This window comes from Catellatospora sp. NPDC049133 (genome assembly GCF_040648455.1).
Lineage (GTDB): Bacteria > Actinomycetota > Actinomycetes > Mycobacteriales > Micromonosporaceae > Catellatospora > Catellatospora aurea.
In genome coordinates, this window is the sequence record NZ_JBEZDT010000009.1 from 1 (window position 1) to 56,319 (window position 56,319).

Annotated in this window: 55 protein-coding genes, 1 pseudogene and 1 riboswitch (1 of these 57 only partly in view); of the genes and pseudogenes, 32 read left to right on the plus strand and 24 right to left on the minus strand. The window is 72.5% G+C overall.

Annotation, left to right across the window (positions count from 1 at the left end):
• Positions 1-84 precede the first annotated feature (84 nt).
• Positions 85-321 (minus strand): hypothetical protein, encoded by a 237-nt coding sequence (locus AB0B35_RS11995; RefSeq protein ID WP_361043933.1) that lies wholly within the window; start codon positions 319-321, stop codon positions 85-87.
• Positions 322-480: 159 nt separating this feature from the next.
• On the opposite strand from AB0B35_RS11995, the gene AB0B35_RS12000 reads away from it, so the two are divergent.
• Entirely contained in the window at positions 481-1,395 is a 915-nt protein-coding gene (locus AB0B35_RS12000) for an NmrA family NAD(P)-binding protein (protein ID WP_361043935.1), read from the plus strand.
• Positions 1,396-1,419: 24 nt separating this feature from the next.
• On the opposite strand, the gene AB0B35_RS12005 is transcribed toward AB0B35_RS12000, so the two are convergent.
• The 6 genes from AB0B35_RS12005 to AB0B35_RS12030 form a co-directional block, all read right to left on the minus strand.
• Positions 1,420-1,662, minus strand: coding sequence for a hypothetical protein (locus AB0B35_RS12005; RefSeq protein ID WP_361043938.1), 243 nt, complete (start codon positions 1,660-1,662; stop codon positions 1,420-1,422).
• A gap of 26 nt (positions 1,663-1,688) precedes the next feature.
• On the minus strand, positions 1,689-2,615 hold the full coding sequence (locus tag AB0B35_RS12010; protein ID WP_361043940.1) for an NAD(P)-dependent oxidoreductase: 927 nt from the start codon (positions 2,613-2,615) through the stop codon (positions 1,689-1,691).
• An 8-nt stretch (positions 2,616-2,623) separates the two neighbouring features.
• The gene (locus AB0B35_RS12015; protein WP_361043943.1) at positions 2,624-4,162 is read right to left on the minus strand and encodes a class I adenylate-forming enzyme family protein; all 1,539 of its coding nucleotides are present in this window, start codon (positions 4,160-4,162) and stop codon (positions 2,624-2,626) included.
• 118 nt (positions 4,163-4,280) lie between these two features.
• Positions 4,281-5,432 carry a cytochrome P450 gene (locus AB0B35_RS12020; RefSeq protein WP_361043945.1) on the minus strand — a complete coding sequence of 384 codons (1,152 nt, stop codon included), beginning with the start codon at positions 5,430-5,432 and terminating at the stop codon, positions 4,281-4,283.
• Positions 5,429-6,178, minus strand: a complete 750-nt coding sequence (locus AB0B35_RS12025; protein WP_361043947.1) for a glycosyltransferase family 2 protein — start codon at positions 6,176-6,178, stop codon at positions 5,429-5,431. The genes AB0B35_RS12020 and AB0B35_RS12025 overlap by 4 nt, the downstream gene beginning before the upstream one ends.
• Positions 6,178-7,179, minus strand: coding sequence for a ketoacyl-ACP synthase III (locus tag AB0B35_RS12030; protein ID WP_361043950.1), 1,002 nt, complete (start codon positions 7,177-7,179; stop codon positions 6,178-6,180). The genes AB0B35_RS12025 and AB0B35_RS12030 overlap by 1 nt, the downstream gene beginning before the upstream one ends.
• Before the next feature lie 98 nt (positions 7,180-7,277).
• On the opposite strand from AB0B35_RS12030, the gene AB0B35_RS12035 reads away from it, so the two are divergent.
• The 3 genes from AB0B35_RS12035 to AB0B35_RS12045 all read left to right on the plus strand — a co-directional run bounded on the left by AB0B35_RS12035 (position 7,278) and on the right by AB0B35_RS12045 (position 11,335).
• Positions 7,278-8,450, plus strand: coding sequence for a cytochrome P450 (locus AB0B35_RS12035; protein ID WP_361043953.1), 1,173 nt, complete (start codon positions 7,278-7,280; stop codon positions 8,448-8,450).
• Between the two features lie 300 nt (positions 8,451-8,750).
• Entirely contained in the window at positions 8,751-10,517 is a 1,767-nt protein-coding gene (locus AB0B35_RS12040) for a family 43 glycosylhydrolase (RefSeq protein WP_361043956.1), read from the plus strand.
• Positions 10,518-11,056: 539 nt separating this feature from the next.
• The gene (locus tag AB0B35_RS12045; RefSeq protein ID WP_203693749.1) at positions 11,057-11,335 is read left to right on the plus strand and encodes a DUF4193 family protein; all 279 of its coding nucleotides are present in this window, start codon (positions 11,057-11,059) and stop codon (positions 11,333-11,335) included.
• Between the two features lie 125 nt (positions 11,336-11,460).
• Here the strand turns inward: AB0B35_RS12045 and AB0B35_RS12050 are convergent, their stop codons facing one another.
• Positions 11,461-11,775: a proprotein convertase P-domain-containing protein gene (locus AB0B35_RS12050; RefSeq protein ID WP_361043959.1), complete on the minus strand. Its 315-nt coding sequence runs from the start codon at positions 11,773-11,775 to the stop codon at positions 11,461-11,463.
• 191 nt (positions 11,776-11,966) lie between these two features.
• Here AB0B35_RS12050 and AB0B35_RS12055 point away from each other — a divergent pair, with 191 nt between their 5' ends.
• Positions 11,967-12,113 (plus strand): hypothetical protein, encoded by a 147-nt coding sequence (locus AB0B35_RS12055; RefSeq protein ID WP_361043962.1) that lies wholly within the window; start codon positions 11,967-11,969, stop codon positions 12,111-12,113.
• Between the two features lie 10 nt (positions 12,114-12,123).
• Here the strand turns inward: AB0B35_RS12055 and AB0B35_RS12060 are convergent, their stop codons facing one another.
• The gene (locus tag AB0B35_RS12060) at positions 12,124-13,113 is read right to left on the minus strand and encodes a hypothetical protein (protein ID WP_361043964.1); all 990 of its coding nucleotides are present in this window, start codon (positions 13,111-13,113) and stop codon (positions 12,124-12,126) included.
• Between the two features lie 188 nt (positions 13,114-13,301).
• Here AB0B35_RS12060 and AB0B35_RS12065 point away from each other — a divergent pair, with 188 nt between their 5' ends.
• Both AB0B35_RS12065 and AB0B35_RS12070 read left to right on the plus strand, forming a co-directional pair.
• Positions 13,302-13,745 carry a CBS domain-containing protein gene (locus AB0B35_RS12065; protein WP_361043967.1) on the plus strand — a complete coding sequence of 148 codons (444 nt, stop codon included), beginning with the start codon at positions 13,302-13,304 and terminating at the stop codon, positions 13,743-13,745.
• Entirely contained in the window at positions 13,742-15,028 is a 1,287-nt protein-coding gene (locus tag AB0B35_RS12070; RefSeq protein ID WP_361043969.1) for an ArsB/NhaD family transporter, read from the plus strand. Before AB0B35_RS12065 ends, AB0B35_RS12070 begins: the two co-directional genes overlap by 4 nt.
• Positions 15,029-15,078: 50 nt before the next feature.
• Here AB0B35_RS12070 and AB0B35_RS12075 read toward each other — a convergent pair whose 3' ends face one another.
• Positions 15,079-16,050 carry a peptidoglycan DD-metalloendopeptidase family protein gene (locus tag AB0B35_RS12075; protein WP_360540270.1) on the minus strand — a complete coding sequence of 324 codons (972 nt, stop codon included), beginning with the start codon at positions 16,048-16,050 and terminating at the stop codon, positions 15,079-15,081.
• Positions 16,051-16,332: 282 nt separating this feature from the next.
• Here AB0B35_RS12075 and AB0B35_RS12080 point away from each other — a divergent pair, with 282 nt between their 5' ends.
• Positions 16,333-16,884 (plus strand): peptidoglycan-binding protein, encoded by a 552-nt coding sequence (locus AB0B35_RS12080; protein ID WP_361043972.1) that lies wholly within the window; start codon positions 16,333-16,335, stop codon positions 16,882-16,884.
• A gap of 65 nt (positions 16,885-16,949) precedes the next feature.
• Here AB0B35_RS12080 and glyA read toward each other — a convergent pair whose 3' ends face one another.
• The 5 genes from glyA to AB0B35_RS12105 all read right to left on the minus strand — a co-directional run bounded on the left by glyA (position 16,950) and on the right by AB0B35_RS12105 (position 21,419).
• Positions 16,950-18,221: a serine hydroxymethyltransferase gene (gene glyA / locus AB0B35_RS12085; RefSeq protein ID WP_361043975.1), complete on the minus strand. Its 1,272-nt coding sequence runs from the start codon at positions 18,219-18,221 to the stop codon at positions 16,950-16,952.
• Entirely contained in the window at positions 18,218-18,601 is a 384-nt protein-coding gene (gcvH, locus tag AB0B35_RS12090) for a glycine cleavage system protein GcvH (protein WP_360540274.1), read from the minus strand. The genes glyA and gcvH overlap by 4 nt, the downstream gene beginning before the upstream one ends.
• Positions 18,598-19,779, minus strand: a complete 1,182-nt coding sequence (gcvT, locus tag AB0B35_RS12095; protein WP_361043977.1) for a glycine cleavage system aminomethyltransferase GcvT — start codon at positions 19,777-19,779, stop codon at positions 18,598-18,600. Before gcvT ends, gcvH begins: the two co-directional genes overlap by 4 nt.
• A 146-nt stretch (positions 19,780-19,925) precedes the next feature.
• Positions 19,926-20,017, minus strand: a riboswitch (glycine riboswitch).
• 74 nt (positions 20,018-20,091) lie between these two features.
• A complete protein-coding gene (locus tag AB0B35_RS12100) occupies positions 20,092-20,808 on the minus strand; it encodes a spermidine synthase (RefSeq protein ID WP_361043979.1) in 717 nt (238 codons plus the stop codon).
• A gap of 128 nt (positions 20,809-20,936) precedes the next feature.
• Positions 20,937-21,419 carry a DUF4259 domain-containing protein gene (locus tag AB0B35_RS12105; RefSeq protein WP_361043981.1) on the minus strand — a complete coding sequence of 161 codons (483 nt, stop codon included), beginning with the start codon at positions 21,417-21,419 and terminating at the stop codon, positions 20,937-20,939.
• Positions 21,420-21,585: 166 nt separating this feature from the next.
• Between AB0B35_RS12105 and AB0B35_RS12110 the strand changes: the two genes are divergently transcribed.
• On the plus strand, positions 21,586-21,906 hold the full coding sequence (locus AB0B35_RS12110) for an antibiotic biosynthesis monooxygenase (protein WP_361043984.1): 321 nt from the start codon (positions 21,586-21,588) through the stop codon (positions 21,904-21,906).
• A gap of 71 nt (positions 21,907-21,977) precedes the next feature.
• On the opposite strand, the gene AB0B35_RS12115 is transcribed toward AB0B35_RS12110, so the two are convergent.
• Together AB0B35_RS12115 and AB0B35_RS12120 are read right to left on the minus strand one after the other, a co-directional pair.
• Complete coding sequence (locus AB0B35_RS12115; RefSeq protein WP_361043987.1) at positions 21,978-22,568, minus strand: GNAT family N-acetyltransferase; 591 nt, start codon at positions 22,566-22,568, stop codon at positions 21,978-21,980.
• Positions 22,565-23,350, minus strand: a complete 786-nt coding sequence (locus tag AB0B35_RS12120) for a GntR family transcriptional regulator (RefSeq protein ID WP_361043990.1) — start codon at positions 23,348-23,350, stop codon at positions 22,565-22,567. Before AB0B35_RS12120 ends, AB0B35_RS12115 begins: the two co-directional genes overlap by 4 nt.
• 132 nt (positions 23,351-23,482) lie before the next feature.
• On the opposite strand from AB0B35_RS12120, the gene AB0B35_RS12125 reads away from it, so the two are divergent.
• From AB0B35_RS12125 to AB0B35_RS12140, 4 genes and pseudogenes are all read left to right on the plus strand, one after another.
• On the plus strand, positions 23,483-23,737 hold the full coding sequence (locus AB0B35_RS12125; RefSeq protein ID WP_361043993.1) for a hypothetical protein: 255 nt from the start codon (positions 23,483-23,485) through the stop codon (positions 23,735-23,737).
• 75 nt (positions 23,738-23,812) lie between these two features.
• Complete coding sequence (locus AB0B35_RS12130; protein ID WP_361043996.1) at positions 23,813-23,998, plus strand: hypothetical protein; 186 nt, start codon at positions 23,813-23,815, stop codon at positions 23,996-23,998.
• A 13-nt stretch (positions 23,999-24,011) separates the two neighbouring features.
• A pseudogene (locus tag AB0B35_RS12135) lies at positions 24,012-24,221 on the plus strand (flavin reductase); the annotation flags it as partial.
• 356 nt (positions 24,222-24,577) lie between these two features.
• The gene (locus AB0B35_RS12140) at positions 24,578-25,210 is read left to right on the plus strand and encodes a TetR/AcrR family transcriptional regulator C-terminal domain-containing protein (RefSeq protein WP_361044460.1); all 633 of its coding nucleotides are present in this window, start codon (positions 24,578-24,580) and stop codon (positions 25,208-25,210) included.
• Between the two features lie 36 nt (positions 25,211-25,246).
• Here the strand turns inward: AB0B35_RS12140 and AB0B35_RS12145 are convergent, their stop codons facing one another.
• Positions 25,247-26,071 carry a class I SAM-dependent methyltransferase gene (locus AB0B35_RS12145; protein WP_361043998.1) on the minus strand — a complete coding sequence of 275 codons (825 nt, stop codon included), beginning with the start codon at positions 26,069-26,071 and terminating at the stop codon, positions 25,247-25,249.
• Between the two features lie 108 nt (positions 26,072-26,179).
• Between AB0B35_RS12145 and AB0B35_RS12150 the strand changes: the two genes are divergently transcribed.
• From AB0B35_RS12150 to AB0B35_RS12165, 4 genes are all read left to right on the plus strand, one after another.
• Entirely contained in the window at positions 26,180-26,887 is a 708-nt protein-coding gene (locus tag AB0B35_RS12150) for a helix-turn-helix domain-containing protein (RefSeq protein WP_361044001.1), read from the plus strand.
• A gap of 158 nt (positions 26,888-27,045) precedes the next feature.
• Positions 27,046-28,266, plus strand: a complete 1,221-nt coding sequence (locus AB0B35_RS12155) for an extracellular solute-binding protein (RefSeq protein ID WP_361044003.1) — start codon at positions 27,046-27,048, stop codon at positions 28,264-28,266.
• Positions 28,259-29,347, plus strand: coding sequence for a sugar ABC transporter permease (locus AB0B35_RS12160; protein ID WP_361044006.1), 1,089 nt, complete (start codon positions 28,259-28,261; stop codon positions 29,345-29,347). Before AB0B35_RS12155 ends, AB0B35_RS12160 begins: the two co-directional genes overlap by 8 nt.
• On the plus strand, positions 29,344-30,201 hold the full coding sequence (locus AB0B35_RS12165; protein WP_361044009.1) for a carbohydrate ABC transporter permease: 858 nt from the start codon (positions 29,344-29,346) through the stop codon (positions 30,199-30,201). The genes AB0B35_RS12160 and AB0B35_RS12165 overlap by 4 nt, the downstream gene beginning before the upstream one ends.
• Positions 30,202-30,243: 42 nt before the next feature.
• On the opposite strand, the gene AB0B35_RS12170 is transcribed toward AB0B35_RS12165, so the two are convergent.
• Entirely contained in the window at positions 30,244-30,825 is a 582-nt protein-coding gene (locus tag AB0B35_RS12170; RefSeq protein WP_361044011.1) for a DUF4937 domain-containing protein, read from the minus strand.
• A gap of 114 nt (positions 30,826-30,939) precedes the next feature.
• Here AB0B35_RS12170 and AB0B35_RS12175 point away from each other — a divergent pair, with 114 nt between their 5' ends.
• The 4 genes from AB0B35_RS12175 (at position 30,940) to AB0B35_RS12190 (ending at position 35,610) form a co-directional block, all read left to right on the plus strand.
• Positions 30,940-31,503, plus strand: a complete 564-nt coding sequence (locus tag AB0B35_RS12175; RefSeq protein WP_361044014.1) for a GNAT family N-acetyltransferase — start codon at positions 30,940-30,942, stop codon at positions 31,501-31,503.
• 48 nt (positions 31,504-31,551) lie between these two features.
• Positions 31,552-33,072, plus strand: coding sequence for a DUF4419 domain-containing protein (locus AB0B35_RS12180; protein ID WP_361044016.1), 1,521 nt, complete (start codon positions 31,552-31,554; stop codon positions 33,070-33,072).
• Positions 33,073-33,134: 62 nt separating this feature from the next.
• A complete protein-coding gene (locus AB0B35_RS12185; RefSeq protein WP_361044018.1) occupies positions 33,135-34,679 on the plus strand; it encodes a DUF4419 domain-containing protein in 1,545 nt (514 codons plus the stop codon).
• Between the two features lie 10 nt (positions 34,680-34,689).
• On the plus strand, positions 34,690-35,610 hold the full coding sequence (locus tag AB0B35_RS12190; protein WP_361044020.1) for a cation diffusion facilitator family transporter: 921 nt from the start codon (positions 34,690-34,692) through the stop codon (positions 35,608-35,610).
• 78 nt (positions 35,611-35,688) lie between these two features.
• On the opposite strand, the gene AB0B35_RS12195 is transcribed toward AB0B35_RS12190, so the two are convergent.
• Positions 35,689-37,167, minus strand: a complete 1,479-nt coding sequence (locus AB0B35_RS12195) for a fused MFS/spermidine synthase (protein ID WP_361044463.1) — start codon at positions 37,165-37,167, stop codon at positions 35,689-35,691.
• A gap of 172 nt (positions 37,168-37,339) precedes the next feature.
• Between AB0B35_RS12195 and AB0B35_RS12200 the strand changes: the two genes are divergently transcribed.
• Positions 37,340-38,932 (plus strand): GNAT family N-acetyltransferase, encoded by a 1,593-nt coding sequence (locus AB0B35_RS12200; RefSeq protein WP_361044023.1) that lies wholly within the window; start codon positions 37,340-37,342, stop codon positions 38,930-38,932.
• 37 nt (positions 38,933-38,969) lie between these two features.
• Here AB0B35_RS12200 and AB0B35_RS12205 read toward each other — a convergent pair whose 3' ends face one another.
• On the minus strand, positions 38,970-39,818 hold the full coding sequence (locus AB0B35_RS12205) for a septum formation family protein (protein ID WP_361044026.1): 849 nt from the start codon (positions 39,816-39,818) through the stop codon (positions 38,970-38,972).
• A gap of 272 nt (positions 39,819-40,090) precedes the next feature.
• Between AB0B35_RS12205 and AB0B35_RS12210 the strand changes: the two genes are divergently transcribed.
• Both AB0B35_RS12210 and AB0B35_RS12215 read left to right on the plus strand, forming a co-directional pair.
• On the plus strand, positions 40,091-42,625 hold the full coding sequence (locus AB0B35_RS12210) for a Dyp-type peroxidase (protein WP_361044028.1): 2,535 nt from the start codon (positions 40,091-40,093) through the stop codon (positions 42,623-42,625).
• Positions 42,622-43,107 carry a cupredoxin domain-containing protein gene (locus AB0B35_RS12215; protein ID WP_361044030.1) on the plus strand — a complete coding sequence of 162 codons (486 nt, stop codon included), beginning with the start codon at positions 42,622-42,624 and terminating at the stop codon, positions 43,105-43,107. Before AB0B35_RS12210 ends, AB0B35_RS12215 begins: the two co-directional genes overlap by 4 nt.
• A 62-nt stretch (positions 43,108-43,169) precedes the next feature.
• Here the strand turns inward: AB0B35_RS12215 and AB0B35_RS12220 are convergent, their stop codons facing one another.
• Positions 43,170-44,123: a DMT family transporter gene (locus tag AB0B35_RS12220; protein ID WP_361044033.1), complete on the minus strand. Its 954-nt coding sequence runs from the start codon at positions 44,121-44,123 to the stop codon at positions 43,170-43,172.
• A gap of 43 nt (positions 44,124-44,166) precedes the next feature.
• Here AB0B35_RS12220 and AB0B35_RS12225 point away from each other — a divergent pair, with 43 nt between their 5' ends.
• From AB0B35_RS12225 to AB0B35_RS12250, 6 genes are all read left to right on the plus strand, one after another.
• Entirely contained in the window at positions 44,167-45,555 is a 1,389-nt protein-coding gene (locus tag AB0B35_RS12225; RefSeq protein WP_361044036.1) for a PLP-dependent aminotransferase family protein, read from the plus strand.
• A gap of 94 nt (positions 45,556-45,649) precedes the next feature.
• Positions 45,650-46,324, plus strand: coding sequence for a class I SAM-dependent methyltransferase (locus AB0B35_RS12230; protein WP_361044038.1), 675 nt, complete (start codon positions 45,650-45,652; stop codon positions 46,322-46,324).
• A gap of 104 nt (positions 46,325-46,428) precedes the next feature.
• Entirely contained in the window at positions 46,429-47,331 is a 903-nt protein-coding gene (locus AB0B35_RS12235) for a PHB depolymerase family esterase (RefSeq protein WP_361044041.1), read from the plus strand.
• A 140-nt stretch (positions 47,332-47,471) separates the two neighbouring features.
• Positions 47,472-48,656 (plus strand): FIST N-terminal domain-containing protein, encoded by a 1,185-nt coding sequence (locus tag AB0B35_RS12240; protein ID WP_361044044.1) that lies wholly within the window; start codon positions 47,472-47,474, stop codon positions 48,654-48,656.
• Position 48,657: 1 nt separating this feature from the next.
• The gene (locus AB0B35_RS12245; protein ID WP_361044046.1) at positions 48,658-50,160 is read left to right on the plus strand and encodes a sensor domain-containing diguanylate cyclase; all 1,503 of its coding nucleotides are present in this window, start codon (positions 48,658-48,660) and stop codon (positions 50,158-50,160) included.
• 154 nt (positions 50,161-50,314) lie between these two features.
• Entirely contained in the window at positions 50,315-51,205 is an 891-nt protein-coding gene (locus tag AB0B35_RS12250; protein ID WP_361044049.1) for a hypothetical protein, read from the plus strand.
• 8 nt (positions 51,206-51,213) lie between these two features.
• Here AB0B35_RS12250 and AB0B35_RS12255 read toward each other — a convergent pair whose 3' ends face one another.
• Entirely contained in the window at positions 51,214-54,267 is a 3,054-nt protein-coding gene (locus AB0B35_RS12255) for a BTAD domain-containing putative transcriptional regulator (RefSeq protein WP_361044051.1), read from the minus strand.
• Between the two features lie 349 nt (positions 54,268-54,616).
• Between AB0B35_RS12255 and AB0B35_RS12260 the strand changes: the two genes are divergently transcribed.
• Together AB0B35_RS12260 and AB0B35_RS12265 are read left to right on the plus strand one after the other, a co-directional pair.
• A complete protein-coding gene (locus AB0B35_RS12260) occupies positions 54,617-55,654 on the plus strand; it encodes a glutathione S-transferase C-terminal domain-containing protein (RefSeq protein ID WP_361044054.1) in 1,038 nt (345 codons plus the stop codon).
• 20 nt (positions 55,655-55,674) lie between these two features.
• Entirely contained in the window at positions 55,675-56,127 is a 453-nt protein-coding gene (locus tag AB0B35_RS12265; protein WP_361044057.1) for a GNAT family N-acetyltransferase, read from the plus strand.
• A 58-nt stretch (positions 56,128-56,185) separates the two neighbouring features.
• Here AB0B35_RS12265 and AB0B35_RS12270 read toward each other — a convergent pair whose 3' ends face one another.
• Positions 56,186-56,319, minus strand: the 3' end of a protein-coding gene (locus tag AB0B35_RS12270) for a GNAT family protein (protein WP_361044060.1). Its footprint extends 469 nt past the window's final position; only the last 134 of its 603 coding nucleotides appear in the window; its start codon lies beyond the right edge, outside the window — the gene reads right to left on this strand; it ends in the stop codon at positions 56,186-56,188.

Sequence of the window (56,319 nt, forward strand, 5' to 3'; positions counted from 1 at the left end):
CCCGGCGCCCTGTTATTAAATTTTTTTTGTGCCCCAAAAAAAAAAAAAGATGTAAACCGGCGCAGGCACACTTGTCCCGGCTGCTCACTCCGCGGGGTGACCGCCGTCGCCTTCGACGATGATGTCCATCTCGCCGTCCTGGGTCAGGTCGACCATGGTGATGTCGACCTGCCCGTCGCCGTTGGTGTCCGACTGGAACAGGTCGGCCTTGCCGTCGCCGTCGGTGTCGATCGCCCACAGGTCGGGCTGCCCGTCGCCGTTGGTGTCGAGCGCGAGGATCTCGTCGTGGCCGTCGCCGCGGGTCTGCACAGTCTCACTCATGCCGGCCCCGATACCCCGGCATGGCCGCGTTATGCCTGGCGGTCCTACGAGGCGGTCTCGGAAAGTTCCCGGGTATGCGGCCCCACCTTCGCGGGGGGCAAGGCGTCAAAGTCTAGGGGTGCCCGGATCGCGCACCCGGACCCGACGGCGGGGGGCGACATGATCACAGACGACAGGACCGTACTGGTGATCGGGGCGACCGGGCAGCAGGGCGGCGCGGCGGCCAGGGCTCTGCTGGCACGCGGCTGGAACGTGCGGGCCTTCGTCCGAGATCCGGGAACTCCCGCGGCTCGCGGGCTGGCGGCGGCCGGGGCCAGGCTCGTCGTGGGCGAGCTCGACGACCCGCTGTCCGTGGGCGCGGCGATGACCGGGGCGTACGGCGTCTTCCTCGCGCTGCCCATGCTGAACGGGCCTCTCGTCACCGCCGATGGCGTGGCCTCAGAGCGCCGGCGGGGCCGGTCGGAGGTCGAGCAGGCGGACCGGGCCGGGATCGGGCACCTGGTGTACAGCTCGGTGTTCGGGGCCGACAGCGGCACCGACGTCTCGTTCTACGACAGCAAGGCGGCGATCGAGGCCCGCATCCGCGAAGTGGGGGTGCCCTCGACGGTGCTGCGGCCGGTGACCTTCATGGAGACCTTCACGACGCTGACGCGCCCGGCGATCGCGGCGGGCGAGGTGATCCTGCCGCTGGCACTGCATCCGCAGACTCCCCTGCCATTGATCGCGGCTCGCGACGTCGGGGAGTTCGCGGCGATCGCGTTCGAAGACCCGTACCGCCAGCTTGGCGCGATCTTGGAGATCGCCGGGGACGTGCGCACCGGGCCGGAGATGGCGGCCGCGTTCGGTCGGGCCGCGGGCCTGCCCGGCCGATTCGCCCGGCTGCCTGCCGAGAACCTGCGCGCCTTCGACCCGGAGGTGGCCAGGATGTTCGCCTGGATCGACTCCCGACCGGCCGTGCCCAAGCCCGACGCACTGTTCGACCTGCACCCGGACCTGATGACCCTGGAGACGTGGATCGGCACGACCACCGCGTGGCGCGGCGGCCACCTGCCGTTCGGCGGCTGGGTGGCCTGACCCGGCGCCGAAGAACATGGCAGGTCAGTGGCCGCTCAAGCCGTCCCCGCCATGCACACTCGAGTCACCGAAGTTGTTGCCGGAGCCCTTCCCACGCAGGCCCGAACGCCCGAGCCGGGTGCTCTCGCGGGACGCCGCACGCACCGCCCGGCGCGCGGCCTCCATCGGCGTACGCGGCCGGCGTCGACGCGACACCACGAACACGGCAGCCACGGCGACGCACACCGGCACCGCGATGGCGATCAGCACAAGAAGCCCCCGGTCCATGACGGCACCGTAGTGGGACGGCGCAACTACCAGCCGGGCGCTCCGGTGAACGACGTCGGCTCGGGGCGGTAGCCGAGCGCCTCGCGGGCGGCGGTGATGTCCAGGGTCCGCTCGACGGCGAGATGGCTGATCGCGTACCGGGTCAGGCGTGGTGGGCGTGGGGAACGGGCCAGGCGGTAGAGCCCTTCCACGACGGTGGCCAGTGGCCACACGGCCGCGAGCGGCAGGTACACCGGTCGGGCGGTGATGGCGCGGGCGGCGAGGATGGCGCGCAACGCGTCGTCGAGGACGACGGGTGCGGCGTCGGTGACGTTGAAGACGCCCCGGTCCACTGCCCCGCAGACGGCGAGCGAGCATGCCTGTACGAGGTTGCCGATCGAGGTGAGGCTGATCGGCTGCCGCCCGTCGCCGACCGCGGGCAGCCGTCGGCCGCGCACCGCGGCCAGGACCCGGGGTAGCAGAGTGGTGTCGCCGGGTCCGTAGACGGCGTGCGGCCGCAGCACGATCGCGGGGCGGTTCGTCACAGCGGCGAGCACGACCCGCTCGGCCTGCGCCTTGGACTCGCCGTAGGCGTTGAGGTATCGGCCCGCCGGGGCCTGGTCCTCGGTCGCCATGACCGTCGGCCGCCGAGGGTCGTACACGCTGGCGGTGCTGACGTGCACGAACCGCGCGCCGGGCCAGGTGGCGAGGGCGTTGCTGGTCCCGTCGACGTTGACGGCGAAGAACTCCCGGCGCGGTCCCCAGTCGGAGACGGTGCCCGCGCAGTGCACCACCGCGTCGGCGTCGGGCGGGTCGGCCAGCGGCCCGCCGGTCAGGTCCCACTGCCGGTACGCGGCCGCGCCGAGGTGGCCGGGCGAGGGTGCGAGGCGGCGGCCGAAGCCGATGACGTCATGGCCGGCGGCGGACAGCGCGCGGCAGACCGCGCCGCCGACGAAGCCGGACGCGCCGGTCACCGCGATCCTCACCGTGTCGCCGGGTCCGGCGTGGTCACCAGGTCCCGCAGCGCCGCCCGGTCGATCTTGTATCCGCGGCCGGTGCGGGGCAGGCGCGGCAGCACGACGATGTCGTCGGGCAGCGCCTCGTGGTCGACGATCCCGGGCAGCTCGCGGCGCAGCCGGGCGGGCAACGCGGCCGCCTGGTCCGGGCGGTCGGCGACGATGGCGAGCACCACCCGCTCGTCGCCGTGTTCGGGGTCGGGCACACCGACGTACGCGGCCTCGGCGACGCCGGGCAGCGCCGATACCGCCGGTTCGTAGAGTCCCGGATAGAGGTTGAACGAGCCGCGGATGAGCATGTCCTTCTTGCGGCCGACCAGCACCAGGCGGCCGGCGGTGTCGAGGCGGGCCAGGTCGCCGGTCGGCAGCCAGGGGGACGGCGCCTCGCCGAGGTAGCCGGGGCTGCGGTTCGGCCCGGCCAGCAGCAATTCGCCGTCGTCGGCCAGCGCGGTCCGGACGCCGGGCAGGGGTGTGCCGAGCAGATCGCCGGGGTGTCCGTGCTCGACGTGGGCGATCTTGTCGGCGGCCGTGGCGACGGCGACGGGCAGCATCTCGGTCATCGCGTACACCGACAGCACCTCGGCGTGCGGGGCGGCCGCGACCGCCCGGCGCAGCACCCCGGCGGGCGCGGGTGCGGAGCCGAGCAGGATGTGCCGCAGGCCCGGCGGCAGCGGGCCCGGGTCGGTGTCGAGGACCTCGGCCAGCCGCACCGGCACGCAGTAGGTGTGGGTGGCCTGCCGCTGCCGCAGGTGCTCGCGGAACAGGGCCGCCGAGCCGGTCAGCGGCGGCAGCGACCAGCGCGCCCCGGAAGCGAGCGTGGGCAGGCCGAGCATCAGCTGGTCGGTGTGCACGACGTCGCCGGGGCCGAGCGGCACCCGCTCGCGCAGCAGCCCGAGCGCCGCCGACAGCGACGCCCCGGTGTGCACCACGGCCCGAGGGTGGGCGGTGGTGCCCGAGGTGAAGATGACCGCGGCTGGGGCGTCCGGGTCGGTAAGCGACTCCGGCTCGGCCGGCAGCGCCGTGAGCAGCTTGTTCAGCGGCAGCGCACCGGGCGGCACGCCGGGCAGCCAGCGTCCGGTGTAGACGTGGCGGGCCACGTCCAGCGCGGACAGGTTCGGTAGCAGCAGGCCGCGGCGGCGGGCGTAGGCGCGCACCGGGCCGAGCCGGCTGGCGGCGTACAGCAGCGATTCGGCGGCCGACCAGCGCGGGCGGGCGAGTCGCATACGGGCGGTGAACATCTCCGGTCCCGCGCCGGGGTCGGCGAAGATCACGCAGCCTTCGGCCGCGACGACGGCGATGGCGAGCACCAGCGACTCCGGCGACGGACGCACGGAGAACAGCACGCCGTCGCCCGGCCGCAGACCGTTGTCACGCAGACCGCGGCGCACAGACAGCACCCGCCGGCGCAGCTCGCCGTAGGTCAGCTCCCCACCGTCCCCGGCGACCAGCGCCACTGCCGACGGGGTCCGCCCCGCCTGCCCCAACACCTCCTCCACCAGGCTCATCCGCGCACCGCCGTGGCCCCGGACCTGCTCTGCAGTTTCCGGGAAACTGCAGCAATGCCAGGCCCGATTCCTGCAGTTTCCCGGAAAGTGCAGGGGCCCGCGCTTTGCGACAACGGCCTCACCGGCTCACCACCAGTTCCCGGTAGGTGGGGATCAGCACGCCCCGAGCCGCGCGGCGGCGCACGATGCGCAGGGGCGCGGCGGCCAGCACGGTCGCGGCGACCGCCCGGATCTCGGCCATGGCCAGCGGGTAGCCGATGCAGAAGTGCGGGCCCGCGCCGAACCACAGCCGCCGCAGTTCCGGCGGGTGCGGGCGGTCCAGGTCGAACGGCCCGTACGCCTGGCAGCAGTTGTGCGTCGCGAGCAGCACCCGGTCACCCGGCCGGACGGCCACGTCGCCGATCGCCGTCTCGGCGTGCACGCTGCGCAGCATCATCGGGGTCGGGGTGCTCACCCGCATCGCCTCGTCGATCGCGGGGTCGAGCAGCGCCGGATCGGCGGCGACCCGGTCGAGCTGACCGGCGTCGTGCAGCAGCGCGATCAGGCGCGGAACCAGTGTGGCGACGGTCTCGGTGCCGGTCAGGAAGAACGCGCCCGCCGCGCCGCGGGCTTCGGCCTCGGAGATGCCCAGCGCCCGCATCCGGCCCATCACGGTGGCCTCGTCGCCGGCCAGATAGGCGCGCGCCGCGACCTCGCCGACCGGTTCCAGGACCTGCCGGGCGCGGCGGGCCTGCGCCGGGGACAGGGTGCGGGTGCGCAGGGTCACCATCGACACGATCTGCTCGCCGCGGTGGAACATCTGCCGGTGGTCGTCCTCCGACCGCGACTCCAGCCCGACGACGGCGCAGATGACCGCGCCCGCCATGACCCGCATGGTGTCGACCAGGTCCACGGGTTCGCCGCGGCCGAGCCGCCCGGACAGCGCCGCCAGCGGCCCGGACAGCACCTGCGCGCACAACCGGTCGGCGTAGCCGGGGGTGAACAGTTCGGCGAGTCTGCCGCGCAGTGACCGGTGCGCGGGACCCTCCATGTTGAGCAGCACCGACGGGCCGAGGATCGGGGTCCACAGGTCGCCGGACGAGCCGGGGCCGTCCTTGCGGAACGTGTCGCCGTCCAGCAGCACCTGCCGGGCCAGGGCCGCGTCGTTGACGACGACGCCGAGGCCGGGCACCCGCACCACCGGCCCGCGCCGGGCCAGCAGCCGCAGCAGCGGGTACGCGAACGGGTGCGCGCGCCGGTAGAGCCGGCGCTCCCAGGTGCCCGGCTTCACCGGATGTCCACCCGGTCCGGGGTGTAGCGGTGGTCGGCGTACCAGGCCAGGGTGCCGATGAGGCCGTACGCGCGCAGCCGCCGGACCGACCCGTGCACCAGCACGTCGCGGCGCAGACCGTAGTCGCCGGTGAGGCGGCGCACCCGGTTGACCAGTGCCCGGTCCTCGTGGACCTCCTCGATGCGGGTACGGGGGAAGCCGCCCGCCGCCTCGTACAGCTCGGCGGTGATGGCGAGGTTGCAGCCGGGCATCATCACGTACGGGCCGACGTAGGCCGTGTCGCGGTTGCCGGGCCGGAACCGGCCGAACGTCGCCGCGATCGACACCACCGCGGGTAGCAGCCGCCGTTCCCACCAGCGCAGCGGGAACTCGTCGGCGCGGGGGCGCAGCGGGCCGCTGAGCATCCGCAGCCCGGCGTCGAACCCGCGGCGCACCGCGGCGGTCCAGCCGATCGCGGGCAGGCAGTCGGCGTCGGTGCGGGCCAGCAGCGTCGCCCCGTGGGCGATGGCGTACCGCATGCCGGTGTCGGCGGCCGCGCCGGTGCCCTTCACCGGCTCGGTGATCACGTGCAGGTCGAGGCGGTCGGCGAACCCGGCGGCGATCTCCGCGGTCGCGTCGGTGCTGCCGTTGTCGACCACGACGACCGTGAACGCGCCGTCGGTCTGCTCGGTCAGCCGGCGCAGCGTCGCCGCGATGGAGCGCTGCTCGTCGTACGCGGGGATGACGACCCAGAGGTGGTGGCCCATCACAGCTCCGCGAACAGGACGCCGAGGCTGACCCCGCCGGCCAGGCCGATCAGCGCGACCCGGTCGCCGGGGCCGCAGCGCCCGTCCTGGGTCGCGGTCGCCAGTTGCAGCGGCAGCGTGACGCTGGCGAGGTTGCCGTGCTCGGGCAGGGTGACCACGAGCCGGTCGGCCGGGATGCCCAGGGCCGCCCGCAGCTGCTCCAGGTAGGGCAGCGCGACCTGGTGCACGGCCACGACGGCGAAGTCGTCCCAGGTCAGGCCGGTGTCACCGAGCGCCTCCAGGAACAGCCTGGCTCCGTTGCGGACGAACACGTCGCGCAGCCGCCGCCCGTCGCCGCTGAAGTACGTCGCGTCGGGGTCGCGCGGGCGCATGGTGCCGCCCGCGGGCAGCGTGCCCACGTCCCAGGCGGTGGAGTCGGCGGCGAAGCGGCGGTGGAAGATCCCGCCCGAAGCGGCCGCCTCCAGCAGCATCGCCGCCCCGCCGTCGGACAGGGTGTACCCGGCGAACGCGTCGATGAACTGGGCGCGGTCGCGCACCTGCCAGCGGATCGCCCGCGACGGCACCTCGCCGGAGCAGACCAGCACGCGCCGGTGCTGGCCGGCGACGATCAGCGCCTCGGCGAGCTGGATCGCGTTGAGGAAGCTGTTGCAGGCGTTCTTCACGTCGAAGACCGGGCAGTTCGCGCCGAGCTTGGCGGCCACGATGTGCGCGGTGGCGGGTTCGATCAAGTCCTGCGACGCCGACCCGAAGACGATCAGGTCCACGTCGGAGGCGGCCAGGCCGCGCCCGGCCAGCAGCTTGTCGGCGGCGGCGACGGCCAGGTCGGAGGCCTGCACGTCGTCGGCGGCGTAGTGCCGGTGCCGGATGCCGGTCAGCCGCTCCACGATGGAGGCGTGCGGGACGAACCCGGGACTGTGCTCGGCGATGCGGCGCTCCACCTGCGCGCTGCTGACCAGCGCGGGCGGCAGGTGCGCCTCCACCCCGACGATCCTGGCTCTCATCCCACCTCCTGCACGGCCGGTGTGCTCGGTTACGAGCGGTCCGGCATGGCCTACCATCTGTGCACGGTAGTCGGAGGGCGAAAATGCTTCACGGTCCGGTGACGGAAGACGCACACGCCCGCAGGCACGAGGCGCGGCTGCTGCGGGCGGGCAACCCGGCGCTGTGGGCGCTGCTGACGGTCGGCCGCGCGCTCGGCCCGCTGGTGCGGCTGCCCCGGCTCGGCTGGGTGGTCACCGACCCGGTGCTGGCCCGGCGCATCCTCAACGATCCCGCTTTCAGCATGGTCGGCGAGGGCGGCGTCGGCGACCTCTGGGGACAGCTGTTCGGGACCGAGTTCTCGTCGTTCTTCGCCGGGGCACGCCACGCGGAGCTGCGCTCGCTGGCCCGGGACCTGTTCACCGAGGACAACGCCCGCCGGCTGGTCGACCGGGTGCAGGGACCGCACCACGCGCGGCTGCGCGCCCGGCTGGCGGCGGGCGAGGAGGTGGACCTGGCCGCGGTGGTCCGCACGACGTCGGCGTACACGGTCGCGGACCTGCTGGGCATCGCGGTGTCCGATGACGACGCGGCGCTCGCGCTGTTCGGCACCGCCGAGCGGCTCGCCGCGCTGGCCCTGGGCACTCAGGCCTCCACGGCGCTCGCGCCCGAGGTGATCGCGCGCGCGGGCGGGCTGGTCGACGCGATCACCGGCGGCGTCGAGCACGCCTACCGCACCGGCGGACCCGACACCCTGCTCGGCCGCTGCCGTGGCCTGCGCCTGGGGCTCGACCTGGCGAAGGGGCTGACGACGCTGCTGGTGATCGCGGGCACCGAGACCGGCGCGTCCTCGCTGACCCGCACCGCGGCGCTGCTGCACGACACCGGGCAGCAGCACCGGCTGTTGGCCGATCCGGCGCTGACCGCCAACGCGGTGCGCGAGGGGCTGCGGGTGACCACGCCCGCGCCGGTGATCGGGCGGCACATCGCCCGCGACACCGAGATCGCCGGGCGGCGGCTGCGCCGCGACGGCCGGGTGATGATGCTGACCTACGTGGCCGACAACAAGGCCGGGCCGTTCGACATCACGCGCGAGTATGTGCCCGAGACGCGGCAGCTGTGGTTCGGCGCGGGCCGCCACCTGTGCCTGGGAGCGGCGGTGGCCCGGGTCCAGCTGACCCGGCTGCTGGAGACGCTGACCGCCGACGGGCGGCCGTGGCAGGTGGTGTCGAGGGCTCCCGCGCGGCGGGTGCTGGTGCCGACGTACGAGTCGCTGCGCATCCGTACCACCTGATCCCGAAAGGTTTTCGCCCCGGGTGGCGTGCCGTTGCCGAAAAGGTTTTCGTAGTTCATCGTGGCACCTGTCGATGCACCCCCGTCGAGAGGAGACCACTCCCCCAGGCCGGCATCCCGCGGTGGCGGGCACACGCCACCACCGACACCCCCTGAACAGGTGAGGCACCGACCAGCCCCCGCGGTGACCGGGTAGGCACGGCTCCCCCACGGCGCGTCCCGCCGGCCGGGGAGACGGCGTGCGCCGCGGCGGCCCATGGCGGCGTCCCGCCGAGCCCGCCCCTACCCGGAGGACGCGAACATGACACGCTCCCGACTACTGTCCCTGCTCACCGTGCCCGCCATCGTGGCCGCGACGCTGTTCGTCCCGCAGCCCGCCGCCGCGATCGTCACGTTCAGCTCGACCGCCGTCAATTCCAACGGCGGCAACTGCGCGGCCCTGCCGGGCGGCGACACCGCCAACCTGGTGCAGCTCACCCAGCAGGTCTGCAACTCGGCCACGTACCAGCGGTTCACCTTCACGCCGGTGTCGGGCACCACGGACACCTACACCATCGCCACGTCGACGTCGGGCAAGTGCGTCGACGTCAACGGCGCGTCGACGGGCGACAACGCCACGATCATCCAGTGGCCGTGCCACAGCAACGCCAACCAGCGCTGGCGGCTGTCGCCGGTGACGGTCAGCGGCACCGACAAGACGTTCAACGTGATCTCGGTCGGCTCGGGCAAGTGCGTCGTGCCCAGCGGCGGCTCGTCGGCGGCCAACACCGGCCTCGTGCAGCTGCCGTGCAGCACCGCGACGAGCCGGGTGTGGCGCCTGCCGTCGTACGTGACCGACAGCACCGGCGTCACGGTCACCAACCCGGGCAGCCGCTCGACGACCGTGAACACGTCCACGTCGCTGGCGCTGCAGGCGTCCGGCGGCTCGGGCGGCTACACCTGGACGGCCAGCGGCCTGCCGGCCGGGCTGAGCATCAACTCCTCGACCGGTGTCATCAGCGGCACCCCGACGACCGTGGCGTCGTACACCGTCACCGCGACCGCGACCAGCGGCGGCGTCAGCGGCAGCACGACGTTCAGCTGGACGGTCACCTCGGGCGGTGGCACGAACACCTTCACCAACCCGATCAAGGCACAGGGCCCGGACCCGTGGCTGCAGTACTACAACGGCTACTACTACCTGGCCACGACCACCTGGAACCGCACCATCACGATGCGCCGGGCGACCACCATGCGGGGCCTGGCCACCGCCACCGACCAGGTGCTGTTCAACCTGACCAACCCCAACGGCGCGGGCACCATGTGGGCGCCGGAGTTCCACCTGCTCAACGGCCCGAACGGGCTGCGCTGGTACTTCTACTACACGGCCGGTCAGGAGCCGTACAACCTGGGCACCCAGCGCATCCACGTGCTGGAGAGCGCGGGGACGGACCCGATGGGCCCGTACAGCTTCAAGGCCGACCTGCTCGACCCGACCCAGAACAACACCTGGGAGCTCGACCCGGGCATCCTGCAGCTCAACGGCCAGCTGTACCTGCTGGGCACGTTCTACAACGGCTCGCAGCCGCTGTTCATCCGGCCGATGAGCAACCCGTGGACGGCCAGCGGCACCCGCCGCATCCTGACCACCCCCACGCTGAGCTGGGAAACGGTCGGCGGGGCGGTCGCCGAGGGCGGCGAGGTCCTGCAGCGCAACGGCAAGACGTTCATCATCTACTCGGCCAGCCACTGCTCCACCCCGGACTACAAGCTGGGCATGCTGACCTACAACGGCACCGGCGACCCGCTGCTGTCGTCGTCGTGGACCAAGTCGCCGAACCCGGTCTTCCAGCGCTCCAACGCCAACGGCGTGTACGGGCCGGGCCACAACGGCTTCTTCAAGTCGCCCGACGGCACCGAAGACTGGATCGTGTACCACGCGAACAGCTCGACCAGCGGCGGCTGCGACATGAACCGCTCCACCCGGGTCCAGAAGATCACCTGGAACGCCGACGGCACCCCTAACCTCGGCGTGCCGGTCGCGACCGGCGTCACCCTGACGGCGCCCTCGGGTGAGCCGACGTCGTGACCCGCGCCGCCCGCCGCCACCGGGCCACGGTGGCGGCGGGCGGCCACCGACAGCGCCCCGTACGGGAATGAATACGCCACTCACCAGATGACCGCGTGACCGGCGGCTAACCTCGCCGCATGTCCCCCAACCGGTCATCGTGGCCCAGATCACCCACCGTGTGACGACGCGCCGATCTTCGACGATTCCACGATCGAAGACCTAGATCACGGCTACACTCTCGCCCGCACGCGGTGGTGGCCGCGGGCGCCGGCGGGAGCGGGGATCCAGCTCGTCTCCTCCGCCTGCCGCACCCCTGTCCGGGGGGCCGCGGGACGCCGTGCACCGTTGCCACCACGCCGTTCTCGGAGCCGTCCGAGCGGTTCGCGAGGGCCGGAAAGAAGACCCTCGCAATCGCGAACCGAAACGGCGGCCCCGGCGTTGAACCTGCAACACCCCGCCGCTGCCGAGATGTGACGCGGAACAACATCGGCGGGTATGGAATAGGCACCACAGTGACGGTGTTCCAACGGTGCGTCACGAGGGGGGAGAGAAAGACCATGGCAATCACCGACTACGACACGCCCCGCACGCCCGCCGTCGAGGAAGACAGCCTCGAGGAGCTGCGCGCTCGGCGTGATGCGCCCAACGCCTCGGCGGTGGACGTCGAGGAGAGCGAGTCCTACGACCTGCCCGGCGGCGAGCAGCTCGACGAAGAGCTGACCGTGCCGGTCGTGGCCCAGCAGGCGGACGAGTTCCGCTGCACGAAGTGCTTCCTGGTCCGCCACCGCAATCAGCGGGCGGCGGCCGGCAAGGACGTGTGCCTCGAGTGCTCCTGACCTGACGCGGGCCGGTGGCGGGGCCCGGGTGCGCGAGCGTCAGCTCCGCGCGGCCCGGGTGGTCCCGCCACTGCGGGCCTGCGACAACCGGCGTCCCCACGGGGGGCAGGGACGCCGGGCTGCCGTCACAGCGCGATCGACCAGCCGTTGACGGAGCCGAAGTTCCACGACCGGGTGTCGGTGGCGCGCAGCCGCCAGGTGCCCGCGGCGGGCGAGGACACCCCGGCCGCCGTGTACGAACCGCACTGGTAGCTGGTGCACACGCCGGTGGTCGCCGCCTTGAGCGGGTACACCGCGCCGTTCGGCGCGACCAGTTCCAGGCGTAGCTCCTGGCCGCAGAAGTGCGACACGGCCACGGTCACCGCCGGCGACGTCGCGGCGCTGCCCGAAGCGGTGGAGGTCAGCGGGCTGTCCGCGGTGCCCGGGTCGGGGATGAACAAGCCGTGGACTGCCCACCCGAACGGCCGGGCGGGTGCACCGTGCCGCCGGCGGCCTCCCCCGGCTGGTGCTGCTGCTCGGGCGGCCGCCGCCGACGGTGACCTCGGGGACTTCGACCCCGCCACCTTGGATCAGGCGGTCGCGGAGGCGGCGCGGGCGCTGCTGGACCTGCTCACCGCCGTACAGCGCCACCTTGCTGACAACCGCGCTGGCCGACCACCCGACGCTGCGTACGCTGCGCCGGGCCGGACGGGCCGGGGCCCGCGCTCGCGTCGTACGCACCGCGGGTCAGCGTCGTCGCGTTCACCCGCCTGGTGTCCTGCGCTGGTCGGTGTTCTGAACCGCCCGGGTCAGCTCACCGGCTGCGAAGGTCCGGCAATCTTGTCGATGCCCCAGCCGACCACGACCCCGACCAGCAGTGCGAGCCCGGCGGTCAGGCCGTAGGTCAGCCAGCTGGGGGCGTCGGCCAGCCGCAGCGCGGTGTCGCCGAGCACCAGCAGCGCGGTGGCCAGCAGCGTGCCGGCCACGCCGCCGCGGTAGGTGAAGACGCTGACGCCGCCGAGCAGCACCGCGGCGACGGCGACGAGCTGACGGTCACCGGTGACGGCGAACGCCCCGCCGAGGTAGCCGACCAGGGCGATGCCGCTCAGCGCGGCGAGCAGTCCCGAGCCGACGAATCCGAGCACCCCGCTCGCCAGGCGCTTGCCCTGGAAACGCGGGACCTCGCCGTCGGCCCGCGGTGCGAGCAGTGCCCGCCGCAGGCCCGCGCTCTGGAACGCCGCGCCGCCGGCGAGGGATCCGATCACGAACAGCGCCGCCCAGGCCCAGATGGTCCACTCGCTGGTCGGGCCATCCCGCAGCGGGACGCCCTGCGCTTCGGACAGGCCCAGGGCGACGCTCTGGGCCACCGCCAGCCCGCCGAGGGAGACCGCCCAGGCGGGAGCCGAGGTGAGCCCGGTGATCACGCCGAGGACGAGGCAGAACAGCAGGATGGCGGCGACGGCGGTCGCCGCGGCGAGCACGCCCGGCCAGTCGGCTTCGACGAGCTTGGCGTAGACGACTCCGGCGAGCGCGGCCAGCGCCCCGACGGCGAGGTTCGGGTTGCCGGTGCGCAGCGAGAACGCGAACGCGCTGGCGAGCAGGCCGATCGAGGCGAGGTTGAGCCACAGGCCGCGGCCGAAGGCGTCCCCATCACTCTGCACGACCACCACGATCGCGGCGACGGCGACCAGCAGGAACAGGATCGCCTCCCAGCCGAGGCGGGCCAGCAGGCCGGCGGTGCGGCGGGGCCGGGGCGGCAGCGCGTCCACGGCCGTCGTGGGCGGTGCGATGATCACCATGGCCGGGCCTCCACAGACCGTCGTGAATGGACGAGGGTCCACTATAGAACGGGGCCGCACCCGTGTCACCGGCGTCGGGCGCGGTGCCGCGGACCGGGCCGCCGGTGATCGGCTAGGCTGACCCCAGGAGCGCCGGGAAGTCTGGTCGGCATCGGTATCAGCCGTCCGCCAGAACAGGAGCACCGGCCTTGCGCGCATCCGATCTCGTGGTGCCCTACCCCACCGTCACCCTGTCCACGCCCGCGCTGGACACCACCCGCATCCTGGCCGACGCCGACCTGCCCGGCCTGATCGTGGTCGACGACGCGGGCGCGCCGTTCGCCGTGCTGCCCGCCACGCAGGTGCTGCGCCTGGCGGTGCCGTCGTACTTCCAGGACGACCCGAACCTGACCCACCTGGTCGACGAGGCCGCAGCGGATGTGTTCGTCCGCGAGCTGGGCGGGCGTACGGTACGCGAGCTGCTGCCGCCGCAGCCGCACGAGCTGCCCGTGGTCGGGCCGGAGGCGACCGCGCTGGAGCTCGCCGCGCTGATGGCGCGCACCCGCAGCCCGCTGGTCGCGGTGGTGGACGGCGGCAGGCTGCTGGGCGCGGTGACGCTGCACGGGCTGCTGGACCGGGTGGTGCCGGCATGAGCACGCAGGCCTGGCTGGCCGTGGCGGTGTTCGCGGTCGCCTACGTGTTCATCGCGACCGAGTGGGTGCACCGGGTCTCGGCGGCGCTGGGCGGCGCGGTGGTGATGCTGCTGATCGGCGCGACCGACGCCGAGCACGCGTTCTTCTCCCCGGAGTCGGGCATCGACTGGAACGTGATCATGCTGCTGATCGGCATGATGCTGATCGTGGCGGTACTGCGGCGCACCGGGCTGTTCGAGTTCGTGGCGATCTGGGCGGTCAAACGCGCCCGCGGGCGGCCGTACCCGGTGATGGTCCTGCTCGTGGTCCTGACCGCGGTGGCGTCGGCGGGGCTGGACAACGTGACGACGGTGCTGCTGGTGGCCCCGGTGACGCTGTTCGTCTGCGACCGGCTCGGGCTGCCCGCGGCGCCGTTCCTGATCGCCGAGGTGATGGCGTCCAACATCGGCGGCACCGCCACGCTGATCGGCGACCCGCCCAACATCATCATCGCCAGCCGGTCCGGTCTGACGTTCAACGACTTCCTGAACGTGCTGGCCCCGGTCGTGGTCATCCTGCTGATCGTGTTCCTAGGGCTGTGCCGGTGGCTGTTTCGCGACGCGTTCCGCTCCGACAGCGCCAAGGTCGCCGCGGTGATGGCGATGCGCGAACGCGACGCGATCCGCAACCCGCGCCTGCTCGCGGTGAGCCTGGTCTTCCTGGCCGCGGTGCTGGCGGCGTTCATGCTGCACACGGTCCTGCATCTGGAGCCGGCGGTGGTCGCGATCGTGGGCGGCCTGCTGCTGCTGGCCGCGTCGCGCCTGGACCCGGACGAGATCGCCCGCGACGTCGAGTGGCACACCCTGATCTTCTTCGCCGGGCTGTTCGTCATGGTCGGCGCGCTGGTCAACACCGGGGTCATCGACACGGTGTCGGCGGCCGCCGTCGACGCGGTCGAGGGCCGGCTGTGGGGGGCGACGATGCTGCTGCTGTGGGCGTCGGCGGCGCTGTCGGCGATCGTGGACAACATCCCGTACGTCGCCACGATGAGCCCGATCGTCGCCGACCTGGTCAAGGCCGACGGCACGCCGCAGGGCAACGTGCTGTGGTGGGCTCTGGCGCTGGGCGCGGACCTGGGCGGCAACGCCACCGCGATCGGCGCGTCGGCCAACGTCGTGGTGCTCGGCATCGCCGAACGCGCGGGCAAGCCGATCTCGTTCTGGCAGTTCACGAAGTACGGCCTGATCGTCACCGTGATCACGGTGGCGATCTGTGTGCCGTACCTGTACTTCCGCTTCTTCTGAAGCCGGTGCCGGCGGAGCGCCCTCGCACGAGCGCTCCGCCGGCCGGGTGGTCAGCCGAGCGGCTGGACCGTGGCCGAGGTCAGGCTGGTGTAGAAGCAGCCGGTGGTCGGCAGGCTGGTCGCGGCGGGCGGCGTGACGCCGTCGTAGAGCGCCAGCAGGAAGTTCTGCGGGCACCGGCGGGTGCTGCCGGTGCGGATGCCGAAGTGCAGGTGCGGGCCGGTCGAGTTGCCGGTGTTGCCGGTCAGGCCGACCTGCTGGCCCGCCACGACGGTCGCCCCGTTGGCCACCGACCACGACGAGAAGTGGCAGTACGTGTACACGTTGCCGTCCGCGCCGGTCAGGTTGACGCCGCGGCCGCACGAGCTGTCGTCGATGATCACGACCGTGCCGCCGCGGACCGCGTACGCCGGGGTGCCGGTGCCGACGGGCAGGTCGATGGCCGGGTAGTCGTGGTGCGGGTCGTCGTACTCGCTGCGCGGCAGGGCGCTCTTGGCCAGCGGCAGGGAGAACGACGGGCTGCCCGTGGTGGACGTCAGCCGGATCGCGTCGGCGACGACGTAGCCGGTGCCGTTGGTCCACCGGCTCACCCCGACCACGCTGTGCGTGCCCGCGGCCAGGTTGAACGTGCCGAGGCTGACCCAGCGTCCGCCGTTGGACCGCTGGTCGACCACGATCGTCTGGTTGCCGCCGCTGGTCGCGACGACGAATGGGGTGGCGTTGTTGTAGCCGGCGTCGGCCGGGTACCAGACCTCGACCGTGTGCGGGCCGGCCGCGGCGATCGTGGCGGTGAACCAGGCCGCGTCGCTGGCCGTGGTGTTCGGGGTGGCGAAGCGGTAGTCGGCGCCGTAGCGCTGCGCGGACCAGGTCGAGGTGCCCCAGTTGGCGCTGGCGGTGAAGCCGCCCGCGGTGGCGTTGTCCACGATGGTCGTCGCCGCCGACGCGGGCGCGGCGGGGCCGAGCACGACGAGGGTGGCGGTGGCGAGCCCGGCGACAGCGGAGCGCAGGGCGAGGGGAAGTCTCACTAATTCTCCGTCAGGGGGTGTCGAGGAACGAGAGTGAAACTATTCAACCAACATCACCGCGCTAACGAAAGACTTCTACATCGATCGCCTTGAGCACGCGCTCTCAGTGCTTCGCGTGCACATTTCGGTCCACACCGAATGTCGGTGACTTCACCGCGCCGCACGTGCACGATGACGGCAGGCGCGGCGATCGACGGATCTCGCTGCCACGCGACGCCGGCGCATCCCGTCCACACGGGCGGTGCCCCCGGCGTGCGCGAAATTCGGGGAAGGAAAAGCACTGTGAGCAGACTCAAGCGCACGCTGGCTGTCGTGACGGCGCTGGCGGCTTCGCTGGGTGGCGTCGTCGCCACCGGCAGCCCCGCCGCCGCCGCGATGCCGTACTGCAACAACGTCTCCGGCGTGTACGACACCTCCAGCCACCTGACGCGTTATCCGACCTATCAGGCCGGCTCGGAGAAGCCGTCGGTGGCGTGCAACATGGGCTACTACAACGAGAACGGCAGCGAGCAGGAGCGGGACGCGATCCGCTCGGTGCAGTGGGACCTCGTCCGGTGCTACGGGGAGTACCTCGGGCCGAACGGGATCGACGGCGAGTACGGGTGGTACACGCGCGAGGCCGTCAAGCGCGTCCAGCAGCGGCTCAACGACGACCTGGGAGCGGGACTGACGAAGGACGGCTGGGCGGGACCGAACACCAGGCGCTGGATGAACCACGTGAACGTCGAAGAGAACGACTGCTTCGGCGTCAAGGACCGGCAGCCGGTGGTGCCCGGTTCAACCCCAGGCGACTACTGGTCGCAGTGGTGGGACATCGGCACGCCGTACCTGTGATGGCGTGGCGTGGTGCGGCGAGCAGGACTCGGCCGCACCACGCCGTCATGGCACCCGGCCCGCGGTCAGAGCGCCGGATACAGCGGATACGTGGCGGTCAGCGCGGCCACCCTGACGCGTAGCGCCATCGCGACGGCCTCGTCGAAGGACGGCAGCAGCGCCTGCGCGACGATGTCAGCGACCTCGGCGAAGTCCTCCTCGGCGAACCCGCGGGCGGCCAGCGCGGCCGTGCCGATGCGCAGCCCGGAGGTGACCATCGGCGGGCGGGGGTCGCCGGGCACCGCGTTGCGGTTGACCGTGATGCCGATCCCGTGCAGCCGGTCCTCGGCCTGCCGCCCGTCCAGCTCCGACGCCCGCAGGTCCACCAGCACCAGGTGCACGTCCGTGCCACCGGTCAGCACTGACACCCCGGCCGCCGCCACGTCCGGCGCGGACAGCCGCTGGGCCAGCACGCGCGCGCCGTCGAGGGTCCGTCGCTGCCGCTGCGCGAACTCCGCGCTCGCCGCCATCTTGAAACCGACCGCCTTAGCCGCGATGACGTGCTCCAGCGGGCCACCCTGCTGGCCCGGGAACACCGCGCTGTTCACCTTCTTGGCGACGTCCTCCTGGTCGGTGAGCACCACTCCCCCTCGCGGCCCGCCCAGCGTCTTGTGGGTCGTGGTGGTGACGACGTCGGCAAAGGGCACCGGGTTCGGGTGCAGGCCCGCCGCGACCAGCCCGGCGAAGTGCGCCATGTCCACCATCAGCCGCGCGCCCACCAGGTCGGCGATCTTGCGGAAGGCGGCGAAGTCCAGCTGCCGGGGGTACGCCGACCAGCCCGCGATGATCAGCGCGGGCCGGTGTTCGAGCGCCAGCCGTTCCACCTCGGCGAGGTCGACCAGGCCGTCCTCGGCGGACACGTGATAAGCCACCGCGTGGTACAGCCGGCCCGAGAAGTTGATCCGCATGCCGTGGGTGAGGTGCCCGCCGTGCGCCAGGTCCAGGCCGAGGATCGTGTCGCCGGGCTGGATCAGCGCCATCATCGCCGCCGCGTTGGCCTGCGCGCCCGAGTGCGGCTGCACGTTGGCGTAGCCCGCCCCGAACAGCGCCTTAACGCGGTCGATCGCCAGCTGCTCCACCACGTCGACGTGCTCGCAGCCGCCGTAGTAGCGCCGCCCCGGATAACCCTCGGCGTACTTGTTGGTCAGCACCGAACCCTGCGCCTGCAGCACGGCCAGCGGCGCGAAGTTCTCGCTCGCGATCATCTCCAGGGTGTCGCGCTGGCGGCCCAGCTCGGCGCGCAGCGCCGCGTGCACCTCGGGGTCGAACTCCGCCAGCGGGGCGTCCAGGGTGGTCACCGGCTGGCCTCCGCCCCGATCAGCGCGGCGTACCCGGCCGCGTCGAGCAGCTCAGGCTCCCCGGTCAGGCGCAGCCGGAACAGCCAGCCCTGCCCGTACGGATCGGAGTTGACCAGCGACGGGTCGTCGGCGACCGCTGGGTTCACCTCGACGATCTCGCCGTCGGCGGGGGCGTACAGCTCGCTGACCGACTTCGTGGACTCGACCTCCCCGCACGGCTCGCCCGCCGTCACGGACGTGCCGACGGCGGGCAGCTCCAGGTAGACGATGTCGCCCAGGGCCTCACCGGCGAACGCGGTGATACCGACCGCGGGCACATCCTCCTCGGACAGCCACTCGTGGTCGCGGGTGTAGCGCAGGTTCTCGGGGACGGTGTTCACGCGTGGCCTCCAGCGGGGCGGCGGTAGAAGGGCAGGTCGACGACGGTGACGGTGTCGCGGCTGCCGCGGATGTCGACGGCGAGCACCGTGCCGACGGCGGCCCGGTCGGCAGGCACGTACGCCATGCCGATCGGGCGGCCCAGCGTCGGCGACGGCGCGCCGCTGGTCACGGTGCCGATCCGGACGCCGGTGTCCGGGTCGAGCACGTCATAGCCGGCCCGGGGTGCGCGGCGCCCGGCGGGCAGCAGGCCCACCAGCAGCTCGGCCGGGCCGGCCTCGGCACGGGCGACCAGCGCGTCGCGGCCGACGAACGGCTTGTCGAGCACGACGACACGGCCCAGCCCCGCTTCGAACGGGGTGCGCCCGGCGGTCAGTTCGTGGCCGTACAGCGGCATGCCCGCCTCCAGCCGCAGCGTGTCCCGGCAGGCCAGCCCCGCCGGGACCAGGCCGTGCCCGGCTCCGGCCGCGGTGAGCGCGGCCCAGACGGCGGCCGCGTCGCCGGGCGCGCAGTAGACCTCGAAGCCGTCCTCGCCGGTGTAGCCGGTTCGGGCCAGCAGCACCGGCGTTCCGGCGAGCACCGCCGGGTCGATGGCGTAGTAGCGCAGCGCGTCCACGTCGGCGGTGGTGGTCACGGCGCGAAGGATGTCGGCCGAGCGCGGTCCCTGCACGGCGAGCAGCGCCCAGTCGGCGGACACATCGCGGACCAGCGCCTGGAACCCGGTGGCGCGTTCGCCCAGCGCGGCCGATACGACGGAGGTGTTGGCGGCGTTGGCGACGACCAGGTAGCGCTGCTCCTCCAGGCGGTACACGATGAGGTCGTCGAGCACGCCGCCGTCGGGGGCGCAGAGCATGGTGTAGCGGGCGCGGCCGACGCCGACGGCGGACAGGCGGCCGACCATGGCGTGGTCGAGCATGGCTGCCGCGCCGGGGCCGGTGACCTCGATCTCGCCCATGTGGCTCAGGTCGAACAGGGCGGCGGCCTGGCGGACGGCGTGGTGCTCGGCGGTCTCGCTGCCGTAACGCAGCGGCATGGTCCAGCCGGCGAACTCGGTCAGCACGGCACCGAGCCCGCGGTGCACGTCGTGCAGGGCGGTCTGCCTGGGGGAAGGTTGATCATGCCCAGCCTGGTCCCGTTCGGGACTGGGGTGGGCAGCGGTCGGCGACGCGACGGCGCTCACGGGAGGCTCCCTGGTCCGGGTGCCGCACAGGCGGCACCGGTGGTGGATGGCCTCCCCCTCTGTCATCACTGCCTGAGAGCTTCACCGCGAATCGCGGCTTGCACCGTGGGCGCAGGACTGTTTCATCCTGACTTTCCAGAGTTCGCCTCGCCACGGCGGTACGTGGGCCTGAGAGATTCCGGGGAGAAGTTGCTCCTTCGGCGGCCCGGTCGCGCCGGGCCTCTCCCGCCGTGGTTCAGTCGGCGAGGTATTCAGTTGTCCGCCGTACCGTAGACGCCGCTCTGGAACGCCGTCAACCGCGGCCGGGGCGGGTCAGCGGCGCTTGGCGACGTAGACGGTGTTGGTCGACTCGCGGTCTTGCAGCGGGTTGGGGAAGCTGACGACGTCGGCGCGTACGTCTTGGAACACCCCGGCGAGGCGGGCGGTGAACTGGTCGTCGGGCGGGTCGTTGGACCAGAGCGTGAACACGCCGCCAGGGTGCAGGTGCTCGGCCAGCCGGCGCAGGCCTGCGGGCTCGTAGAAGCTCGCGTGGCTCGGGTGGAGCAGGTGACTGGGCGAGTGGTCGATGTCGACGACGATCGCGTGGAAGCGGCGGCCGGGGCGGTGCGGGTCGAGGCCGTCCGGGGACGCGCAGCGGGCGAAGAAGTCGCCTTCGGACAGGCGGCAGCGCGGGTCGCTGGAAAGGGTCGTGCCGGCGGGGATGAGGCCCTGCTCGTGCCAGGCGATGACGTCGGACAGCGCGTCGATGACCAGCAGCGAGTTCACCCGGTCGTCGGCGAGCACGGTCAGGGCGGTGTAGCCGAGGCCGAGGCCGCCGACGGCCACGTCGAAGCCGGTGCCGTCGAGTTCGGCGAGCGCCAGTTCGGCGACGGCCTCCTCGGCGACGGTGAACAGGCTGGACATGAGGAAGTCGTCGTCGAGTTTGACCTCGTAGACGTCGGTCTTGAACATCGGGTCCCAGCGGCGGCGCAGGCTGATCACGCCCATCGGCGTCTGCCGCCAGCCGAGTTCCTCCAGCCGTGCTCCCATGCCGCCTCCGTTCCGGCGGCGCCGCACTCGGGTCGGGCCGGACCGTCAGGTTAACCGACGGGTCGACGGCTGCCGGGAGCGACGCGCCAGCCGCCGATCCCGTTGCTCTCCAAGATCTGCACCTGACGTCAGGGTTGCCCACCCGCCGCACGTTCGAGCACGGCGACGACGAGCGCCACCCTCTCGATTGCCTCGTCTCGGTCGGCTTCCAGCATCCAGACGCTGCGCCACTCGCTGTCCGCCCCGGTCACATGGAGGACCGCGGCGATCGCTTGCCCGATCAACCCGGCTTCAGGCGACCGCAGCAGCGCCGGGGTCCATTCCTCCTCGGCGTTGCCCTCGTCGGCGGGGTCGAAATCTCCGAAACCGTCGTCGTCACCCGCCGGGTGTCGGCTGATCGATACGAGTCCGCCGGGTAGCGCCAAGGCTATGAGCGCCGCGGCAGCGACAACTTCGTGGGCCAAGGGCGGATTGTCGGCAACCGAAGCCAGCCCTTCTCTGAACACGTCTCCGAGCAGGTCGGACTTCCCGAGGTCGTCGAGTTCGGCGAGCTCCTCCAACAGGTCCAGGGCCCGATCGTTCCCGAACGGTGCGGCGCTCCAGGCTCCCATGAGCAAGAATCTCCCATGCTCTTGGCCCTACCGGAAACCCCGGAGGTCTCGGCGATCATGTCACTGCGCGGACGGCAGATGCTTGCCGTGGAGATCGGTGCCGAGCGTCGGGAATTCCCACCGTGGCTGCCCGCACAATCAGTGCGGCACGTTCAGATGATGGACTTTGGAGGTCGCATTGCTCGCATTGGTAGTGCGGTTCGACATCCGTGACGAGGAGTCGGCGGTACGGTTCGATGAGCTGACAGAGCGGGCGGTGGAGCAAATCCAGGCGAAGGAGCCGGGCACGCTGCTGTACGCGACGCACAAGGTGGTCGGTGAGCCGCTGGCCCGAGTGTTCTACGAGGTTTACGCCGACGACGCGGCGTTTCAGGCACACGAGACAGCCGAACACGTGACCGCATTCCACGCTGCGAAGAACCCGTTGCTGGTGTCGCACCGGGTCGAGTTCTTGTCTCCGGCCGCGACCAAGGGTCTGTCAGTGTGAACGTCCATGATTGGGCCGTGGGCCATCCAGCCCTGGTAGAGCCATCGCATGTGACGTGCCCAGGTGATCGGCTACCGGAAGCGGTCGAGTAGCGTACCCAGTTCTTGTTGGTCTTCTTCGAATCGGGTGCCGTGGTATGGCTGCGCGGGGCGCTGGAAGCATGCACCAGAGGCACGGGTATGGACGGTGCGGACGTGGTCGAATCCGAGGGCGTCATAGTAGGCGTGCAGTTGCGTGTTGGTGGTCCAGGCGTCAAGGCGTAGCCAGAGGACACCGGCGTCGAAGGCTCGTCCCGACGCCCAGTCGAGCAGTTCAGAGCCAAGGCCGGTGCCTGAGCGCTCTAGGGGCACCATGATCTTCGACGCGTACAGAGCATTCGTGGGGTCGTCGGCCGGGTGCCAGAGGGTGTCGGCGTCGGGAGCGCGGTCTGACTTCCACAGCCCGTCCAGGTCGGTGTAGGCGGTCAGGGTTATCGATGCTGCCGGCACGTCGCGGTCGTAGGCCAGCCAGGTCTGCCCGGCCTGCACCGCAGCGGCCACAGCCCACCGCGGCCACGGGGTCTGCCACTGTGCGTGGCCGCGTGTGGCCAGCCAGGCGGCGCGTTGGGTGCGCCAGTCGAGGATGGTGTCGATGTCGGACGTCCGTGCCCGCCGGATGATCATCGACGGTGCCTGGTGATGGTGTCGATGTCGCCGTGTGCGGAGACGAGTCGGACCTTGTCTGCGGCGAAGGTCGCGGTGGATATGCGCAATGGCCCGTCGGCGGTGTAGCCAGTGAGAACGTTGTGCAGGACGGGCGTGCCGGCCGCGACGGGAATCTGCAGTAGTGCGGCTTCGATCGGGGTTGGCATGCGGGCGCTCGTGGTGGTCAGCGCGGCGACCTGGTGGTAACCGCGTTCGGCCAGCAACCGCGTCGTCCCCTGGGCGATGTTGTGCGGGCTGAACAGTTCCGGGACCTTCTCGCACAACCACTGCGGGTACCAGGAGTCCTGGATCGAGTGCGGCACGCCGTCGACTGACCGCAGGCACCGGCGCACGGCTGCGGAGCTGCCGGTGGCGACGTGCAGCAAGGTCGCGTAGTCGGCGGGCATCGGTTCGACGCGGGTGGAGAACTCCTGGCTGGGTTCGTGGCCCTGCTCGCGGACGGTACGGAAGAACAGGTCGGCCTCGGACGTGGTGCTCATGGGCTGGTCGTCCCGCCAGGCGTAGGCCTCGATCATCACGCGCTCGCGCACGAAGACTCCGCCGCCACGGCCTGGACGGCGTTCGACGAGACCGGCGGCCTGGAGCACGTCGGTGGCGTCACGCACGGTCGGGCGGGACACGCCGTACGCGGACTGGAGTTCTTCCTCGGTGGGCAGTTTCGCGCCGGGCGGCAGCGCGCCGTCGTCGATCTGGCGGCGCAGTTGCTCGGCGATGCGCTGGTACTTCGGTTGTCCCGGCACGTCGGCTCACTCTCCCACGGAAACGTCCTAACCAATCTAGCCCCAAGGGTTGACGGACCAAACAGGACGATGAAAAGGTACTAACCATTCTGATGTCACAGTGTGTTGATCACCAGTCGACGAGGAGTCGTCATGAGCAGCCCCGCCGACATGGCTCACGAGATGCAGACGGTGTTACGCGCCCTCGAAAACGCCCGCGTGCTAGTCGCCGGGCTGGACCAGGCTGACGCCGCCCGCAAACTCGTCGGCCAAGTCGCCTACTCGCCGCTACGAACCCTGCTCGAGCACGCCGAACATGCCGCCGCCCGCGTCATCGCTCAACTCGGTGCACAGACACCCTCAGCGCTGGAGCACCCCTGCGTCAGCAGGGACGGCGGCCCGCTATAGGAGCCGGTGCCGGGACGGCCCGTGGCTCGCATCCCACCCGTCCCGGCACCTCACACCCCTTGGAGCAGACAGCGCATGCACGCTCTGGACGCCATCGCCGGGCTGATCGTCGGCTTCCTCACCGGGCTACTCGCACGACCCCGGCGAGCCGAACACCACTCCGGCGTGCCTATCACCTGGTGCGGCAACTGCGGCCAGCCGACCTCGGCCTTGTGCCACGAGCACAAGCAGCAGGCCGCGAAATTTCACCGCGACAGATGAACGGACACACCCGATGTCGATGCACCAACCGATCCGGCCCGACTGGACCTGCACCGGCTGTGGAACCGCCTGGCCATGTGTGACCCGCAAGCGGCAACTGATCGCGCAGTACCACAACGCTCCGGTCTCGCTGATGGTCTACCTATCGGGCTTCTTCCTGGAAGCCTGCCAGGACCTGCACCTGGCTGCCGCAGGCAGGCTGCACCAGCGCTTTCTCGGCTGGCCAGCACTCATCCCTGCCGAACACTGGCGCAGGTCAGGCCTGCCTCTGGCCGAAGAACGCCGCGATCCGGCGCTGCCAGGCCTGCATGACTCGGGGAGGGCGGGCAGGCGAGTGGTTCCACCTGCGGTTCAGCGAGGCATGGGCCACCCCGGCACTGGGGCGACGAGTGTGGCTGTGGACCGCCTCGCCCTGGTGCCCGCCCGCCCGCTCGGAGTGCGCCGGCACTCCAGGAATGCGGTGTGTCGCCCGGTGCAGCAGGCCGCGCGACGAGTGCTCGTTTGCCATCTTCATCCCGCTCTCTCTATCAGTGATAGGGAGACTCTAGCACTGATAGAGTGCCGCTGGGAGGTACCGAATTGGCGCTGGACCGACAGCGGATCGTCACCGAGGCCGTCGCCCTGCTCGACGCCGACGGTCTCGACGGCGTGACGACTCGCAAACTCGCCGCGCGGCTGGGTGTGCAGTCGCCGACCCTCTATTGGCACGTGCCCAATAAAGCCGCCCTGCTCACGGCGATCGCCGACGCGATCCTCGACCAGGAGTTCGGCGGCATGTCCCCGCCCGAACCGGATCAACCCTGGCAGGACTGGCTGAGCCGGCTGGCCGAGCGGCTGCGCACGGCCTTGCTCGCCCACAAGGACGGCGCCCGGGTCGTCTCGGCCTCCCAGCTCTCTCGCACCATGTCGGCGATCTCCGAGCTGGCGATGAGCACCCTGGTCGCGCGCGGCATCCCGTTGCGGCAGGCGCGCGTGATCGTCCTGACCGTCGAGCGCTTCACGGTCGGCCACGTCCTCGAAGAGCAGGCCCCCCGCCCGGACGCGGACGCGCTGAAGGATTTCGACATGGCCGCCTTCGCCGAGCGGTACCCGACCGTGGTCGCCGCGGTCACCGAGTACTTCGAACCCGGCCGCACCGTGGACGACCTGTTCCGCGACTGCCTGGAGGTGGTCATCGAGGGCGCTGCGGTCAAGGCCGGGATCACCGCCTGACCGACCGTCCGCTCGAAGACCACCTCCCGGTCCGGGTCAGGCCGCCCGGTGAGCGGTGTAGAGCAGGTACTCCCAGTCCATCGCGCCCCAGCCGAGGTCGTTGCGCCGACCCAGCTCGGCCAGCTCCTCGTCCAGGGCGGCGACCTTGTCCGGCTGGTCGGCGATGTTGCGGTACACCGCGATGGTCGGGCCGTAGCAGGCCTTGAAGAAGTCGCGGAACTCCTCCGCGTCGGCGAACCGGTCCACCCGGACCGTGCGGCGCTCGGCGACGACGTCGGTGACCCGGTCGCCGAACAGCGCGGCGACGTGCTCCTCACTCCCCCACAGCGGCGGCGGCTGCGCCCCGGGCGGCGGCGGTGCGGCGTACGGCTTCATCACGGCGAACATCTGCCCGATGAAACCCTGCGGAGTCCAGTTGGCCAGGGCGATCGTCCCGCCCGGACGGCACACCCGGACCAGCTCGTCGGCGGCCTCCTGGTGGTGCGGGGCGAACATGACGCCGACGCTGGACATGACGACGTCGAACTCGCCGTCGCCGTACGGCAGCGCCTCGGCGTCGCCCTGCTCCCAGCTCAGTTTCGCGCCGCGCTGCTCGGCGACCTGGCGGCCGGCGTCGAACAGCTCCGGGGTCAGGTCGCTGGCGACGACGTCGGCCCCGGCCAGCGCGGCGGGGATCGCCGCGTTGCCGGATCCGGCGCCGACGTCGAGCACCCGTACGCCGGGTCCGGCGCCGCTCGCCTTCGCGAGCACGGTGCCGAGTTCGGGGATGACCTCGCTGGCGACCGCCGGGTAGTCACCCAGCGCCCACATCGCTCGGTGCTTGGACTTGAGCGCGCGATCGGCGTCGCTCGGTGCGGTCATGGTGGTGCTCCTGTTCGTGTGTTGGTGACTTCACGCTAGGAAGGGTGACCGATGTCCGACCAGTACAGGATCTGTACCGGGCTCCGTCCACGCCCTACGGTGGCGGTCATGGGAGCGTCGTATCGCCAGTTCTGTCCGGTGGCCAAGGCCATGGAGCTGCTCGACGAGCGCTGGACGCTGCTGGTCGTCCGGGAGCTGGTGGCGGGTAGCCGACACTTCAACGAGCTGCGCCGGGGCCTGCCGCGCATGTCGCCGACGCTGCTGTCCAAGCGGCTGCAGCAGCTGGTCGCGGCCGGGGTCGTGGAGCGGCGGCCGAGCGACACCGAGGTGCAGTATCTGCTGACCCCGGCCGGGCGGGAGCTGGAGCCGATCGTGGTGGCGCTGGGCGCGTGGGGGGTGCGCTGGATCGGCGAGCTGGGCGACCAGGATCTCGATCCGAAGCTGCTGCTGTGGGACATGCGCCGCCACGTCGACCGGGCGGCCACGCCGGGCGGGCGCACGGTGCTGCGGTTCGCGTTCCACGACGTGGCGCGGCCGCTGCGGGACTGGTGGCTGGTGATCACGCCGGAGGACGTCGATGTCTGCGACGACGACCCGGGGCACGAGGTCGCGGTGACGGTGACCGCGAGTTTGCGCGGGATGATCCGGGTATGGCTGGGCGAGCAGTCGTGGGCTGACGGGCTGCGCCGGGGCGATCTGGCGATCGAGGGTCCGCAGGCGTTGCGGCGGGCGCTGCCGTCGTGGTTCCGGACGAATGTGTTCGCGACCGTGCCGCGCCCGGAACCGGTTCCGGACCTGGTGGGTGCGCGGGCCTGACCCGGGCCAGCCGCGTAACGGCCATATCCTCAGGTCACGGCCGCGCCACGGGTGCCGGTCGGGCGATTGCGCACACGCCGGTGGCTGGTAAAGCCCGGCAGCCATGATCACACACTACCCTTAACTCCGGCATAGCGGGCAAAAGGGCGGGGCGGTCGATGGTACGAGCAGGGCTGCGCGCCTTCGCCGCGGCGTGCCTGCTCGCGCTGGCCGCGTGCGGGGCCGCGCCCGGCCCGGTCCCCCAGCGAACCGGGCCCGCCGACCTGCAGATCCTCATCGGCTCCTCCGGGACCGCGGAGACGAAGGCCGTCACCGACGCCGCCGCGGCGTGGGCGGCGGCCAGCGGCAACACGGTGACCGTGATCCCCGCCCAGGACCTCGACCAGCAGCTCGGCCAGGCGTTCGCGGGCTCGTCGCCGCCGGACGTGTTCTACGTCGACGCGGCCCGCTTCGCCGACTTCGCCAGCGTCGGCGCGCTCGAACCGTACGCCGACGGGCTGGCGGCGGCGCGCGACTTCTATCCGACGCTGCGGCAGGCGTTCACCTACCAGGGGCGCTTCTACTGCGCGCCGAAGGACTTCGCGACCCTCGCTCTGCAGGTCAACGAGGAGCTGTGGGCGCGGGCCGGGCTGACGGCCGCCGACGTGCCCCGCGACTGGGCGCAGCTGACCGCGGTCGCCGAGCGCATCGCGGCCCGGGGCATCACCCCGCTGGCGCTCGGCGACACCGTGGAGCGCATCGGGGCGTTCCTGGTCCAGGCCGGCGGCTGGCTGATCAGCCCCGACGGGACCAAGGCCACCGCCGACAGCCCGCAGAACGCCGCCGCGCTGACGTACGTGCAGCAGCTGCTGCGGGCCGGGCTCGCCCGCTATCCGAGCGCGCTGGACACCGGCTGGGCCGGGGAGGCGTTCGGCCGGGGCCTGGCCGCGATGGCGATCGAGGGCAACTGGATCAAGGGCGCGCTGGCCGGGGACTACCCGGACGTGCGGTACACGGTGCACGCGCTGCCGGCCGGGCCCGCCGGTGAGGGGACGCTGTCGTTCACGACGTGCTGGGGCATCTCCGCGCGGACGCCGTACCGCAGCCAGGCCGTCGCGTTCGTCGAGGCGATGACGGCCGTGGACCAGCAGCTCGCCTTCGCCTCCGCGTACGGCGTCATGCCTTCGGTCGTCACCGCCCGCGACCGCTACCTGCAGGCCTTTCCCGCCGACCGGGCGTTCCTCGACGGCGCGGACCACGCCCAGGGCCCGGTCAACGCGCCGAAGATGGGCAACGTCCTGTCCGACTTCGACACCCAGCTGCAGCGCCTGGCCGTGGCCGACCCGCAGGCGATCCTGCGACGGTTGCAGCGCAACATGACGGCGGCGCTGCGTGGCTGAGCTCACCCGCCGCCGCAGCGGCATCCGGGGCAACGAGGCGGCCGCCGGGTGGCTGTTCGTCGCGCCTGCGGTGCTGATCCTGGGCCTGTTCCTGGTGCTGCCGATCGGCATGGCGCTGTGGGTCAGCGTCAGCGGCTGGAACGGCCAGGGCAGCCCGTTCGCGCCCGGGGTGCCTTACGTCGGGGCGCAGAACTACGCCAGCCTGTTCACCGAAGACGGGCTGACCCGCGAGAACTTCATGATCAGTATCCGGAACAACCTGTACTACGTCGCCGTCGCGGTGCCCGCGCAGACCCTGCTGGCCCTGGCCCTGGCCCTGGTCGTCAACCAGCGCTTCCTCAAGGGCACGTCGTTCTTCCGCACCGCGTTCTACTTCCCGTCGGTCACCAGCTCGGTGGCGATCAGCGTGGTGTTCCTGTTCCTGTTCGCCAACTCCGGCGCGGTCAACGCGTTGCTGGCCATGTTCGGCATCACCGGCCCGGCCTGGTTCGCCGACCCGCGTGGCCTGCTGCACCTGCTACTCGGCGGGGTCGGGCTGGTCGACATCGACAACCCGCCCGCCGCGCTCACCGGCGGCGGACCGTTCGGGCTGTCCTGGTGGGAGTGGCTGGCCGGGCCCAGCGTCGCCATGTCCACGATCATCATGCTGGTCGTCTGGACCACCAGCGGCACCTTCATGCTGATCTTCCTCGCCGCGCTGCAGGACGTGCCCGTGCAGGTCGAGGAGGCGAGCCTGATCGACGGCGCGAACGCCTGGCAGCGGCTGCGCCACGTCACCCTGCCGATGCTCAAACCGGCCCTGTTCCTGGTGGTCACCCTCGGGCTGATCGGCACCTGGCAGGTCTTCGACCAGATCTACGTGATGAGCCAGGGCAAACCCGCCAACACCACGCTCACCCCCGCCTACCTGTCCTACCGCACCGCGTTCAGCGATTTCGAGTACGGCGTCGGCGCGGCGATCTCCTTCGTACTGTTCCTGATCATCGTGGTGATGACGCTGCTCCAGCGCTGGATCATGCGCGACCGCGACGAGCCCCGGCCGCGCCGCCGGTGGTGGCCGCGCCGCGGGAGCACGTCGTGAACCCGCCGGGCCGGGCCCAGGGGTTGCGGGCGCTGCTGGGGACCTTCCTCGGGTACGCCGTGCTCGTGTTCTTCGCGCTGGTGTTCCTGTATCCGTTCGTCATCCAGACCGCGAACTCGTTCAAGACCGAGGCCGACGCCGCCGCGCACCCGCTGTCGCCGGTGCCCGACCCGTTCACCACCGCGGCGTTCACGAAGATCTTCGACAGCACCGCGTTCCCGCTGTGGATCGGCAACTCGATCCTGGTCACCCTGCTGATCACGGTCGGGCGGGTGTTCCTGGACTCGCTGGCCGGATACGCCCTGGCCCGGCTCAGCTTCCGGGGCCGCGGGGCGATCACCGCGATGATCGTGGCGGTGATGGCGGTGCCGGGCGTGGTGCTGCTCATCCCGAAGTTCCTCGTCCTGAACCAGCTCGGCGTCTACAACACGTACACCGCGCTGGTGCTGCCGCTGCTCGTCGACGCCGCCGGGGTGTTCATCATGCGGCAGTTCTTCCTGTCCGTGCCGCCTAGCCTGGAGGAAGCCGCCCGGATGGACGGCGCGGGCGTGTTCCGGACCTACTGGTCGATCATCCTGCCGATGGCGCGGCCCGCGCTGATCACGCTGACCATCCTGTCGTTCCAGGCGTCCTGGAACGAATTCCCGCACACGGTCGTCGCGGTGCAGAGCCCTCAGCTGTTCACCCTGCCGCGCGGCATCGCGAACCTGGTCAGCGGGTCGCTGGGCGCGGGGACCCAGTATCCGCTGAAGCTCGGCGCGGCCCTGCTGGCCACCATCCCCGTCGCGATCATCTTCGTGATCTTCCAGCGGTACTTCGTCCGCGGGGCGGCCGAGGGCGCCAGCAAGGAGTGAAGCCGCTGTGCAGCCAATGCCGCCGCGCCGCTACAGCTGGTGTCAGGACAGAACCGTCCAGGCCGGTTCCAGCTTTATCACGTCGGCGGTGAACCTGTCGAGGTCGTGCGCGGCCCCGGACCGCTGTCGTAGTGCCAGGAAGCGTTCGCCGAGCAATCGCTCGTGACCTGCCGCCGACCGCCACAGTGTCAGCACCAGGAACTCGGACTCGTCGCGCTTGGCCAACACTCCGCAGAGCATGCCGGGCGCGCCGATCATGGCGCGATTCCAGACTTCAGCCGGGTGAACGCGGCAATGCGCGAGGCGCACCACAGAGGCGTCGGCGAAGCCGGCGGGAAACGGTCCGCCGACATCGCACCGCCGTTCGAAGACATCCGCCGTGATCTCGTTATACGTGCCTGCTTGTGCGGGCGCCATGCGATCGTGTTCCGCAGCCATGAACTCTTCGTAGCTGCGACGGTCGGCCCAGCAACCGAAGACATGTGCCAGACCGGGCTCGCGACGGCCCCAGCCGCCGCCCTGACCCAGGAATCCCGGCACGCCGCGCAACCCGGCCCAGGCTCGCTGGCCGCGATCGAACGCTGCCCGGTCGGCGACACGACACATGATCCATTTGAGCAACACGAGTGAATGCTAGGGATCCACGACCGATCTCCATGCCCGCAACGTCTTGGCCGTGCCCTGAGCTGCCGGGGAAAGCCGTTGGGCTGGCCGACCCGTTTCAGGCATGATCACCTCGTGGACACCTACCTGGAGACCGAGCGCCTGACCCTGCGCCATTTCACCGCCGATGACGCGGACCTGCTGATCGAGCTGGACAGCGACCCGGCGGTGATGCGCTACCTGACCGGCGGCATTCCGACCGCGCCGGAGGTCGTCCGCGAGCGCCACATCCCGAACATCCTTGCCGGCTACGAGAAGTGGGGCGGCGATCTCGGGCTGTTCGCCGCACACGAGAATGACGGCGGCGCGTTCATCGGCTGGTTCATCCTGCGCCCTCTGGCGGAGGGCCCACTGGACGAAGTCGAACTCGGCTACCGCCTGCGGCAGGCCGCCTGGGGCAGGGGTTATGCCACCGAGGGCGCACGGGCCCTGCTCGGCAAGGCGTTCACGGAACTCGGAGTGCGCATGGTCTGGGCTCGGACGATGTCGGTGAACAACGGTTCGCGCAACATCATGGAGAAGCTCGCGATGAGGCTAGTGGGCACCGTCCCCACTCCCCCGGACATGGCGGCGATCGAGGGCTCCGAGCAAGGCAGCGTACGGTACGAGATCACCAAGGAGCAGTGGGAGCGGCCGTAGCAACGGCGGCGTCCCACACGCACCGTCGCGTGGCGCTACAGTCCCCGCGTGATCACGTTTGCTGTCGACGACGTCACGCCCGCCGCCGAGCCGCTGCCCACCGAGCCGGCGTGCGGGCTGTGCCCGGACGCGCTGGCATTCGGCGGCGACCCCGCCCGGCCGCTGCTGGCGCCAGACGGGGTGCACCCACTGCTCAGCGCGATAGCCCACGCGTTCATGGACCACCGCCCACTGGCGCTGTCGCCCGACGCGGTCTGGCTGACGATCGCCGCAGGTGTCGCCCAGCACATCCGGTTGCACGCCGACGAGCTGCGCCCGCAGCTGGTCCGCCACGCCGGGCGCAAGATCATGAAAGTCGACCACGGCGGGCCGATGCCCACCGACGCGGACTCGTGGCAGCATCTCGTCGAGCAGTGGAGCAAGCTGCTCGGCGGTGAGATCGCCGACGCGGCCCTGTTCGCGTGCGACTTCTCCACCAGCACGGACGTCGAGCGCACCGCCGGACGGATCGTGCTGCTCGACGCGTACTCCCCGTACTTCGTCTACTGGTTGACGTGCATCTGCGGCATCCCGTCGATCACGCTGACCGGCACCGTCGAGGACTGGCAGAGGATCCGGGCCCGGGTCGACGCGATCGCCGGGTACGGGCTGGAGAAGTGGTGCCTTTCGCTGCGCCCGATCCTCGACCAGTTCGTCCGGGCCGCGTCCGGCGATGTCGACACCGTGTTCTGGCAGGCCGTCTACAACCCGGTGTACGCGTACGGCGGCAACGTCATCACCGGCTGGGCCACCCGCTTCTTCCCGTACCTCGCGGGCGACGCGCCGAACCCGATGCTCGACCTGCCGATCGACGAGCCGCGCGGCCGGCCCGGGGAGGACTACGACGGGCCTGGCATCACCAGCCGCACCGTGCCGGCCGCGCTGTCGCGGCTGACCATCCGGGTCAACGACCGGGTCACGGGCGACAACCGAGCGGTCGCCCTGCACGCCGGGCTGGTCGGCGTCGCGCAGGACGCCGAGGGTGCGCTGTCGCCGGTCGCCGGCTGGCATCTCGTCCCTGCGACCATCGAGATCGACCACGTGGTCGACCGCATCATCCGCGACCACGAAACGACGCCGCCGGCAGAGGTCAACCGGGAGGCCACGGACAGGGAGATCATCACCCTGTACGGCCGCATCGGCTCGGCGTCGCTGTTCGGCGGCGCTTGGCGGCTGCTCCCGGCCGTCCCGACCTGGACGATGCTGAATTTCAACGAGATGGCTCTGATGGCGGAGCACGACGCGTACCTGCTAAAGGTGTTCGACCTGGCCGACGGCCGTTGCATCGCAGCGATGCTGGAGCTGACCGGGGACAAAGTGGTGGCCTGGGTATGCTGCCGGGCCACCTCCCTGCCGGACTCCGACGGCCTGGCGGTCCCGGCCCGCACCCTGCTCGACGATCCCTCGGACGTGCCCGTGTACGGCAGCTCGCTGGCCATGCTGCTGGAAGCCGCCTTGGAAACCGGCGGCGACATCTCTCACCTGGAGACCGGCCGGCTCGACCACCTGCTCGCACAACGGAACGGCTAGCCGAGCGCCGGCACCGTCGTGAAGGGTCACGCGCACGGCGTCCTGCCACTACAGTGCCCCGCGTGGTCACCTTCGCCGTCGATGACGTCACGCCCGCCGCCGGGCCGCTGCCCACCCGGCCGCTCGGGGAGCTGTATCCCGATGCGCTGGCGATCGGCGGCGACCCGGACCTGCCTGTGCTCGCCGACCAGGACGGGAGCGGGCAAGCCGTGGTGCTCAACGGCGTGCACCCGCTGCTCGGCGCGATCGGCCGGGCGTTCGTCGACCACCGGCCGCTGGTGCTGTCCCCTGACGCGGTGTGGATCACCATCGCGCAGGGCGTCGCGCAGCACATCCGGCTGAACGCCGAGGAGCTGCGGCCTCGGCTGGTCGGCCACTCCGGCAGGACGAACCTCACGGTGTACACCGACGGGGCCATGCCGACCGACGCGGGCTCGTGGCGCGACATCGTGGACCTGCTGGCCAAGCAGCTCGACGCCGAGATCACCGGGGCGGACCTGTTCGAGTGCGACTTCTCCACCAGCACCGACGTCGAGCGTATGGTCGGGCGGGTCATCCTGCTCGACGCGTATTCGCCGTACTTCGCGTGCTGGCTGATCTGCGTCTGCGGCATCCCGTCGATCACGCTGACCGGCACCGTCGAGGACTGGCGGCGCATCCGTGCCCGGGTCGACGCGGTCGCCGATTACGGCCTGGAGAACTGGTGCCGGTCGCTGCGGCCGATCCTCGACCAGTTCGCTCGGGCCGCCGCCGGTGACGTCGACACGGCGTTCTGGCAGCGCATCTACAATCCGGCCGACACCTATGGCGTGGAGATAATCACGGGTTGGGCGACGCGTTTCTACCCGTACCTGGAGGCGGACGGCAAGGTCGACGTGCCGAACCGGATGCTGGACCTGCCGATCGACGAGCCGCGCGGGCGGCCGGTGAAGAACCCCGATCCGTGGGCCCGCTACGACGGGCCGGGCATCCCCAGCAGCATGGTCCCGGCGACGCTGGCGAAGGCGATCGTCAACGTCAACGACCAGGTCACCGGTGAGAACCGGGCGGTGGCCCTGCACGCGGGCCTGGTGGGCATCGCCCAGGACGCCGACGGCTCGCTGCGCCCGGTCGCGGGCTGGCACCTCACGCCCACGACCGTCCCGATCGACGACGTCATCGACCGCATGGTCCGCGGCCACGACACGACCCCGCCGGAGCCGGTCAGGTTCGAGGACGCCACCGAGGAGTTGGTCGCGCTGTACAGCCGGGTGGGTTCGGCGTCGCTGTGCGGCGGCGCTCTGCGGCTGCTGCCACGCGACGAGCATGTGGAGGTGTACGGGCTGATGGGCGGAGTGCTGCTCAAGATCGGCGAGCTGGCCGACGGCCGGAGCCTCGCCGCCGTGATCCGGAGCATGACCATGGACTGGACCGCGTGCCGCATCGAGGCGAACGAGCGGGCGAACCCCGGATACCCGGCACAGGGACGCCTGCTGGACGCGCCTGCCGACGCACCCGTGTACGGCACCTCGCTGGCGATGCTGCTGGAGGCGGCGATGGACTCCGATGGCGACATCGCGCACCTGGAAGTCGGCCGGCTCAGTGGAATGATCCGCACCGACGACTAGCGTGTGAGCCATGGGCTCGGGACACGGCCACAGCCACGCGGTCACCGCGACCGGGCGGCATCGCCGGGCGCTCGCCGCGGTGCTGGCCATCTCCCTGGTCATCTTCGTGATCGAGGTCGTCGGCGCGGTGGTCACCGGCAGCCTCGCGCTGCTGGCCGACGCCGGTCACGTGCTCGCCGACGCGGGCGGAGTCGCGCTGGCGCTGGGCGCGGCGGTGCTGGCGGCCCGGCCGCCGACCGAGCGGCGCACCTGGGGCTGGGCCCGCGCGGAGGTGCTCGCGGCGGCGATCAACGGCCTGGTGCTGGCGGGCATGGGCGTGTACGTGCTCATCGAGGGTGTACGGCGGCTGTTCGTGCCCGCCGAGGTGCACCCGGGCGGGATGGCGCTGTTCGCCGTGATCGGCCTGATCGGCAACGCGATCGGCATCGCGATCCTGTACCGGGTCCGCGACGCGAGCCTCAACATGCGCGGGGCGTTCCTGGAGGTCGCCACGGACACCGCGACCTCGGTCGGGGTCCTCGTCGCCGCCGCGGTCATCGCCTGGACCGGATACACCCAGGCCGACGCGATCGTGTCCATCGTGATCGGGCTGGTCATCGTGCCGCGGGCGCTGAAGCTGCTGCGCTCGGCCGCCGACGTGCTGCTGCAGGCCGTCCCGGCCGGTATCGACGTGAACGAGATCCGCGCCCACATCACCGGCCTGGACCACGTCGTGGGCGTGCACGACCTGCACGTGTACACGGTCACCTCGGGGCTGCCGGTGCTGACCGCGCACGTGGTGGTGGAGGCCGAATGCTTCTCCGACGGCCACGCGCCGCAACTGCTCGACGCGCTGCAACTGTGCATCAGCGGGCACTTCGACGTCGTGCACTCCACGTTCCAGCTCGAACCGCCCGGCCACGTCGGCCACGAGCACGAGACCCACGCCTGAGCCGCGGACGCCCGGCAGGGCCGTCCAGCGGCGGTTCGCGTGATCGCGGCGCGGTCGGGCGTGCCGCCGTCGGTGTCGTCAGGACACGCGGACCAGCATCTGGTCCACCGGTGCGAAGTCGTCGGTGAGGACCGCGGCGTCCCCGGTGAACCCGGCCAGCTCCGGGCCGGTGATCACCGCGACGGGTTCCTGCAGCATCGCCAGCCGGGCCGCGATCGCCTGCACCGGCAGCGGCCGGGCCGAGGCGACGACGACGAAGTTGGCGCCTTCACGGCCGTCGAGCGCGCCACGCGGGGCGATCAGGGCCACGTGCGGGAAGACCGCCGCGACGGTGGCGACCTCGGCGCGGATGAAGCGGGTCGGCGGGCCGTCGATGACGTTCTGCGCGTACACCCCGTCCGGGCCGGTCACCCGGCGGACCTGCGCCATCATCTCGCGGGTGGTGAGGTGCCACGGCACCGCGAGGTCGCCGAACGCGTCGCCGACGATCAGGTCCGCGGAGGCGTCGGGCAGGTCGGCGAGCAGCATCCGGGCGTCGCCGACCACGGCCTTCAGGTCGGGGCCGGGGCGCAGGCCGAGGCGCTGTTCGGCCAGCTCGACCAGGCCGCCGTCGATCTCGAAAACGGTGCTGCGGCTGCCGGGCCGGGTGGCGGCGAGGTAGCGGGGCACGGTGAAGCCGCCGCCGCCCAGGTGCACCGCGTCGACCGCCTGCCCGCGGGGGGCGGCCAGGTCGGCGACGACGCCGATCCACTGGGTGTACGCGTACTCCAGGCGGGTCGGGTCGTTCAGGTCCACGTAGGAGTGCTCGGCGGCGTTGAGGTGCAGCACCCGTCCGGCCGGGCGCAGCGGGTCCACGGTGACCTGGGCGCAGTGGTATGCCGTCTCCACGTCGCACGGGTCGGGCGCGAGCACCGACAGGCCGGTGCCGGTGGCCAGCAGCGCCGCGACGGCGACCCGGGTGGGCATGCGGGACGCGGTCGCGTCCGGATCTCGCCGGACGCGGCGCAGGTAGACCCCGAGTCCGAGCCCGGCGAGCGCCAGCAGCACCGCCGCCGCGATCATGATGACGCTGGTGGGCAGTGCGGCCACCAGGACGAACCCGGTGACCAGGGTCGCCGTCACGGCGCCGAGGGTGCCCACTCCGGACAGCCGGCCCACCACCCGGCCGGTCTGCTCCAGGTCGCCGAGCTGGAGCTTGACCACCATCGGCGGCACCGCGGACAGCAGCATGATCGGCACGAACACGGTCACGGCGGTGAGCGCCAGGACCACGGTGACCTCGGTGCCGCGCAGCACCTCGCCGAGCCAGCGGACCACCGGCAGGGTGCCCGCGACGGCCAGCGCCGCCAGGCCCAGCAGCGGGGCGAGCACGCTGCGCGGGTCATAGCGGTCGGCGTGCCAGCCGCCCAGCCATGCGCCGTACGCGATCGCGCCGAGCGAGACGCCGATGACGGCGCTGGTGACCTGAAGGCTGAGGCCGAGGTAGGGCGCGACCAGGCGCAGGGACACCGTTTCGAGCACCAGCACGATGCCGCTGGCGAAGAAGACCAGGAACATGGCGAGCCGGTCGGGCAGCCGGGCAGGTGTCACATCATCCGTCACCGTCGCGATGTTACGGGCTGCTCGCGGCTGTGCCGGTGAGTCCGCCGCCCCGCGTCGGCTTCGGGGCACCCGGTGGGCGCGGTGTCCACATCGGCACGGATGGGCCAACGGGCGGTATCCTGCCCGGATGCCGGACGCCCTGACATACAAGATCGCCGATTCTGCGGCGGAGGAGCGGGGTATCCACCGGCTCAACCACCGCACGTTCGCCGGGGAGATCCCCCAGCACGCGGCGAACCCGCAGGGCCTGCTGGTCGACCGTTTCCACGCGGAGAACACCTACGCCGTGTGCCTGGACGGCGACGAGGTGGTCGGCATGGTCTGCGGGCGCACCGCGCGGCCGTTCTCCCTGGACGGCAAGCTCGCCGGACTGGACGGGCACCTGCCGCCCGGGCGCACACCGGTGGAGGTGCGGCTGCTGGCCGTCGACCCCCGCTACCGGCGGGGCACGATCCTGCCCCGGCTGCTGGCCATGATCGCGGAGCATTTCGCGGCCCGCGGCTGCGACCTGGCCGTGCTGTCGGGCACGACGCGGGCGCTGGAGATGTACCGGCGCATGGGCTGCGTCCCGTTCGGTCCGCTCACCGGCGAGCCGGGCGCCCAGTTCCAGCCGATGTACCTGACCATCGAGGACGGCCGCCGCCAGACCTGGACCGGGTTGCCCGGGGCGTCCGGGCAGGTGGAGAACCTGCTGCCGGGGCCGGTGTCGGTCGCGCCCGAGGTCGCCGCCGCGTTCGCGCGCCCGCCGGCCTACCACCGCTCCCCCGAGCACCAGGCCGTCGTGGACGCGCTGCACCGCCGCCTGGCGTCGTTCGTGGGCGTACGCCACGCGCAGCTGCTGCTCGGCTCGGGCACCGTCGCCAATGACGCCGTCGCCGCCCAGCTGCGACTACTCGACCGGCCCGGGGTGGTGCTGGCGTTCGGCGAGTTCGGGCAGCGGCTGGCCGACCACGCCGCCCGTGCCGGACTCGACCACGAGGTCCTCGCCGGGCCGTGGGGCGCGCCGCTGCCCTGGCCCGCGATCGAGCGCGCCGTCGCCGCGCTGCCCGCGGGCGGCTGGCTGTGGACGGTCCACTGCGAGACCTCGACCGGACAGCTGCTCGACCTGCCCCGGCTGACGCGGCTGTGCGCGGACGCCGGGGTGCGGCTGTGCGTGGACGCGATCAGCTCGGTCGGAACTCTGCCGGTGGACCTGTCGGGGGCCTACCTGGCCACCGGCACCAGCGGCAAGGCGCTCGGCGGGTACCCCGGGCTGTCGATGGTGTTCCTGCGGGAGCTGCCCCGGCCGTCGCCCGGGTCGATCCCCCGCTACCTGGACCTGGGCTGCTACGCCGAGGCCGGCGGGATCGCGTACACCCAGTCGTCGAACCTGGTCGCGGCCCTGGACACGGCGCTGGCGGTGACCGACTGGCCGGACCGGTACGCCCGCCTGGCCCGCGCCGCGAGGTGGCTGGACGGGCGGCTGCGCCGCCTCGGGCTGGCCGTCGTCGCCGCTCGCGAGGAGGCCGCGCCGGGCATCGTCACGATCGCGCTGCCCGGCCCGCTCCCGGCCGCCGAGGTCGGCGCGCGGCTGGAGCGGGCCGGTTACCTGCTCGCGTACCAGAGCGGCTACCTGCGCGAGCGCAACTGGCTGCAGATCAGCCTGATGGGCCGCTCGACCTGGCCCGCGCTGCGCGGCCTGGTGGCGGCGCTGGCCGCCGCGACGGGCCGCACCGGCTGACGGGCCACGTCAGCCGGCCGAGGCAGCGGACGCCGGTTCACCAGGGCACGCCCACACCCTTGGTGTTCTTGGCCGAGCCCGTCATCTTCTTCGGCGCGAAGTAGGCACAGCAGCGCACGTCGCGCAGCCCTGGCCAGGCCTCCCAGGACCGCATCGGCTGGCTGTGCACGGTGACCTGCTCGGTGCGGACCCCGACGAACGCGGCCACGACCTTGCGACACGCGTCGCGGATCGGGTACGGGCCACGCACCCGCGGAAACGGCGTCCCCACCGGCATGACGACCGCGCCCGCGAACTCCGCCTCGTGCGGCGTGGCGCAGTCCACGTCGGACAGCGCCATGTCGTCGCCGCTTCCCAGCACCTGCGCACAGGTGAAACGCACGTCGGCGGGCAGGCCGTGGGCCAGTGTGCTGTCGAGCTTCTTGAAAGGGTCCCCGATGAGCAGGCACTCCCACCAGCGCTCACCGCTGCGCGCGGCCGCCGGCGACGGTCGCTCCACCTTGATCTCCAGTCGGCCGTTGCGCCAGTCCTCCTTGAGGAACGCCCGCGCCATCCCGTCACACGTGGTGTAGGCGGCGGCCAGCACCTCGTCGGTGACCCCGTCGGCGTCGAAGGCACCGCCGACGACGATCTGGGCGTCATGCCTGTCGTCACAGTCCCGCATGAGCGCAGGGGTACGCACGGCGTACGGCTGGCCGTAGGGCACATCCAGGCATGAACCGATCTCCGTCACGTACTTGCCCGCGGGACTCCGCGACGCCTCGACGGACGGCGCACCGGCCGAGGGCGGCGGGCCGCCGGTGACCGTCGGCGTCTCGGCCGAACATCCCGCGAGCGACGACACGGCGACCACCATGACCACGGCGGCCAGATGCGATCTCTTCATAGGTGACCCTTCGGCTGGGCGACAGGCGATCCGAACGGGCGCACCGGCGATCGGCAACCGGACTTCATGGTCGAAACCTCCCCCGTGGACCAGACGAACCATGAATGGGACGTCCGGTGCCGGGCCGCGGTTGTCCGACCGGCCGGAGGATGTGCGGCCATCGCCCGCCACCGATGCCGAGAAGTCCGGCACACCCGGGAACCGGACGCCGCCGAGCGCCGACCAACGCTGACCGAGCCGCGCCACCGGCCGCGCTCGGCGAAGCTGCGGTGATGGGGAGGATTGTGGACATCTCGGTGAAGGCGTCGCGGCCGCGCTGGCTGCTCGCGGTGATCGCCGGTGTGGTGGCGGCGCTGCTGCCGTCGGGCGGGGCGTGGGCGCACGAGGTGGGCGGGGTCGGCGCGACCAATTTCGCCACCACCCTGTCGGCGCTGTCGCCCGCCGTGCCCGGGGTCAGCCTGGCCGTGGTCGAGAACGGCTCCCGCCTCGAACTGCGCAACACCACCGGCCGCGAGGTCGTCGTACGCGGCTACAGCGACGAGCCGTACGCCCGGATCGGCCCGGACGGCGTCTGGGTCAACGACAGTTCCCCCGCCACCTATCTCAACGCCGACCGGTTCGCGAGCACGACCGTGCCCGCCGACGCCGACCCGGCCGCCCCGCCGCGCTGGCGCAAGATCTCCGACGAGACCGTGCACCGCTGGCACGACCACCGCATCCACTGGATGCTGACCACCCTGCCCACCGCCGTCGCCGCCGCGCCGACAGCGCCGCACCGGATCTCCGACTGGCACGTCGACCTCGACTACGACGGCACGGTCCTGTCCGCGACCGGCTCCCTCGACTGGGTCCCCGGCCCTTCCCCCACGCCGTGGTACCTGCTCACCGCCGTGTCGGCGCTGCTGGTCGTCGGCGCGGTGTTCACCCGCCGCGCTCACGCGCTGGTCGCGGCGGCGCTCGGTGCGCTGATCGCCTTGGACGTGCTGCACGCCGCGGGCATCGCGCTGGTCACCACGGGCAACGTGCCCGAACGGCTCAGCGCGTTCCTCGGCGACGGCCTGACCGGGCTGCTCATCTGGCCGTTCGGGCTGGTCGCGGCCGTGCTGATCGCCCGGAAGGCGACGTTCCTCGGGTTCGTGGCGATGGGTGTCGGCGGGCTGCTGTCGTCGATGATGGCGCTCGACGACGCCCCGGTGTGGTGGCGCTCGTCGGCCCCGTCGGCGCTGCCCGCCGACCTGAACCGCGCGGGTGTCGCCCTGGTCGTCGGCCTGGGCGCGGGCCTGCTCGTGGCGGGCCCGCTGCTGTGGCGGCGGTTCAAGCCCGCATCCCACCACACCGCTTCCGCCGTGGCGTCGGCCGACGCACCGGCGGATTCAGCGCCCACCGAACCTGTCGAAGCCGACCACGTTCCGAAGTCTGTCGCATCCGCCGAGGCCGAAGGCAAGGCAGGTCACGATCAGCCACCCCCGGTGGTGCTCGGAGCCCGCGCCGCTCGGGCCGCGGCCGTCACCGCGCCCGCTGACGCCGCTGCGCCCGGAGACGCCCCGGAGACCGGGCAGGCCGAGGCCGGCACGGTGGGTCGCCGTGGTTTCGCGGGCACGCTGGCCGCGGGCGGGGTCGGCGCGATCCTCGGCGCGGCCGGCGGCATCGTGGCGGGCACGCCGGGCGAACCTGCCGCGCCGCAGGCCGGGTCCCCGGCCGAACCGCTGTCCGGCGTCGGCGCGACCCGGATCGCGTTCCACGGCGAGCGCCAGGCGGGCATCACCACCCCGGCCCGCCCGCAGGCCCGGCTGCGGATCGTCGCGTTCGACCTGGCCGACGGCGTCGACCGGGCCGGGCTGCAGGGCCTGCTGCGGCGCTGGACGCAGGCCGCCGCGCAGCTGAGCCAGGGGCTGCCGCTCGGCGACACCGGCGACGACGTGGTCACCGGCGCGGGCCCGTCGTCGCTGACCGTCACGGTCGGGTTCGGGCCGAGCCTGTTCGGCAAGGCGGGCCTGCCTGCCGCCGCGCGGCCCGGCGAGCTGACGCCGCTGCCCGTGTTCCCCGGCGAGCAGCTGGACGCCACGCACAGCGACGGCGACCTGTGCCTGCTGGTGCACGCCGACGACGCGCTCGTGGCGTTCCGTGCCGCGCGTGCGCTGACCCGCCTGGCGGCACCGCAGGCCCGGGTCCGCTGGCAGCTCGACGGGTTCAACAACAGTCCCGGTGTCACGCCCACGGCCGCGACCGGCCGCAACCTGATGGGCCAGCTCGACGGCACCAACAACCCGCAGCCCACCGATGAGGACTTCACCGCGAAGGTGTACGTCACCGACCCGGCCGCCCCCGGCTGGCTGCGCGGCGGATCGGTGCTGGTGGTACGGCGGATCCGGATGCTGCTAGACGACTGGGACGCCCAGCCCCGCGAGGCGCAGGAGCGGGTCGTCGGCCGGCGCAAGGACACCGGCGCGCCGCTGAGCGGCGGAGCGGAGCGCACCCCGGCGAACTTCGGCACGACCACCGCCGACGGGGCGCTAGCCATTCCCGCCGACGCGCACATCCGCCTGGCCACGCCCGCGTTCAACAACGGCGCGGCGATGCTGCGGCGCGGCTACTCGTACAGCGACGGCGACGCGGCGGGGCTGATCTTCCTGGCCTGGCAGGCCGACCCGCGGCGCGGTTTCATCCCCGTCCAGCAGCGGCTGGCCGGCGCCGACGCCCTCAACCGCTTCATCAGGCACGAGACCAGTGCCCTGTTCGCGATGCCGCACGGCGTCGCCCCCGGCGGCCACCTCGGCCAGGACCTTTTCGGAGACGATCCGGCATGACATCTTCTCCTCTGCTCCCAGCGACGTCGCCCGGTCTGCGTGCCCTCGCCCGCCTGCTGGCGGTGACCGGCATGGTCGCCGCGACGTTCGCGGTGTCGGGGTGTGCGCTGTGGGGCCTGGAAGGCGGCCCTGACGCCGAGGGCGCGGCCACGCCGCCCGCCGCGGCCACCGCCGCGCCCGCGGTGGCCGCCACCCAAGGCCCTGACGGCGTGCAGCGCATCGAGATCACCGTGGACGACGAGCTGCGCCTCACCCCGCAGGTGGTCTCAGCGCGGCCGGGCCGGATCGAGCTGACGTTCCGCAACGTCGGCCTGACCCCGCACGACATCGCCCTGCGCATCCCCACCGCCACGGGCACCGGCAACATCAACGGCAACGCGACCGACACCGTCACCATCGACATCACCCAGCCCGGCACCTACCCCATGCCCTGCCTGTACCACGGCACGTCCGGCATGCGCGGCACCCTCCAGATCCGCTGACCGGCCCGATCTTGACGGTTGGTCGTCGTCAAGGCGACCACACACCGTCGAGATCGGAAGCGTCAGCCCGCCGGGGCCAGGTCCTGCCGGGGCGCTGCGCCGCTGGGTGGGGCGGGGTGGCGCGCCGTGCCGTCCCGGCGGGTGCGGGCGGTGGTCGCGCCGAGGACGAGGCCGCCTGCCACGACGAGTACGCCCAGGATCTGGGTGAGGTCCGGCAGAGCCTGGTCCTGCAGGGAGGAGGCGATCAGGGTGGCGGCGGGGACGACGCCGGTGAACATGCCCGCCCGTTCGACGCCGAGTTTGCGCAGGCCGGTGAACCAGGCCAGGAAGGCGACGACGGTCATCATCACGGCGAGGTAGAGCAGGGTCAGGGTCTCGGTGGTGGTCGGCGGGCGCAGCCGGCCCGCCTCGCCGAGGACCAGGGCCGCCACGGCGAGCATCGGCACGGCCAGGGCGCAGCTCCATGCCGACACCCGTACCGCCCCGAGCCGTGGCAGCACGACGGCGGCGAGCAGGGAGAACATGACCTCGCAGACGAGCGTGCCCAGGGCGGCGAGGGTGCCGGCGGTGTCCGCGGCGCCAGTGCCGTGGACCAGCGCGGTTCCGGCCACGACGATCAGCGCGGCCAGAACGAGGCGGGTGGCGGGGCGCTCACGGCGCAGGAGCGGGCCGGTGAGGGCGAGACCGAGCGGGGCGGCTCCGACGACGGTGCCGACGACGGCCGGGTCGGCGTGTTCGAGCGCGATGAGCAGCAGCGTGTTGAACAGCGCGAGGCCGAACAGGGCGACCCCGGCCAGCACCAGCAGGTCGCGGCGGCCGGGCCGCACGGGGACGCCGCGCAGGCGCGGGGACAGCCGCAGCAGAGCGGCCAGCAGGGCGGCGGCCAGCGCGTACCGCATGGTCTGGCCGGTGAGCATCGGGTAGTCGAGCAGGAGGCGGCTCAGGCTGAACGAGCCGCCGAGGATGATCATGCCGAAGGTGCACAGGGCCGCTCCGGTGAGGCTGTCACGGTTCACGTACCTGACGCTATGGTTCCATTGGTATCCCAGACAGGGCCACTTGCGGCATCGAATCGAGGACCAATTGGCGGTACGCGAAGCGCTGGTCGACCTGGACCGGACCCGCCCCGGCGTCGGCGAGCGGCTGACCGGGGCGCTGCGCGAGGCCATCGCCGGGCGGCGTATCCCGCCGGGCACCCGGCTGCCGTCCAGCCGTGACCTCGCCACCGACCTCGGTGTGTCCCGGGGACTGGTGGTGAGCGCCTACGAGCAACTGGTCGCCGAGGGGCGGCTGACGAGCCGCCGCGGCTCCGGCACCGTCGTCGCGCCCGCCACCGAGGTCGCCGGACCCGCGCACACGCCGCCCGCGCCCGCTCCTGCCGGAGTCGCACCGCTGCGACCGGGGGTGCCGGACCTGGGCATGTTCCCGCGGGCCGCGTGGCGTCGGGCGTACGAGCGGGCGCTGTCCACGGCCCTGGACAGCGACCTGGACTACACCGATCCCGCCGGGGTGCCGCGACTGCGCGCGGAGCTCGCGAGCTATCTCGGCCGGGTCCGGGCGGCCCGGGTGGACGCCGACGCGATCGTGGTCACCACCGGGGCGGCCCAGGCGCTGAGCCTGCTCGGCCGGGTGCTGGCCGCACGCGGCATGCACGAGGTCGGCGTCGAGGACCCGGGCAGCTCCGGCATCCGCGACCACCTGCTCGCGCACGGGCTGCGCCTGCGGCCGGTGCCCGTCGACGAGCGCGGACTGCTGGTGTCCGCGCTGGGCGGGGCGCGGGCGGTGTTCGTGACGCCCGCGCACCAGTTCCCCGTCGGCGTGGTGCTGGCCCCGGAGCGCCGGGCGGAACTGATCGCCTGGGCGCGGCGCACCGGCGGCCTGGTCATCGAGGACGACTACGACGCCGAGTTCCGCTACGACCGCGAACCGGTCGGCTGCCTGCAGGGGCTCGCGCCCGACGTGGTGGCGCTGGTCGGCTCGGCCAGCAAGGCGCTCGCTCCGGGCCTGCGCCGTGGCTGGCTCGCGCCGCCTCCCGGCTGGCTGGCCGCGGTGCGCCAGGCCAAGTGCGACGCCGACATGGGCGGCTCGGCCCTGGAACAGCTGGCCTTCGCCGAGCTGCTCGCGAGCGGCGGCTACGACCGGCACCTGCGCCGTGCGCGCCGCGCCCAGCGGACCCGCCGCGACGCGCTGGTCGGGGCGCTGCGCCGGGACCTGCCGCAGGTGCGGGTGTCGGGCATCGCCGCGGGTCTGCACCTGGTTGCCGAGCTGCCCGCCGGGGTCGACGACCGTGCGCTGGCCACCCGGGCGCGCGAGGCCGGGCTGGGCCCGCTGGCCTTGTCCGACCTGCGCCTGGGCACGGCCGGTCCGCCGGGCCTGGTGCTCGGGTACGCCGCGCGGTCCGCCGACGAGCTGGCGGCCGCGGTGGCGACACTGGCTCGGCTGCTGTAACGACCCTGGCGGCGTGGACTCATAACACATCGGCGTCCATGATCAGCTGGTGGTCCGTGATCGTCTCACCGGGCGGCGGTGGCAATCTGATCGCGTGTCACGCCCGTCCGACCTTGCCGAGCACTGGCAGTCCGTCTACCACCGCACCGCCCCACACCAGGTCAGCTGGTATCAGGCCGAGCCCGCGATGTCACTGCGGCTCGTCGAGTCAGCCGGCCCTGGCCGCTCCGTCATCGACGTCGGAGCCGGCGCCTCCACCCTCGTCGACGCGCTGCTCGAACGCGGCTACACCGACGTGACCGTGCTGGACGTCGTACCGTCCGTGCTCGAGGCCGCCCGACGGCGGGTCGGCGCACGCGCCGGCGCCGCCCACTGGATGAATCGCGATCTGCTCACCTGGGCGCCGCTGCGACACTACGACGTGTGGCACGACCGCGCCGTGTTCCATTTCCTCACCGACCCGGCCGACCGCGACCGCTACCGCCGGGTCGTCGACGCCGCCGTCGCGCCCGGCGGACACATCGTCATCGGCGTGTTCTCCGAGGCCGGCCCGGAGACCTGCTCCGGCCTGCCGGTGGCCCGCTTCAACCAGGACAGCCTGGCGGTGCAGTTCCCCGGCTTCCAGGTGGCGCAGGTCGAGCGCGAGCACCACTACACGCCCGGCGGCGAGTTGCAGCCGTTCCTGTGGCTGCGGCTGGTCCGTACGCCCGGCACCGGCCCGTCGGAGTGGCGGCCCGAGCCCGCGCCGCGGCCCGGACGCCTGTACTGACGTCGCGTGGTCCGCGGGGTGCCCACCCCGCGGACCAGCGGTGTCCCGCCTGGTCCCGACGACGGGACCGTCGTGCTTGGAGGGTGCGAGTTACGCTCGCTGCCATGTCTGAGCTACGCCACGCCATAGCCGTCGTCGCCCTGCTCGCCGCCACCGTGGCCGGCTGCGACGCGGACCCGCCGGGCCCGGCCGAGGCGAACGCCACGGCCGCGGCGTCTCCTGAACCCGTGGAGACGCCCGCCCCCGGCGATCATCGCCTGACCATCCCCTGGAACGGCAACACCCGCTCCTTCGTGGTGCACGCCCCGCCGTCCTACGACGGGGCGAAGCCGCTGCCGCTGGTCGTGGCCATGCACTACTTCCCGGGCGACGCCGACGGCATCGCCGCCACCAGCGGGATGAGCGCCAAGGCCGACCGTGAAGGCTTCCTGGTGCTGTATCCCGAGGGCTTTTCGGGCGGGATGAACGCCCTGTCGTGCTGCGGCTCGGAGGACGACGTCGGCCTGATCAAGAAGCTCGTCGCCCGGCTGGTCGAGCGCTGGCACGCCGACCCCAAGGCGATCTACGCGACCGGCATCTCCAACGGCGGCGACATGGCCTACCGGATCGCCGTCGAGATGCCCGGGGTCTTCGCCGCGATCGCCCCGGTCAGCGGCGGGTTCAGCGGCGGCAGCGCCACCCGGGCCGACTTCCGCCCCACCCGGCCGGTATCGGTGATCACGTTCGTCGGCGGCCAGGACCGCCACGCGGGCGCGTTCGAGTCCGGCGTGACGGCCTGGCAGGAGCGCCTGTCCTGCAAGGCGGCCCCGGCCGCGGGCCCGAAACTGCCCAACGGCGCCACCCGCAGCCTGTCCACCTGCGCCGACGGCAGCGAGGTGGTCGTCTACCGGCTGCCGCAGATGGGCCACAGCTGGCCGGGCGCGCAGCGGGGCTCACTGGCCGACCCGGAGGCCGGGGTGAACGCCACCGACCTGATGTGGGAGTTCTTCCGCACCCACCGGCTCTGAACACGTGGCCCGGTCCCTTCGGGCCGGGCCGCGTCCGCGCACAACCGCACCAGCCGTATCACCAGTCCCGGCCCGCGAGCGGGCGTAGTAGCGTAATTCTGGAGAAAATCGACTAATCGGTGGTGTGGCGGGGAGGTGCGGTGGACGTCTCCGGTGAGCAGGAGCCGGGCAGGCGCTGGATGGGGGTCGGGCGCAGCCACGCGACCGACTCCGGGTCGGCGGCGATCGAGGCCGCGCGCGGCGCGATGACCGGGCCCGAGCCCAAACTGCTGATCGCCTTCGCGGCGATCACCCACGACCCGCAGGCCGTGCTGGCCGGCCTGGCCGAGGCCGCGCCGGGGGTGCCGGTGGTCGGCTGCACGACCCACGGCGAGATCGGGCCGGGCGGCCCGGCCGACGGCACCATCACGGTGGCCGCCCTCGGCGGCGCGGGCTTCCAGATCCGGACCACCGTGGCCACGGACGTCACCGGACGGCAGGGCGACGCGGGGTTCGAGGTGGCCGGCTGCGTCAGCGGCGTGGACCTGCCGCACAAGGTGCTGATGCTGCTCACCGACGGCCTGGTCCGCGACCAGGAAAGCATCGTGCGCGGCTGCTACCGGGCGCTGGGCGCGGGCGTCCCGCTGTTCGGCGGCGCGGCCGCCGACGGCTGGCGGATGAGCGGCGCCTACCTGTTCAAGGACGGCCAGGTGCTGACCGACGCGGTGATCGGCGTCGCCATCGCCTCCGAGGCCCCGCTGGCGGTGGCGGTCAAGCACGGCTGGCGCACCGTCGGCCAGCCGATGATCGTCACGCGCAGCATCGACGGCCGCGTCTACACCCTCGACGACCGGCCCGCGCTCGACGTCTACCTGGAACGGCTCGACGCGCCGCCCGAGGCGTACACCGACCCGGCCGCGTTCACCGAGTTCGCGCTGCCCCGCCCGCTGGGGGTGCAGCGGCGCAGCGGCGTCGAGGCACGCAACCTGTCCACCGAGGTGGACCTGGTCGGCAGGTCGATCGGCGGCGGCGGCGCGATCGACCCGGGCGGGCTGACCTGGGTGATGACCGGCGACGAGCAGTCCATCCTGGAGGCCACCGACGACGCCTGCCGCGAGGCGCTGGCGCGCCTGGAAGGGCACCCGCCGCTGGGCATGCTCACCTTCAGCTGCGCCGCGATCCGCGCGGTGATCGGCGACGACGGCATCCAGCGCGAGGGCGCGCGACTGGACCGCTGGGCCGGGCCGCTGCCCTACGCCGGCTTCTACACCTACGGAGAGATCGCCCGAAACCACGGCATCGACGGGTTCCACAACCAGACCCTCGCCGTGCTGGCGTTGAGCTGAGATGCCGGTTTCGGCCGAGTCGCTGCACATCCAGCAGCTCGTCGAGCTGATGGCTGTGGTCTCGTCGTCGACCGACGAGGCCTCGGCCGTGCAGCACGCCGTCGAGCGCTCCGCGCAGGCCCTGGAGGCCGAGGTCGCGGCCGTGGTCTTCGAAGGCAAGGTCGCCGCGTCGATCGGGTTCCCGCTCGGAGCGGCGCCCAACGACGACATCGTCGCGGTGAGCCTGCACGAACAGGACTGGCTGGAGGTGCCCGGCGTCGGTCGCTGCTGCGTGGCGGCCGCGGCGTGGGAGGGCAGCAAACCGGGCCACCTGGTGCTGGCCCGCTGGGGCGAGCCGTTCGCGATCGAGGAGCAGAACCTGATCCGCGGTATGGCCCGGCTGCTGGAACTGACCCTGACCATGCTGCGCACCCTCGCCGCCGAGCAGTCCATCCGTGAATCGCTGCAGGAGCGCCAGCGGCTGCTGGAACACCTGTTCACCATCCAGCGCGCCATCGCCCGCCGCGACGACCTCCAGCAGATCCTCGACACCATCACCCTGGCCGCACGAGACCTGCTCGGCGACGAGATCAGCCTGCTCTGGCTGCGCGACGAGGACGACACCGAACGGGCCCGGCTCGCCTCCGGCGCCGACGCGACGGGCATCCTGCCCGGCAGCGCGCTCACCGCCGACCTGGCCGACGCCGCGACAGCACTGCAGGCGATCACCGCCGGCGACGTGGTGGTGCGGCAAGGCGGCATCGCGGCGACCGAGGCGGTCACCCGGTTCGGACGCGGCCCGGTGTGCGCGGCGATGGGCGCGCCCGTGCACGACAGCGGCGTGGTGACGGGCGCGCTCGTCGTCGCGTCCTGCGACAAGGACCGGGTGTACGAGGAGTCCGACGTGCAGACGCTGCGGGCGTTCGCGCAGAACGTCAGCCTCGCCCTCACCGACGCCAACACCGTCGTACGGATGCAGCAGGCCCACCACGACGCGCTGACCGGGCTGGCCAGCCGCCGGCTGTTCATGGAGCAGCTGACCCAGCGGCTGGCGATGGCCGACGCCGAAGGGGCCACGGTCGCGGTGCTGTTCCTCGACCTCGACCGGTTCAAGGACATCAACGACACCCTCGGCCACGCCGCCGGCGACCAGCTGCTGACGGTCACCGCCGACCGGATCGCCGCCCAGCTGCGCGCCGGTGACCTGGCCTCGCGCTTCGGCGGCGACGAGTTCGCCGTGATGCTGCACCGGGTCGACGGGCCGCGTGACGCCTCCGCCGTGGCCGCCCGGATCGCCGCCGCGCTGGCCAAGCCGATGCACGTCGCGCACCAGCGGCTGCGCGTCGGGGCGAGCGTCGGCGTCGCCCTGAGCACCCCCGGTGGCCGCACCGACCCGGTGGAGCTGGTCGGCCACGCAGACCTCGCGATGTACCAGGCCAAACGCGCCGACGCAGGCGGCTACTCGCTGTACGACGCCGCGGCCCCGGCGCACCAGGATCCCCGCCCGGGAACCGTACGGGCCTGAGCGTCGCCCTCTCGCGACACGTCCTCGCACGCCGATGCGTGCCGCATCACTGCGCCCGGCTGTCGGCCTTCCGGCGACCATGACGCCACCGTGATACCCGTCCCGATGATGGGAGACGGCCGTCCGCCGTGGACCGCCACGAGAGGAGCAAGCGGTGAAGGCAGCACCCACCATGCGCGTGATCGTCGCGGCCGTCGTGCTCGGCGCCGTGCTCGCCCCGGCAGCGCCGGCGGCGGCCCTCCCCGACCCCCTGGTCACGCTGGTCACGCAGATCAGCTCGACCGACACCGACCCGAAAACCGTCGTGGTGGCCTGCCCGAAGGACTCCTGGGTGTTCGCCGTCGGCGGCTGGAGCAACGGCAGCGACGGCCGCGTGCTACTGACCCGGCTGGAGCCCGCCGCCGACCTGCGCTCGGCCACCGTCTCCGCCAGACCGCGCAGCGACAGCACGGCGGCATTCTCCCTCGTCGCGCAGGTCATCTGCGCCCGGACCATCGTCGCGCCGACCCGCGTCGCCAACACCACCATGCAGGGCAGCTCCATCGAGGTGGTGTGCCCTGAGCCGGCCATCATGCTGGGATTCGGGTTCGCGATGGACCGGCGCGTCGACGACTGGCGGCTCGACGAGCTGCAACCCGACGGCACTCTGTCCCAGGCCACGGTGCACGTCTCGGGCAGCGGCGGCACGGGCGCGCTGACCGTGTACGGCATCTGCCACACCGTCGCGGAACCGCCGGGAGCGCTGGTCAACCGCTACCGGGCGTCCGGCATACCGGTCACGGGTCAGACCTGGCCGAAGCAGGCCACCCTCATGCCGATGACCCTCGGGTGGACGTTCGGCATCGGCGCGATCGTCACCGGTCCGGGCAGCCACCTCGACGGCTTCCGGCTGCTGCCGTTCGGCGACGGCATCTCGCGGGCAGACCGCGTTCCCGTCCTGCCGGGCCTGCCCCTGCGCACTCCGGCCCGGACGGCGAGCCTGATGGGTCCAGCCGAGGACCCGTCGCTGACGACTGTCGGCGCACGCATCGGCACCTTCCACTGATCGAGGGGTCAGCGGGGGGCTGCCGCCCGCCGGACGGGGACCAGCAGGTCCCGGTCCGGCGGGCGCACGCCGATCGAGCGCATCGCCTCGGCGTACCGGTCGAACGCGCGCCGGGCCTCGCCGTGCTGCCCACCCGCGACCAGCGTGCGCACCAGCGATCGGTACGCGCGCTCGTCGTACGGATCCCGTTCCAGCAACCGCAGCAGGTAGCCGACGGCCGCGCCCGGCTGGCCCGCCGCCCGGCTGGTGTGCGCCAGCATCCGCAGCATCGCCAGGTACGCCGCCCGCGCCTCCTCCCGCAGCGGGCCGGCCCATTCGGCGTACGGCTCGTCCTCGAACGCGTCGGCCCGGTAGAGCTGGTCGGCGGCCAGCAGCACCAGTCGTGCCTGCGGCAGGGCCTCCTGCTCGACCAGCCGGCGTCCCCGCGCCACCTGCTCCAGGAAGTCCTCCACGTCGACGCCGGTGGTGGCCGTGTTCAGCGCGATGCTGCCCTGGTCGGCCGCCAGGTAGTGGTCGGCGGGATGCGCCTTGCCGGGATCGAGCACCCCGCGCACGATGTTGAGCAGCACCGACAGCCGATGCCCGGTGCGCTGCGCGTCGCCGTCGGGCCACAGCAGCTCGCTCAGCTCACTGCGCGGCACCGGCCGCCCGCGCCGCCCGACGAGGATGCGCAGCAGGTCACGGGCCTTACGCGACTGCCACGACGACGCCGGGACGACCTGCCCGGCCAGTTCCACCTCGAACCGCCCCAGCGCCCGCACCACGACCGGTGGGCGGTCCACCGCCGCACCCGATCCGCCGCCGATCCGGTCCGCCAGCGCGTCCGCGGCCGCCAGCCGCTGCTCGCCGAGCACCCCCTCGGCCCGTTCGTCAGGCCCCGCCCACGGCGTACGGCTCGCCAGCACGGCGATCCGGGCCGCCTCGACCTCGGCCCCCGCCTCGGCCCAGATCGCCCGGGACTCCCGCAGCGCGGCACGAGCCCGCCCCGGATCGTCGTCGGCCGCCGCCCGCAACTCCAGCGCGTCGGCCAGGCCCGCCCGGTCGCCCTGAGCACGGGCCACCCGCGCCGCCTCGGTCGCCAGGTCGGCACCCCGGCCCGCCTCGCCCTGGCTGAGCGCGATCCAGCCCTGGGCCAGCAGCGCCGGACCGGACAACTCCGGCCCGGCCTGGTCCGCGGCGGCGTCGGCGTGCCCCGCGGCCGTCTTCACGTCGTCGCCGAGCAGTACCAGGGCCAGCCCGGCCTGCGCCGGGACCAGCACATGCGCATTACCGGTGCCCGAGGCGACCTGCACCACCTGCTCGTACGCGGCACGCGCCTGCTCACGCCAGCCGCGCCGCCGGAACAGCTCCGCCAGCCCCAGCACCGCACCGGCGAACCGGCGCGAGCCGAAGCGCTGGTAGTGCCCTATCGCCGCCCGGTAGCGGCGCACCGCCTCGTCGTAGTGGCCGAGCATGGCCAGCGCGTCGGCCTCGTTTCCCAGCGCGATCGCCTGCAGGCTCGGCGACCCGGCCGCCTGCGCGTACGCCGCGCACAGCCGCGCCGACTCCAGCGCCGCCGGGTAACGCGCCGCCTGCAGGTGCTGGAACGTGCGGTTGGTGTGGATGCGGGTCAGCAGCATGACGTCGCCGGTGCGGTGCGCGATCGGCAGCGCGAGCGCGAAGTGCTCCTCGCTGCCCGCGGCGTCCCCGGCGACGGCCAGCGACAGCGCGACGCTCAGGTACGCGGTGGCCAGCGCGGCGTCGTCACCGGAGCGCACCGCCCGGTGCACCGCCTCGCGCGCCTCCGCGACCGCGCTGTCGGTGTCCCCGGCCAGCAGGAACGCGTGGGCACGCCAGGCGGTCAGCAGGGCCGTGTCGGCGGTGTCGCCGCGCTCGTCGCCCCGGGCGAACACGTCCAGCGCGCCCCGGGCGTCGCCGCGCTGGTAGGCGACCCGGCCCGCCCGCCAGGCCAGGCCCGCGTCCAGTTCGGGGCGGCCCGCGCCGAGTTCGTCGTACGCGCGGGCGGCAGCCTCCAGATCCCCTGCCGTCCGCAACGCGTCCGCCTGCAACAGCAGCAGCCGGTCATCGCGTTCGGGTTCGGGCAGCACCGTGAACAGTTGCGTAACCAGGCCGGCCTGCCCGACCGCGATGATCCGGTCGCCGTGCTCGCGCAGCACCCGCGCAGCCCCGGCATGGTCTCCGGAGCGCAGGTGCTCCCGCGCCGCAGCGCCCGGCGGACCGTGCCGGTCGTACCAGGCCGCCGCGATCTGCGGCTCCGCTCCCCGAGCGGCATCGCCGACCGGTGCCGGCAGGCCACGGGCCACGGCCGCGACCTGCGCCACGACCGGCACCACCTGGTCGTCGTCCGGCAGGCCGGGCACCACCGGTCCGCGGACGAGCAGTCCGGTCCTGCGCAGCAGGGCGATCAGGTCCTCGGCGTCGTCGTGGCCGAGGGCCGCGCACAGCCCGGCGGTCACCGGAGCCCGGTCGCCGACATCGGCCACGAGCTGCCGTGCCGCATCGGGTAGGCCATCGAGTACCTCGGCGCGGACGTACTCGCCCAGCCCACCCACGGCCAGGGCTTTCGCCGACTCCCCCGCCGCCGGACCGCCGAGCCGGACCGCCTCCACCGCGAAGTCGACCAGCGCGGGCCAGCCGCGGGTGGCGGTGTGCAGCGCGGCGGCGAGGTCGGGATCGGTCAGGCCGCCCTCCTCGGCCAGCATGGCCGCGACGTCGTCCACGGTGCAGGCGAGATCGGCGGGGCCGAGTTCGGTCCACCGGCCCGGCCGGCCGGTGTGCCGCCACGGCAGCGGACGGCGCGAGGCCAGGGACACCTCCGTGTCGTCGGGCAGCCCCTCGATCGCGATCAGCAGCTCACGCAGCTCAGACACGGACATCTGCGGCAGATCGTCGAGCACGAGGCAGCGCACGTCGTCCGCGGCGGCCCCGCGGACGAAGCCGCACGGGTCGTCGCCGCCCTGCCACCAGCGCGCCCTGGCGGGCGGGCACAGGCCGCGCAGCAGGGTCGTCTTGCCGTAGCCCGCTGCGCCGACCACGATCCGGCGGCTCGGCCCGCTGACCATAGTCTTTTGCCCTCCGGTCTGCTCGACGTACGGCCCGCCCCGTGGGAAGGCTCCGCCTCGCCGACCCGACGATCAACCCTTCTGTCGGAAAATTCGTGGCAGACGACAGAGTCCGTCCAGTATGGACGCACTTATCGCAGTCGAGCACGCCGGTTTCGCCGCAGAAGACCACCGAGTTCCGACAGACGGCCACCGGGCTCGTCGCCCGGCTACGGGCTGAGGCGACACGTGCCGGAGACGTCGGCGAGTCGACCTCGCCGGAGTACACGACCGTTGACATCAGCCGGCGCATACGCCGCGGCGGCGAGCGGCTCGCCGCCACCCCGTGCGGCGGGGCATCATGGGCGGCATGACCGACACCGCGACGGGCGCCAACGCCAGTGACGAGCAGGGCCGCTATGTGATCCCCGGTGGGGAGTTCACCCGCGACCAGCGCTACATCGCCACCCGGATCACCGCCGACGGCCGTGACGGCTACCCGGTCGAACCGGGCCGCTACCGGCTGGTCGTCAGCCGGGCCTGCCCCTGGGCGAGCCGGGCGGTGATCGTACGGCGGCTGCTCGGGCTGGAGCGGGCGCTGCCGATGGCGGTCGCCGGGCCGACGCACGACGCGCGCAGCTGGACCTTCGACCTGGACCCGGACGGCCGGGACCCGGTGCTGGGCATCGAGCGGCTGCAGGACGCCTACTTCGCGCGGTTCCCCGGCTACGAGCGCGGGATCACGGTGCCCGCGATCGTGGACGTGACCACGGGCAAGGTCGTCACCAACGACTACGCCCCGATGACGATCGACCTGTCGCTGGAGTGGAGGGCGCATCACCGGCCGGGCGCGCCGGAGCTCTACCCGGCCGCGCTGCGCGCCGAGATCGACGAGGTCAACGCCGTGGTGTTCAAGGACGTCAACAACGGGGTCTACCAGTGCGGCTTCGCCGGGTCGCAACGGGCGTACGAGGCAGCGTACCGGCGGCTGTTCGCTCGGCTGGACGATCTGTCGGAGCGGCTGGCCACACGGCGCTACCTGGTCGGCGACACGATCACCGAGGCCGACGTGCGGCTGTTCACGACGCTGGTGCGCTTCGACGCGGTGTACCACGGGCACTTCAAGTGCAACCGGCAGAAGCTGGCCGAGATGCCGGTGCTGTGGGCGTACGCCCGGGATCTGTTCGCGACGCCGGGGTTCGGCGACACGGTTCACTTCGGGCACATCAAGTCGCACTACTACGAGGTGCACCGCGACATCAACCCGACCGGGGTGGTGCCCGCCGGGCCGGACCTGTCGGGCTGGCTCACCCCGCACGGGCGGGAGGAGCTGGGCGGCCGCCCGTTCGGCGACGGCACCGCGCCCGGCCCGGTCGCGCCCGACGAGACGGTGCCGGATCTCGCTTGAAACCGTGGCACACTCGCGCGGTGAAGATCGAACAGGCGGATGTGCGCGACGTCGCCGGGCTGGCCCGGCTGCTGTGGCTGGACACCGTCAAGGAGGAACCGGGCGGGCGGTCCGTCGAGGCGTTCGCTGCGGAACTCGCGCACTGGTGGGCCGCCCGCCAGGACTCGCACCTGGCGTTCGTCGCCCGGCTCGCCGACGCGGAGATCGCCGGCATGGCCTGGGTCGCGCTCCTGCCCCGCATCCCGCGACCCGGTGCGACCAGCCGGCTGTCCGCCGACATCCAGACCGTGTTCGTCGTGCCCGAGCAGCGCGGACAAGGGATCGGCTCGGCGCTCGTGCAGGCTGCGTCCGAGTATGCGGCGAACGTCGGCGCCATCCGGGTGACTGTCCATTCCGGCCGCAGGGCGGTGCCGATGTACGAACGGTTGGGCTTCGAGTCGTCGCGGCAACTCCTGCGGCTGCAACCGGGCTAGATGGATGCCGGAGGCTTCGGTTGCCGATCGGTCGGTCAGCCGCCGCGTAGTGCCCGGCTCAACGAGCCAGCGACGATTCGAGGTTCTTCCGTACCTCGGGCCAGTCCTGCTCGGTGATCGAGTAGGCCGCACTGTCGCGGACGGCCCCGTCGTACCCGGCGCTGTCGGCCCGCAGGACGCCGTCCAGCTTCG

Bases quoted from the DNA above. Each gene is read 5' to 3' on its own strand.
- AB0B35_RS11995 (WP_361043933.1), bottom strand. From the start codon at position 321: ATGAGTGAGACTGTGCAGACCCGCGGCGACGGCCACGACGAGATCCTC.
- AB0B35_RS12000 (WP_361043935.1), top strand. From the start codon at position 481: ATGATCACAGACGACAGGACCGTACTGGTGATCGGGGCGACCGGGCAG.
- AB0B35_RS12005 (WP_361043938.1), bottom strand. From the start codon at position 1,662: ATGGACCGGGGGCTTCTTGTGCTGATCGCCATCGCGGTGCCGGTGTGC.
- AB0B35_RS12015 (WP_361043943.1), bottom strand. From the start codon at position 4,162: ATGAGCCTGGTGGAGGAGGTGTTGGGGCAGGCGGGGCGGACCCCGTCG.
- AB0B35_RS12025 (WP_361043947.1), bottom strand. From the start codon at position 6,178: ATGGGCCACCACCTCTGGGTCGTCATCCCCGCGTACGACGAGCAGCGC.
- AB0B35_RS12030 (WP_361043950.1), bottom strand. From the start codon at position 7,179: ATGAGAGCCAGGATCGTCGGGGTGGAGGCGCACCTGCCGCCCGCGCTG.
- AB0B35_RS12040 (WP_361043956.1), top strand. From the start codon at position 8,751: ATGACACGCTCCCGACTACTGTCCCTGCTCACCGTGCCCGCCATCGTG.
- AB0B35_RS12045 (WP_203693749.1), top strand. From the start codon at position 11,057: ATGGCAATCACCGACTACGACACGCCCCGCACGCCCGCCGTCGAGGAA.
- AB0B35_RS12060 (WP_361043964.1), bottom strand. From the start codon at position 13,113: ATGGTGATCATCGCACCGCCCACGACGGCCGTGGACGCGCTGCCGCCC.
- AB0B35_RS12070 (WP_361043969.1), top strand. From the start codon at position 13,742: ATGAGCACGCAGGCCTGGCTGGCCGTGGCGGTGTTCGCGGTCGCCTAC.
- AB0B35_RS12100 (WP_361043979.1), bottom strand. From the start codon at position 20,808: ATGGGAGCACGGCTGGAGGAACTCGGCTGGCGGCAGACGCCGATGGGC.
- AB0B35_RS12105 (WP_361043981.1), bottom strand. From the start codon at position 21,419: ATGGGAGCCTGGAGCGCCGCACCGTTCGGGAACGATCGGGCCCTGGAC.
- AB0B35_RS12115 (WP_361043987.1), bottom strand. From the start codon at position 22,568: ATGATCATCCGGCGGGCACGGACGTCCGACATCGACACCATCCTCGAC.
- AB0B35_RS12125 (WP_361043993.1), top strand. From the start codon at position 23,483: ATGAGCAGCCCCGCCGACATGGCTCACGAGATGCAGACGGTGTTACGC.
- AB0B35_RS12130 (WP_361043996.1), top strand. From the start codon at position 23,813: ATGCACGCTCTGGACGCCATCGCCGGGCTGATCGTCGGCTTCCTCACC.
- AB0B35_RS12145 (WP_361043998.1), bottom strand. From the start codon at position 26,071: ATGACCGCACCGAGCGACGCCGATCGCGCGCTCAAGTCCAAGCACCGA.
- AB0B35_RS12150 (WP_361044001.1), top strand. From the start codon at position 26,180: ATGGGAGCGTCGTATCGCCAGTTCTGTCCGGTGGCCAAGGCCATGGAG.
- AB0B35_RS12155 (WP_361044003.1), top strand. From the start codon at position 27,046: ATGGTACGAGCAGGGCTGCGCGCCTTCGCCGCGGCGTGCCTGCTCGCG.
- AB0B35_RS12190 (WP_361044020.1), top strand. From the start codon at position 34,690: ATGGGCTCGGGACACGGCCACAGCCACGCGGTCACCGCGACCGGGCGG.
- AB0B35_RS12195 (WP_361044463.1), bottom strand. From the start codon at position 37,167: ATGTTCCTGGTCTTCTTCGCCAGCGGCATCGTGCTGGTGCTCGAAACG.
- AB0B35_RS12200 (WP_361044023.1), top strand. From the start codon at position 37,340: ATGCCGGACGCCCTGACATACAAGATCGCCGATTCTGCGGCGGAGGAG.
- AB0B35_RS12205 (WP_361044026.1), bottom strand. From the start codon at position 39,818: ATGAAGAGATCGCATCTGGCCGCCGTGGTCATGGTGGTCGCCGTGTCG.
- AB0B35_RS12210 (WP_361044028.1), top strand. From the start codon at position 40,091: ATGGGGAGGATTGTGGACATCTCGGTGAAGGCGTCGCGGCCGCGCTGG.
- AB0B35_RS12215 (WP_361044030.1), top strand. From the start codon at position 42,622: ATGACATCTTCTCCTCTGCTCCCAGCGACGTCGCCCGGTCTGCGTGCC.
- AB0B35_RS12235 (WP_361044041.1), top strand. From the start codon at position 46,429: ATGTCTGAGCTACGCCACGCCATAGCCGTCGTCGCCCTGCTCGCCGCC.
- AB0B35_RS12245 (WP_361044046.1), top strand. From the start codon at position 48,658: ATGCCGGTTTCGGCCGAGTCGCTGCACATCCAGCAGCTCGTCGAGCTG.
- AB0B35_RS12255 (WP_361044051.1), bottom strand. From the start codon at position 54,267: ATGGTCAGCGGGCCGAGCCGCCGGATCGTGGTCGGCGCAGCGGGCTAC.
- AB0B35_RS12260 (WP_361044054.1), top strand. From the start codon at position 54,617: ATGACCGACACCGCGACGGGCGCCAACGCCAGTGACGAGCAGGGCCGC.